The sequence below is a fragment of the Pseudomonas sp. JQ36 genome, from assembly GCF_053851495.1.
Map to the genome: position 1 here is coordinate 1,535,815 of NZ_CM132642.1, position 57,671 is coordinate 1,593,485.

The 57,671-nt window shown below is 61.0% G+C and carries 46 protein-coding genes (1 of these 46 running past the window's edge); 33 read left to right on the forward strand and 13 right to left on the reverse strand.

The window, feature by feature from the left end; translation table 11 throughout:
- Nucleotides 1-69: 69 nt before the first annotated feature.
- Both ACS4NR_RS06930 and ACS4NR_RS06935 read right to left on the reverse strand, forming a co-directional pair.
- Entirely contained in the window at nucleotides 70-1,110 is a 1,041-nt protein-coding gene (locus ACS4NR_RS06930; RefSeq protein WP_253149360.1) for an FUSC family protein, read from the reverse strand.
- 46 nt (nucleotides 1,111-1,156) lie between these two features.
- A complete protein-coding gene (locus tag ACS4NR_RS06935) occupies nucleotides 1,157-2,782 on the reverse strand; it encodes an NADP-dependent glyceraldehyde-3-phosphate dehydrogenase (RefSeq protein ID WP_103367488.1) in 1,626 nt (541 codons plus the stop codon).
- 372 nt (nucleotides 2,783-3,154) lie between these two features.
- Here ACS4NR_RS06935 and ACS4NR_RS06940 point away from each other — a divergent pair, with 372 nt between their 5' ends.
- The 14 genes from ACS4NR_RS06940 to ACS4NR_RS07005 all read left to right on the forward strand — a co-directional run bounded on the left by ACS4NR_RS06940 (nucleotide 3,155) and on the right by ACS4NR_RS07005 (nucleotide 17,351).
- Nucleotides 3,155-3,508: a c-type cytochrome gene (locus ACS4NR_RS06940; protein WP_095135482.1), complete on the forward strand. Its 354-nt coding sequence runs from the start codon at nucleotides 3,155-3,157 to the stop codon at nucleotides 3,506-3,508.
- A gap of 76 nt (nucleotides 3,509-3,584) precedes the next feature.
- Nucleotides 3,585-4,913, forward strand: coding sequence for a D-arabinono-1,4-lactone oxidase (locus ACS4NR_RS06945; RefSeq protein WP_456020368.1), 1,329 nt, complete (start codon nucleotides 3,585-3,587; stop codon nucleotides 4,911-4,913).
- Nucleotides 4,914-4,987: 74 nt separating this feature from the next.
- Nucleotides 4,988-6,196 carry a DSD1 family PLP-dependent enzyme gene (locus tag ACS4NR_RS06950; RefSeq protein WP_456020369.1) on the forward strand — a complete coding sequence of 403 codons (1,209 nt, stop codon included), beginning with the start codon at nucleotides 4,988-4,990 and terminating at the stop codon, nucleotides 6,194-6,196.
- 266 nt (nucleotides 6,197-6,462) lie between these two features.
- Nucleotides 6,463-7,074: a transposase gene (locus ACS4NR_RS06955; protein ID WP_007969141.1), complete on the forward strand. Its 612-nt coding sequence runs from the start codon at nucleotides 6,463-6,465 to the stop codon at nucleotides 7,072-7,074.
- Nucleotides 7,075-7,131: 57 nt separating this feature from the next.
- Entirely contained in the window at nucleotides 7,132-8,730 is a 1,599-nt protein-coding gene (locus tag ACS4NR_RS06960; RefSeq protein WP_456019505.1) for a ShlB/FhaC/HecB family hemolysin secretion/activation protein, read from the forward strand.
- A gap of 12 nt (nucleotides 8,731-8,742) precedes the next feature.
- Nucleotides 8,743-10,542, forward strand: coding sequence for a DUF2341 domain-containing protein (locus ACS4NR_RS06965; protein WP_456019506.1), 1,800 nt, complete (start codon nucleotides 8,743-8,745; stop codon nucleotides 10,540-10,542).
- An 11-nt stretch (nucleotides 10,543-10,553) separates the two neighbouring features.
- Nucleotides 10,554-10,979, forward strand: coding sequence for an ExbD/TolR family protein (locus ACS4NR_RS06970; RefSeq protein ID WP_041072644.1), 426 nt, complete (start codon nucleotides 10,554-10,556; stop codon nucleotides 10,977-10,979).
- 3 nt (nucleotides 10,980-10,982) lie between these two features.
- Nucleotides 10,983-11,687 carry an energy transducer TonB family protein gene (locus tag ACS4NR_RS06975; RefSeq protein WP_095135494.1) on the forward strand — a complete coding sequence of 235 codons (705 nt, stop codon included), beginning with the start codon at nucleotides 10,983-10,985 and terminating at the stop codon, nucleotides 11,685-11,687.
- 39 nt (nucleotides 11,688-11,726) lie between these two features.
- A complete protein-coding gene (locus ACS4NR_RS06980) occupies nucleotides 11,727-13,424 on the forward strand; it encodes a putative porin (RefSeq protein WP_456019507.1) in 1,698 nt (565 codons plus the stop codon).
- A gap of 18 nt (nucleotides 13,425-13,442) precedes the next feature.
- A complete protein-coding gene (locus tag ACS4NR_RS06985) occupies nucleotides 13,443-14,072 on the forward strand; it encodes a DNA repair protein (RefSeq protein WP_456019508.1) in 630 nt (209 codons plus the stop codon).
- 29 nt (nucleotides 14,073-14,101) lie between these two features.
- The gene (locus ACS4NR_RS06990) at nucleotides 14,102-14,572 is read left to right on the forward strand and encodes a YbjN domain-containing protein (protein ID WP_456019509.1); all 471 of its coding nucleotides are present in this window, start codon (nucleotides 14,102-14,104) and stop codon (nucleotides 14,570-14,572) included.
- Nucleotides 14,569-15,516: a peptidylprolyl isomerase gene (locus ACS4NR_RS06995; protein WP_456019510.1), complete on the forward strand. Its 948-nt coding sequence runs from the start codon at nucleotides 14,569-14,571 to the stop codon at nucleotides 15,514-15,516. Before ACS4NR_RS06990 ends, ACS4NR_RS06995 begins: the two co-directional genes overlap by 4 nt.
- 158 nt (nucleotides 15,517-15,674) lie before the next feature.
- Nucleotides 15,675-16,655, forward strand: coding sequence for a LysR family transcriptional regulator (locus ACS4NR_RS07000; protein ID WP_456019511.1), 981 nt, complete (start codon nucleotides 15,675-15,677; stop codon nucleotides 16,653-16,655).
- Nucleotides 16,656-16,841: 186 nt separating this feature from the next.
- The gene (locus tag ACS4NR_RS07005) at nucleotides 16,842-17,351 is read left to right on the forward strand and encodes a GNAT family N-acetyltransferase (RefSeq protein WP_346650131.1); all 510 of its coding nucleotides are present in this window, start codon (nucleotides 16,842-16,844) and stop codon (nucleotides 17,349-17,351) included.
- A 112-nt stretch (nucleotides 17,352-17,463) separates the two neighbouring features.
- On the opposite strand, the gene ACS4NR_RS07010 is transcribed toward ACS4NR_RS07005, so the two are convergent.
- Nucleotides 17,464-18,156: an aspartate/glutamate racemase family protein gene (locus ACS4NR_RS07010; protein ID WP_456019512.1), complete on the reverse strand. Its 693-nt coding sequence runs from the start codon at nucleotides 18,154-18,156 to the stop codon at nucleotides 17,464-17,466.
- Between the two features lie 204 nt (nucleotides 18,157-18,360).
- Between ACS4NR_RS07010 and ACS4NR_RS07015 the strand changes: the two genes are divergently transcribed.
- Nucleotides 18,361-18,852: a hypothetical protein gene (locus tag ACS4NR_RS07015; RefSeq protein WP_456019513.1), complete on the forward strand. Its 492-nt coding sequence runs from the start codon at nucleotides 18,361-18,363 to the stop codon at nucleotides 18,850-18,852.
- Between the two features lie 130 nt (nucleotides 18,853-18,982).
- Here the strand turns inward: ACS4NR_RS07015 and ACS4NR_RS07020 are convergent, their stop codons facing one another.
- Together ACS4NR_RS07020 and ccoN are read right to left on the reverse strand one after the other, a co-directional pair.
- Nucleotides 18,983-19,201, reverse strand: a complete 219-nt coding sequence (locus ACS4NR_RS07020; protein ID WP_027613752.1) for a hypothetical protein — start codon at nucleotides 19,199-19,201, stop codon at nucleotides 18,983-18,985.
- A gap of 18 nt (nucleotides 19,202-19,219) precedes the next feature.
- Nucleotides 19,220-20,647: a cytochrome-c oxidase, cbb3-type subunit I gene (ccoN, locus tag ACS4NR_RS07025; RefSeq protein ID WP_047294666.1), complete on the reverse strand. Its 1,428-nt coding sequence runs from the start codon at nucleotides 20,645-20,647 to the stop codon at nucleotides 19,220-19,222.
- Nucleotides 20,648-20,994: 347 nt separating this feature from the next.
- Here ccoN and ACS4NR_RS07030 point away from each other — a divergent pair, with 347 nt between their 5' ends.
- The 4 genes from ACS4NR_RS07030 to ACS4NR_RS07045 all read left to right on the forward strand — a co-directional run bounded on the left by ACS4NR_RS07030 (nucleotide 20,995) and on the right by ACS4NR_RS07045 (nucleotide 25,410).
- Nucleotides 20,995-22,668: a nitrite/sulfite reductase gene (locus ACS4NR_RS07030; protein ID WP_456019514.1), complete on the forward strand. Its 1,674-nt coding sequence runs from the start codon at nucleotides 20,995-20,997 to the stop codon at nucleotides 22,666-22,668.
- The gene (locus ACS4NR_RS07035) at nucleotides 22,665-23,144 is read left to right on the forward strand and encodes a DUF934 domain-containing protein (RefSeq protein ID WP_456019515.1); all 480 of its coding nucleotides are present in this window, start codon (nucleotides 22,665-22,667) and stop codon (nucleotides 23,142-23,144) included. The genes ACS4NR_RS07030 and ACS4NR_RS07035 overlap by 4 nt, the downstream gene beginning before the upstream one ends.
- A gap of 285 nt (nucleotides 23,145-23,429) precedes the next feature.
- Nucleotides 23,430-24,404, forward strand: coding sequence for a hypothetical protein (locus ACS4NR_RS07040; RefSeq protein ID WP_047602174.1), 975 nt, complete (start codon nucleotides 23,430-23,432; stop codon nucleotides 24,402-24,404).
- 331 nt (nucleotides 24,405-24,735) lie between these two features.
- On the forward strand, nucleotides 24,736-25,410 hold the full coding sequence (locus ACS4NR_RS07045) for a DUF3313 domain-containing protein (RefSeq protein ID WP_456019516.1): 675 nt from the start codon (nucleotides 24,736-24,738) through the stop codon (nucleotides 25,408-25,410).
- 54 nt (nucleotides 25,411-25,464) lie between these two features.
- Here the strand turns inward: ACS4NR_RS07045 and ACS4NR_RS07050 are convergent, their stop codons facing one another.
- Nucleotides 25,465-25,890: a YciI family protein gene (locus ACS4NR_RS07050; protein ID WP_456019517.1), complete on the reverse strand. Its 426-nt coding sequence runs from the start codon at nucleotides 25,888-25,890 to the stop codon at nucleotides 25,465-25,467.
- 636 nt (nucleotides 25,891-26,526) lie between these two features.
- On the opposite strand from ACS4NR_RS07050, the gene ACS4NR_RS07055 reads away from it, so the two are divergent.
- The 8 genes from ACS4NR_RS07055 to ACS4NR_RS07090 all read left to right on the forward strand — a co-directional run bounded on the left by ACS4NR_RS07055 (nucleotide 26,527) and on the right by ACS4NR_RS07090 (nucleotide 40,350).
- Nucleotides 26,527-27,003, forward strand: a complete 477-nt coding sequence (locus tag ACS4NR_RS07055; protein WP_123587947.1) for a hypothetical protein — start codon at nucleotides 26,527-26,529, stop codon at nucleotides 27,001-27,003.
- A 233-nt stretch (nucleotides 27,004-27,236) separates the two neighbouring features.
- Entirely contained in the window at nucleotides 27,237-27,737 is a 501-nt protein-coding gene (tpx, locus tag ACS4NR_RS07060) for a thiol peroxidase (RefSeq protein ID WP_041066982.1), read from the forward strand.
- A 175-nt stretch (nucleotides 27,738-27,912) separates the two neighbouring features.
- On the forward strand, nucleotides 27,913-29,220 hold the full coding sequence (locus ACS4NR_RS07065; protein WP_096797343.1) for an MdtA/MuxA family multidrug efflux RND transporter periplasmic adaptor subunit: 1,308 nt from the start codon (nucleotides 27,913-27,915) through the stop codon (nucleotides 29,218-29,220).
- Nucleotides 29,217-32,318 carry an MdtB/MuxB family multidrug efflux RND transporter permease subunit gene (locus ACS4NR_RS07070; protein WP_456019518.1) on the forward strand — a complete coding sequence of 1,034 codons (3,102 nt, stop codon included), beginning with the start codon at nucleotides 29,217-29,219 and terminating at the stop codon, nucleotides 32,316-32,318. The genes ACS4NR_RS07065 and ACS4NR_RS07070 overlap by 4 nt, the downstream gene beginning before the upstream one ends.
- A 142-nt stretch (nucleotides 32,319-32,460) precedes the next feature.
- On the forward strand, nucleotides 32,461-35,568 hold the full coding sequence (locus ACS4NR_RS07075) for an efflux RND transporter permease subunit (protein ID WP_166497034.1): 3,108 nt from the start codon (nucleotides 32,461-32,463) through the stop codon (nucleotides 35,566-35,568).
- Nucleotides 35,565-37,025, forward strand: coding sequence for an efflux transporter outer membrane subunit (locus tag ACS4NR_RS07080; protein WP_095135560.1), 1,461 nt, complete (start codon nucleotides 35,565-35,567; stop codon nucleotides 37,023-37,025). The genes ACS4NR_RS07075 and ACS4NR_RS07080 overlap by 4 nt, the downstream gene beginning before the upstream one ends.
- A gap of 253 nt (nucleotides 37,026-37,278) precedes the next feature.
- Nucleotides 37,279-39,360, forward strand: a complete 2,082-nt coding sequence (locus ACS4NR_RS07085; protein WP_456019519.1) for a putative bifunctional diguanylate cyclase/phosphodiesterase — start codon at nucleotides 37,279-37,281, stop codon at nucleotides 39,358-39,360.
- A 243-nt stretch (nucleotides 39,361-39,603) separates the two neighbouring features.
- Nucleotides 39,604-40,350, forward strand: a complete 747-nt coding sequence (locus tag ACS4NR_RS07090; RefSeq protein ID WP_095135563.1) for an SDR family oxidoreductase — start codon at nucleotides 39,604-39,606, stop codon at nucleotides 40,348-40,350.
- Between the two features lie 142 nt (nucleotides 40,351-40,492).
- Here ACS4NR_RS07090 and mapR read toward each other — a convergent pair whose 3' ends face one another.
- From mapR to ACS4NR_RS07105, 3 genes are all read right to left on the reverse strand, one after another.
- Nucleotides 40,493-41,902 (reverse strand): GntR family transcriptional regulator MpaR, encoded by a 1,410-nt coding sequence (gene mapR, locus ACS4NR_RS07095; RefSeq protein ID WP_095135565.1) that lies wholly within the window; start codon nucleotides 41,900-41,902, stop codon nucleotides 40,493-40,495.
- A 220-nt stretch (nucleotides 41,903-42,122) separates the two neighbouring features.
- The gene (gene ccoG / locus ACS4NR_RS07100; protein ID WP_456019520.1) at nucleotides 42,123-43,553 is read right to left on the reverse strand and encodes a cytochrome c oxidase accessory protein CcoG; all 1,431 of its coding nucleotides are present in this window, start codon (nucleotides 43,551-43,553) and stop codon (nucleotides 42,123-42,125) included.
- 195 nt (nucleotides 43,554-43,748) lie between these two features.
- Nucleotides 43,749-43,997 (reverse strand): DUF3203 family protein, encoded by a 249-nt coding sequence (locus ACS4NR_RS07105; RefSeq protein WP_095135567.1) that lies wholly within the window; start codon nucleotides 43,995-43,997, stop codon nucleotides 43,749-43,751.
- A 123-nt stretch (nucleotides 43,998-44,120) separates the two neighbouring features.
- Here ACS4NR_RS07105 and ACS4NR_RS07110 point away from each other — a divergent pair, with 123 nt between their 5' ends.
- The gene (locus ACS4NR_RS07110; protein ID WP_095135570.1) at nucleotides 44,121-44,633 is read left to right on the forward strand and encodes an MgtC/SapB family protein; all 513 of its coding nucleotides are present in this window, start codon (nucleotides 44,121-44,123) and stop codon (nucleotides 44,631-44,633) included.
- A gap of 118 nt (nucleotides 44,634-44,751) precedes the next feature.
- Here the strand turns inward: ACS4NR_RS07110 and ACS4NR_RS07115 are convergent, their stop codons facing one another.
- On the reverse strand, nucleotides 44,752-44,910 hold the full coding sequence (locus tag ACS4NR_RS07115; protein ID WP_003224520.1) for a hypothetical protein: 159 nt from the start codon (nucleotides 44,908-44,910) through the stop codon (nucleotides 44,752-44,754).
- A gap of 217 nt (nucleotides 44,911-45,127) precedes the next feature.
- Between ACS4NR_RS07115 and ACS4NR_RS07120 the strand changes: the two genes are divergently transcribed.
- The 3 genes from ACS4NR_RS07120 to glgB all read left to right on the forward strand — a co-directional run bounded on the left by ACS4NR_RS07120 (nucleotide 45,128) and on the right by glgB (nucleotide 52,884).
- Nucleotides 45,128-47,125: an alpha-1,4-glucan--maltose-1-phosphate maltosyltransferase gene (locus tag ACS4NR_RS07120; protein WP_456019521.1), complete on the forward strand. Its 1,998-nt coding sequence runs from the start codon at nucleotides 45,128-45,130 to the stop codon at nucleotides 47,123-47,125.
- Between the two features lie 183 nt (nucleotides 47,126-47,308).
- Nucleotides 47,309-50,650: a maltose alpha-D-glucosyltransferase gene (treS, locus tag ACS4NR_RS07125; protein WP_456019522.1), complete on the forward strand. Its 3,342-nt coding sequence runs from the start codon at nucleotides 47,309-47,311 to the stop codon at nucleotides 50,648-50,650.
- Between the two features lie 2 nt (nucleotides 50,651-50,652).
- Nucleotides 50,653-52,884 (forward strand): 1,4-alpha-glucan branching protein GlgB, encoded by a 2,232-nt coding sequence (gene glgB / locus ACS4NR_RS07130; RefSeq protein ID WP_456019523.1) that lies wholly within the window; start codon nucleotides 50,653-50,655, stop codon nucleotides 52,882-52,884.
- Nucleotides 52,885-52,923: 39 nt separating this feature from the next.
- Here glgB and ACS4NR_RS07135 read toward each other — a convergent pair whose 3' ends face one another.
- Together ACS4NR_RS07135 and ACS4NR_RS07140 are read right to left on the reverse strand one after the other, a co-directional pair.
- The gene (locus ACS4NR_RS07135; RefSeq protein WP_456019524.1) at nucleotides 52,924-53,994 is read right to left on the reverse strand and encodes an autotransporter domain-containing protein; all 1,071 of its coding nucleotides are present in this window, start codon (nucleotides 53,992-53,994) and stop codon (nucleotides 52,924-52,926) included.
- Nucleotides 53,995-54,262: 268 nt separating this feature from the next.
- Complete coding sequence (locus ACS4NR_RS07140; protein ID WP_007966768.1) at nucleotides 54,263-55,045, reverse strand: endonuclease/exonuclease/phosphatase family protein; 783 nt, start codon at nucleotides 55,043-55,045, stop codon at nucleotides 54,263-54,265.
- A gap of 704 nt (nucleotides 55,046-55,749) precedes the next feature.
- On the opposite strand from ACS4NR_RS07140, the gene ACS4NR_RS07145 reads away from it, so the two are divergent.
- Together ACS4NR_RS07145 and ACS4NR_RS07150 are read left to right on the forward strand one after the other, a co-directional pair.
- Nucleotides 55,750-56,124: a DUF6124 family protein gene (locus tag ACS4NR_RS07145; RefSeq protein WP_456019525.1), complete on the forward strand. Its 375-nt coding sequence runs from the start codon at nucleotides 55,750-55,752 to the stop codon at nucleotides 56,122-56,124.
- Nucleotides 56,125-56,264: 140 nt separating this feature from the next.
- Nucleotides 56,265-56,624 carry a DUF6124 family protein gene (locus ACS4NR_RS07150; RefSeq protein ID WP_456019526.1) on the forward strand — a complete coding sequence of 120 codons (360 nt, stop codon included), beginning with the start codon at nucleotides 56,265-56,267 and terminating at the stop codon, nucleotides 56,622-56,624.
- A gap of 203 nt (nucleotides 56,625-56,827) precedes the next feature.
- On the opposite strand, the gene ACS4NR_RS07155 is transcribed toward ACS4NR_RS07150, so the two are convergent.
- Nucleotides 56,828-57,671: the final stretch of a hypothetical protein gene (locus ACS4NR_RS07155; protein ID WP_456019527.1), read on the reverse strand. It continues 2,102 nt past the right edge of the window; 844 of the gene's 2,946 nt are visible here — the last part of the coding sequence; the start codon falls outside the window, past its right edge; its stop codon occupies nucleotides 56,828-56,830.

Consider the following 57,671-nt stretch of genomic DNA (forward strand, 5'->3'; position numbering starts at 1 on the left):
TGTACACGTCCGTTGTGAGCCGCATTGTAGTGATGATGTCGGCTTTGTTACATGGATTTTTCCGTTGATTCAGATGTTCCAGCGCGGTGCCGTCATCGCCAGACGCTGACGCAGCTCACCAATGTTCGCGGCCAGTTGTCGGGTCAGCAAACGGTAACCGTCCAGCGTGCTGTAGACCGGTGTGTCGAGGCTGGCGTCAGGCAACTCCAGCGGGCGCTGCAGGCGTTGCGTGGCGCCGGACTTCAAGGCCCGGGCCATGCCGATCAGTTGCACGCGGATCACCCGGTGTTCGGCCCGCAGCGCTGATTGCAGGTGCGCCATGGCTTCGGGGTCGTTAGCATCCGGGCGGGTGTTGCCGAGGATCTCCAGAGTGCTGACGCACATCCGCAGGTTGCGTTGAATCGCGTCCAGTTCGGTCATGGAGATTTTCACTTCCTTGGACACCGAAGGCATCAGCGAGCGCAGTTGCACCATCACCGTGGTCACCCGGCCCATCAGCTTCAGATGCTCATCGGCGCTGACCGGTTGGCCGCCAATGATCCGCCCGTACAACGTGGCGCAGTCGCGCAAGGCATCAGCCAGGTTGTAGCGCCACGAATACACCGCGTACAGCGGCAGGGCAAAGGAAAAGGCGAGGGCCAGGGCGATGCCGATCAGGATGTCGACCCCGCGCCACAAACCGTCGGTGATCGGGTTGTCACCATGTCCGGCAACGATGAAAACGGTGATTGCCGAGAGCAGGGCGGTGTACCCGCCCTTGCCGATCGCGTGATAGGAGAAGAAGCCGCAGACCACCGCCATGGCAAAGTAGGTCAGCCACGGCAGGCCCAGCCATGCCTGTTGCGCCACCAGCAGCAGACCAACCCCGGCACCGATCAGGGTGCCGGTGGCGCGTTCGGCGGCTTTCTTGCCGATGTTGCCGTGGTGCTGCAGGCCGCCGATCACCACCAGCATGGTCACCGACGCCCACTCGCCGTGGGGCAGGTTGATGCCGGTGGTCAGCAGGATGGTCGCCAGCAGCCCCAGCGCTACCCGCACCGCGTGAATCAGTCGGGCGTGCTGGTAGCGACGGTACGGGTCCAGCAACGGACGCAGGATTCGGCGCAGCAGCGGTGGCAGTCGTTGGGTGCTGAAGGTGCTCAGTGCAAAGTCCTCGTCAGAAGATGTAGTCGGTGGTCAGGAAGCTCGAATCGCGGCCGCGAATGATTTCGCTGATCAGGTCTTTGTTGCTGTCCTGGAACTTGGTCGCCACCAGTGTGCGGATCGAAAACACCCGCAGTGCATCGTGTACCGACAGCGTGCCTTCGGCGGAGTTCTTGCGCCCGTTGAACGGGTAGGTGTCCGGGCCGCGCTGGCACTGGGCGTTGAGGTTGATCCGCCCGACCTGGTTGGCGAAGGTGTCGACCAGTCGGCCGATTGCCACCGGGTTGGTGCCGAACAGGCTCAGTTGCTGGCCGAAGTCCGATTCCAGCACGTAATCGATCACGGTATCGAGGTGACGGTACGGCACGATCGGCACCACCGGGCCGAACTGTTCTTCGTTGTACACGCGCATCTGCGGCGTCACCGGGTACAGCACCGCCGGGTAGAAGAACGACTCGCGACTCTCACCGCCGTTCGGGTTGACCACTTGTGCGCCCTTGCTCTGCGCGTCGGCCACCAGGCCATGCAGGTAATCGACCTTGCCCGACTCCGGCAACGGCGTCAGCGCCACACCGCTGTCCCACGGCATGCCCGGTTTCAGCGTAGCGAGTTTGGCATTGAATTTTTCGATGAAGGCGTCGACCACGTCTTCGTGCACAAACAGGATTTTCAGCGCGGTGCAGCGCTGGCCGTTGAACGATAGCGAACCGGTGACCGCTTCGCTGACTGCATTGTCCAGATCGACTTCCGGCAGAACGATGCCGGGGTTTTTCGCGTCCAGGCCCAGCGCGGCGCGCAAGCGGTGTGGTTTCGGGTGCAGTTTCTTCAGGTCACTGGCTGCCTTGTTGGTGCCGATGAAGGCGAAGATGTCGATCTTGCCGCTGGCCATCAGCGCGCTGACGGTCTCGCGGCCACTGCCGTAGATCACGTTGATCACGCCGCTCGGGAAACTGTCGCGGAACGCTTCGAGCAAAGGGCGGATCAGCAACACGCCGAGCTTGGCCGGTTTGAACACCACAGTGTTGCCCATGATCAGCGCCGGAATCAGCGTGGTGAAGGTTTCGTTCAGCGGATAGTTGTAAGGGCCCATGCACAGTGCCACGCCGAGCGGCACGCGGCGGATCTGGCCGAGAGTGTCCTGTTCCAGCTCGAAACGGCTGGAGCGGCGGTCGAGTTCTTTCAGTGCATTGATGGTGTCGACGATGTAGTCGCAGGTGCGGTCGAACTCTTTTTCCGAGTCCTTGAGGTTCTTGCCGATCTCCCACATCAGCAGCTTGACCACGGCTTCGCGCTGCTGGCGCATCCGGCCGAGAAACGCTTCGACGTGCTGAATCCGTTCGGCCACGCGCATAGTCGGCCACAGGCCCTGACCGCGATCGTAGGCACGCACGGCGGCGTCGAGGGCGGTGAGCGCGGTGTCGGCGTCGAGCAACGGGGTGCTGCCGAGAATAACTTGTTCATCGCCGTTTTCACCGTGCAGGTACACCGGGCTGCGCACGGTGGCGAGCGGGCCGTCCCAGCGCCGCAGTTCGCCATCGACGAGGTATTCGCGTTGCTCGACCTGACCGTCGAGGCGGTATTTTTCCGGGATGTCGCTGACAGAAGGGAACAGATTGCCAAGGATGTTTGCTGTGGTCATGTCGCTACCCCGTGTTGATGTCCGTATACAGATCAAAAAGTCTTTACAGGTTATACGCCTGAATGCGCCGAAATTTAAACCCGCCAATGTCACGCGAATGTCACGCAGATCCCCGGAGCAGAGCTTTGACTGGTTTATGAAATCCACTGTGGGAGCGGGCTTGCTCGCGAATGCGTCCTTTCAACTGACATCCTCATTGCTGACACACCGCATTCGCGAGCAAGCCCGCTCCCACCGTTGAATCGGGTTGCCTGAACACTTTCTACTGGCCCCGTTTGCCCCCATCGTTGTCCCGCAATGCCCTCAGCCCGCAGCCGTGACTGCCTTAAGGTGGGATCACAACAATAAGCGCTGCCATCCTTGAGGATCGTTATGCGGGCAATCCCACTCACTTTACTGCTGGCGCTGTCCATGACGCTGTGCGGCTGCGACGAAAAATCCGCACCGCCGGCGACCACTCGCAACGCCACCCCCTCCGACCCGGCCCTGGCGCAGATCTACGTCAACAGCTGCCAACTGTGCCACGCCAACCCGGCTGCCAATGCGCCGCTCACTGGTGATCGTCAAGCCTGGGAACCACGCATCCGCCAAGGCGCCGACACGCTGCTCGACCACGCCATCAATGGCTACAACGGCATGCCGCCGATGGGCCAGTGCGTCGAGTGCACTGAAGAGCAATTCCTGCAACTGATCGGCTTCATGGCCGACCAGCCCCTCCCACAGTAAGGGTGCGCGCATGAGCATGGATCTGACACGGCGTCAGTTGTTGCAACGGGCAAGCATCGTCGGCGCGTTTAGTGCGTTGGCGGCCAATCCCGCGCTGGGGCAATTGATGCGCGCCCCGCGACTGATTCCCTGGCGCAACTGGTCGGGCGGGCAGAGTTGCCTGCCGGCGGCGCGGCTGGCGCCGAAGAACCTCGATGAACTGACCGCCGCGATCCGTCAGGCTCAGGGCAAAATCCGCCCGGTCGGTTCGGCACATTCGTTCAGTGCGCTGGTGCCCACCGACGGCACGCTGCTGTCGCTCAGCTACTTCACCGGTTTGCTCGACCACGACCCGAAAACCCTGCAGGCCGAATTCGCCGCCGGCACGCCGATGTCGCGCATGGGCGTGCCGCTGAAGGACGTCGGTCAGGCCCTGCAGAACATGGCCGACATCGACTACCAGACCCTCGCCGGGGCAATTTCCACCTCGACCCACGGCACCGGCACAACCTTTCAGTCCTATTCGGCGCACGTCTGCGGCATGCAACTGGTGACGGCCAATGGCGAGGTGCTGGACTGCGACAGCCAGCGCCACCCGGAAGTGTTCAATGCCGCGCGGGTGTCCCTCGGCGCGTTGGGTGTGGCGACGAAAATCCGTCTGCAAAACCGCCCGGCCTATCGCTTGCGCGAGCGCCAGTGGATCGCCAGGACCGAAGAGCTGCTGGAAGACCTCGACAAAAACACCCGGGAAAACCAGCACTGGGAAATGCTCGTGGTCACCCATTCCGATTACGCCTTGTCCATCGCCCTCAACGAAACCAGCGACCCGGCCACGCCGCCGATTCCGCCCGAAGAGGAGGGCGGCAATGAGTTCGTGACCCTGATCGAGAAGATCGACAAATACGGCAGCGACTTCCCCGAGCTGCGCCGCACGCTGCTCAACAGCCTGCGCCATCTGGCGAGTTTCGATGATCGGGTCGGCGACTCGTTCGACATCTACGCCAACGTGCGCACCGTGCGCTTCAACGAGATGGAATATTCGGTGCCCGCCGAACACGGCCCGGCCTGTCTGCGTGAAATCCTCAAGCTGATTGAGGACAAGGACCTGCGTACCTGGTTTCCCATCGAGTACCGCTACGTCAAGGCTGATGACATTCCGCTGAGCATGTTCGAGGGCCGCGACAGCTGTTCGATCTCGGTGCACCAGCATTACCAGATGGATCATCACAACTTCTTCGCCGCGGTCGAGCCGATCTTCTGGAAGTACAACGGCCGTCCGCATTGGGGCAAGTTGCATTCGCTCAATGCGCGCACCCTGCAACCGCTGTATCCGCGCTGGCGCGAGTTCGTCGAGGTGCGTCAGGCACTGGATCCGAGCGGGCGCTTTCTCAACGCGCATCTATCGTCGATTTTGGGGGTGAACTGATGGCGGTCAACCGACGCAATTTTCTCCTCGGCACGCTGGGTGTCGGCGCTTTGTTGGTGGGCGTGGGCGCCTGGCTGCGACCGAGTGATCGTGGCGGCCCGTACAGCGAGTATTTTCGCGCGCTGAATAAAGAGTTGAAGGACAACGGCCCGATGCGCCCGGTGCTGCTGATCGATCTGGATCGCCTCGATCACAACATCGACGTAGTGATGCAGTCGGTCAAACGCGGCGGCAAGCAATTGCGTCTGGTGGAAAAATCCCTGCCGTCTCCGGGGTTGTTGAGCTACATCGCACAACGGGCCGGGACGCAAAAACTCATGTCGTTTCACCAGCCGTTTCTCAATCACGATGCGCTCACGTTTCCGCAGTCCGACATCCTGCTCGGCAAGCCGCTGCCGGTGCGTTCGGCCGAGCTGTTCTATCAAACCCACAAAGGCCCGTTCGATCCGTCCAGACAGCTGCAATGGCTGCTCGACGGGCCTGAGCGCTTGCAGCAATACCTCGCGCTGGCAAAGAGTTTGGGCACGCGGATGCGCATCAACATTGAACTGGATGTCGGCCTGCATCGCGGCGGGGTCAGTGATGTGAATGTGCTGGGGCAGATGCTCACGCTGATCAGCGCCAACCCGCAGCACTTGGCGTTCGCCGGGTTCATGGGCTACGACCCGTTTGTGGGCATGGGCGTGCCGGGGATACTCGGCTCACCGGAAGAACTGTTCGCCAAGGTGATGGTGATTTATCAGCGTTGCGTGGATTTCACTCGCCAGCAGTTTCCGGCGTTGTGGAACGAAAATCTGTGCCTGAACACCGCCGGCAGCCCGAGTTACCGCATCCACGAAAACGAAAAGCTGAGCACTGAGGTGTCGGTGGGCACGGCGATGCTCAAACCGACGCATTACGACCTGCCGTCGCTGGTTGACCACGTGCCGGCGACCTACATCGCCACGCCTGTGTTGAAGAGCACGGGGGCGGTGAATATCCCGGCGCTGGACGACAAGTCGACGTTGTTCTCGTGGTGGGACACCAATCAGCGCCAGACCTTTTTCATCTACGGCGGTTACTGGATGGCCGAGTTCGAATCGCCGCCGGGGTTGCAGAGCAATGGGGTGTATGGGCGCAGTTCGAATCAGGAGATGGTCAACGGTTCCAACGCCGTCGGCCTGACCGTCGAGGATCAAGTGTTTCTGCGCCCGACCCAGACCGAAGCCGTGCTGCTGCAATTCGGTGATCTGCTGGCGGTGCGTGACGGCAAGATCGTCGACAACTGGCCGGTCTACACCTGACCCAAAAACACCTCAGATCCCCCTGTGGGAGCGGGCTTGCTCGCGAAGGCGTCCTGTCAGCTGACACCCTCATGGCTGATACACCGCATTCGCGAGCAAGCCCGCTCCCACAGTTTGATTTGTGTGCCGCTCACACCTTCTGTAATGAAGCTTTTATGACAAAAGTTCGGTAGCACATAGCCAGTCCGGTCATGCCTATGTAACGCGCTTGAGGGGCCCAACGGGGCGCTTTTCACAAGCCGAGGCGGGACGCCGGGAGTGAGGCAATGGGGACTATGGAACGCTACTCGAAAGTGGGCATGCAGGAACTCGATCAGCGCCTGTCGAAGATCGTCGAAGCGGCGCGCAAGAAGCCGGTTTCGGTGTATCGCTACGGCGCGCCGTGGGTCTGGATCGTCTCGCAGGATGATTGGCAGGGAGCCTTGAAAGAGGTCTCCAGCTACATTCCGCCAGGCCATTCGCTGGTGTTGCTGCGCCCGCAGATCGACGACTTGCTCGATGCCCACCAAGGCCTCCTGCACGAACTGAATGCCGAGCCCGGCATGCTCATCCCCGCGCAAACCGTCATGCACATCCTGCTCCTGCAACTGCTGTATTCGGTGCCCAGCGAGCAGCAACTGTATGAACAACTCAATTACAACCTGCTGTTCCGCTGGTTCGTCGGTCTTGGCCTGAACCAGAAAGTCTGGAGCTTCAACGTCCTCAGTCGCGACATCGCCACGCTGCTCAACAACCCGCGTGCGGTGCAGCTCATTCAGAAAATCATCGGCGAAGTGTTCTGCGGTGCCTTGCTGCAAATGCCCGAGTTCTCCTTGAACTTCGCGCTCCTGCACACCTGGCTCGGCAAGCACAGCGGTGCCTCGACAGTCAGCAATTGACGCAACACACAAGGCGCGCAACAGCGCCAACAGGTCATCGCGAATTCAGGGGGTAGTGTGGATCAGATTTTCACGTCACGGCTGGCGCTGTGGGGCTGGCTACTGGTGACGGCCGGCGCGCAACCGGCGTTCGCCGAAGAGGCTGCCCAAGACGCCGCGCCGCAACGTCTGGTGGACGTCAACGAATACTTCGTGCGCGGCAACACCGTGCTCGACGCGCGGGCTATCGAAGAAGCGGTGTACCCGTTTCTCGGCCCGCAAAAAGCCATGACTGACATCGAAGGCGCCCGCGATGCCTTGCAGAAGGCTTATCAGGAGCGCGGCTACCAATCGGTGTTCGTCGAGTTGCCGGAGCAAGCGGTAGCGGACGGCATCGTCTATCTGCAAGTCAGCGAAACCAAGGTCGGCCGCGTGCGTGTGGTCGGCGCCAAACACTATTCGCCGCTGGACATCCGCGACAACGTCCCGGCGCTGAAAGAAGGCGAGGTGCCGGACTTCGCCAAGGTTCAGGGCGAACTGGCGCAGCTCAATAAAACCCCGGGCCGCCAGGTCATGCCGCTGGTGCGCGAAGGGCAACGCCCCGGCACCATGGACGTCGATTTGCAGGTCGAAGACCAGAACCCGTGGAGCGCCAGCGTCGGCCTCAACAACGACTACAGCGCCGACACCGAGAAGCTGCGCGCCGTGACTAGCCTCGGCTACAACAACCTCTGGCAGCTCGGCCACAGCATCAACCTGACGTACTTCACCGCGCCGCAGGACACCGACAACGCCAAGGTCTGGTCGGCTTCCTACACCGCGCCGCTGACCGAGCGCTGGAGCGTGCAATTCTCCGGTTATCAGTCCGACAGCAACGTCGCCACCATTGGTGGCAGCAACGTGCTGGGAAAGGGCCATTCCTATGGCGTGTCGGCGATCTACACGTTGCCGTCCAGTGGCAACTGGTCGAACTCGCTGTCGGCCGGTATCGACTTCAAGGACTTCGACGAGCGTCTGACCCTGTCCGGCGAGAGCGACAAGGTGCCGCTGAAATACGCGCCGTTCACCTTCGCCTACAACGGCTTCCGCTACACCGAAAAGAGTCAGCTCGGCCTCGGTCTGAGCCTGGTCGCGGCCACCCGCAGCATTTTCGGCTACGGCAGTTCCGACGAAGACTTCGACTACAAACGCTACCGCGCCAATCCGAGTTTCGCTGTGGTCAAGGGTGACAGCAATTTCACTTGGACCTTCGACAACGACTGGCAGAGCGCGAGCAAAGGCGCGTTCCAGCTGGCGTCGGGGCCGCTGGTTTCCAACGAACAGTTTTCCGCTGGCGGCGCGACCTCGGTGCGCGGCTATCTGGCGGCCGAGCGCACCGGCGATGACGGCGTGCTGCTCAGTCAGGAGCTGCGCACCCCGTCGCTGGCGAAATACGCCGGCAGCTGGATGCAGGAATGGCGCTTCTACGCCTTCGCCGAAGGCGCGCAACTGTATCTGCGTGACGAGTTGCCGGACCAGGACGCCAGTTATGCCCTGGCCAGCGTCGGCCTCGGCACCCGCGCCAGCCTCAGCAAATGGCTGTCCGGCAGCCTCGACTGGGGTTACCCGCTACTCGAAGGGCCGAACACCTCGAAGCAGGAATCGCGCCTGCACTTCAACCTTCAAGCCACTTTCTAAAGGAGCACGTTCATGCAGCGCCTCATTCTTTCGTTGTTGATCTGCCTGGGCTTCGTGCTCCCGGCCACGGCGCAGGCCTGGTGGCAGGACGACTGGCATTACCGCAAACAGATCGCCGTCGACACCACGCCGCAGGGTGCCGGGATCAATCAGGCGCTGGGCCGCACCGCGCTGCTGGTGCGCTTGCACACCGGCAATTTCACCTTTGACGGGGTCAAGGAAGACGGCGCGGATTTGCGCTTCGTCGCCGCCGATGACAAAACCGTGCTCAACCACCAGATCGAAAGCTTCGACGCGTTGATGGGGATGGCGCTGATCTGGGTCGATGTGCCGAATGTCGAGGGCGGTCAGCGTCAGGACATCTGGATGTACTACGGCAATCAGAAGGCCCCGGCCACCGGCAACGGCCAGTTGACCTTCGATCCGAATTACACCGCGCTGTATCACTTCGACGGCGCCACCGGCACCCCGGCCAAGGACACCAGCGCCTACGGCAACACCGCACAAAGCGCCACCGGTGCGGCGATTGACGGTGTAGTAGGGCGCGCCTTGCAGTTCAGCGGCCAGCCGTTGCTGCTGCCGGCCAGCCCATCGTTGCAGCACAACGCGGGCAGCGCGTTCACCTTCAGTGCGTGGCTGCGGCTGGACCAGGCCAATGGCGAGCAACTGATCCTTGCCCGCCGCGAAGGCGCCAACAGCCTGCTGGTCGGGGTCAATCAAGGTGTGCCGTTTGTGGAGATCGACGGCCAGCGCGCCGTGGCCTCTCAGCCGCTGAATCCGGGCCAATGGCAGCACGTCGCGCTGACTGCCGAAGGTTCGAAAGTCAGCCTGTACATCAACGGTCGTGAGAGTGCGACCCTCGCGCAAGCGACGCCGGCGTTCAATTCGGTGATGGCGATTGGCGCCGATCTGGCCGCTGGCCCGTACCAGCCATTCGTGGGCGCCATCGACGAACTGCGTTTGTCGAAAGTCGCGCGTCCGGCGCCGTTGCTGCTGGCCGACGCCACCGCGCAAGGCGCCGAGTCGAAACTGGTGGCCTACGGTGTCGACGAAGAACAGTCCGGCTTCGGTTTCGGCAGCCTCGGTTTCCTGTTGAACGCGGTACCGGTCGACGCCTGGGTGATCATCGCTGTGCTGGTGCTGATGATGTTCCAGTCGTGGATCATCATGCTGCGCAAGAACCGCACCCTCAGCCGCGTGAGCAAGGCCAACGAGGACTTCCGCGAGCAGTTCGCCAAGGTCGGTACGCGTCTGGAAATGTTCGCCGATGACGCGCAACTGGCCCAGCGTCTGCAGCACTCGCCGCTGTGGCGCCTGTACTCGGTGGCGGTCAAGGAAATCCGTACCCGCCGCGAGCAGGGCGCCGATACCTCTTCGGTGTCGGCAGCGACCATTGAAGCGATCCGCTGCTCGATGGACGGCGTGCGCACTCGCGAGAACCAGGCCCTCAGCTCGAAACTCTCGACCCTGTCCAACGCCATCGCCGGCGGCCCGTACATCGGCCTGCTCGGCACCGTGCTGGGGATCATGGTGGTGTTCCTCGGCACCGCCATGGCCGGCGACGTCAACATCAACGCCATCGCGCCGGGCATGGCCGCTGCATTGCTCGCCACCGCCATGGGCCTGTTCGTCGCGATCCCGGCGCTGTTTGGCTACAACCGCCTGATCACCCGCAACAAGGAAGTCAGCGCCGACATGCGCGTGTTCGTCGACGAGTTCATCACCCGTCTGGCGGAGATGCACGGCGAAGGCCAGTCCAGCGAAGCGGCGCATCAGCGCGGCCATCACGCCAACCACTCCGTACCGGCCTGAGGAGCACTGCCATGGCGTCCGTAAATGCCTCCCACGACGATGACGAAGATGCAGCGGTGGACAGTATCAACATCACCCCATTGGTCGACGTGCTGATGGTGGTGCTGGTGATGTTCATCCTCACCGCCACCGCGCAGGTCTCCGGGATCCAGATCAACCTGCCCAAGGCCAGCGCCGCCGTGTCGCTGTCCGAGGCCAAGACCAAGGCGATTTCGGTCAACGACGGCGGTCAGGTGTTCCTCGACGCCTACCCGGTGACCCTTGCGGAGCTGGAAGAGCGCCTGCGCATCGAGAAAGCGCAGAGCCCGGACTTCCCGGTGATCGTGCGCGGCGACGCCACGGTGCAATACCAGAAGGTCATTGAAGTGCTGGATCTGTTGCGCCGGCTCGAACTGTCTCAGGTCGGTCTGGTGACCGGCAAACCGACGCAGGGCTGAGTGATGACCGCACAACTTCCGATCGAGCCGCTGCCGGTGAAACGCTCGCCGTTGCGTTACTTGAAGTGGGGCGCCGGGCTGCTACTCGGCGCGCTCGCCGCGTGGTTTCTGTGGCAGTGGGCCAACGACATGAGCGGCGTGCGCCGTGAAGCGCCGAAGGTGCCGACGATCATTCCGTTGCCGCCTCCGCCACCGCCACCTCCGGAAAAACCGCCGGAGCCGGAAACCCCGGTGGAAGAAAAAGTCGTCGAGCCGGAGCCCACGCCCGAGCCGCAAGAGGTCAAGCCTGAGGAAGAGGCGCCGCCATCGCCGGCGGACGATCTGGCCAACCCGATGCAAATGGACGGTGACGCGCAGAGTGGCAACGACGCTTTCAACATCGGCGCCGGCAAGGGCGGCGGCATGGCCGGCGCGGGTGGCGGACGCCTGGGCACCGGCACTTACAGCCAGTTCCTCGCATTCACTTTTCAGCGTTTGCTGCGCGAAAACCCCGACCTGCGCAACCTCGCATTTTCGCTGCAGGCCGATGTGTGGCTGAGCAGCGTCGGCGAAATCACCCGGGTCGAGCTGGTCAAGTCCAGCGGCAAGCCCGAGATCGACACCCAGGTGCTGGCGGCGCTGCGTAACGCACCGCACCTGAGCGAACGGCCACCGGCCTCCATTACCTTGCCTGTGCGCCTGTCCTTGCAAGGGCGGCGTCCGGGTTAACCGAATTCATAAAGCTGTATGAAAAGGAGTTGTGTGCAGATGATTTCCAACGTGAATCGATTGTCCCTGGCGGTCGGCATGGTCATCGCGACCCTGGTCGGTCAGGCCGCGGCAGCGCCTGCGCCCTCGGAGAACGCCACGATCAATCTGATCCGCTTGCTGGTCGAGCAGGGCATTCTGAAACAGGACAAGGCTGACGCGCTGATCGCCCAGGCGCAGAACGAAGCCGCCCAGGCCAAGCAGGCAGCGGCTTCTACTGCGGTGGCGGCAGGTCCGGTGGCCGCACCGGGCGATGTGCGCGTGCAGTACGTGCCCGCCGCGGTGCGCGACCAGATCCGCGATCAGGTCAAGGCCGAAGTCATGGCCACCGCCAAGCAGGAAAACTGGGCGGCGCCCAATACCTTCCCGGACTGGGCGTCGCGCATCAGCTTCGACGGCGACATTCGTCTGCGTGACGAGTCGCGCTACTACTCGGGCAGCAACAGCAACGAAATCGTCGACTTCGCCAAACTCAACAACAACGGCCCGTACGACGTGAACCCCAACAGCAGCACCAATCTGCCGCCGTTGCTCAACACCCGTGAAGATCGCACCAACCAGTTCCGCCTGCGCGCACGGCTGGGCATGAAAGCGGTGATCTCGCCGGAATGGACCGCCGGCATCCGCATCGGTACCGGCTCGGACAACAACCCGGTGTCGACCACGCAGAACCTCGGCGGCGGCTTCTCGAAAAAGGACATCTGGCTCGATCAGGGCTACCTGAACTGGAAACCCACCGACGAGCTGACCCTGACCGGCGGGCGCTTCGCCAACCCGTTCATGTCCACCGACATGCTCTATTCCAACGACCTGAACTTCGACGGCGTGACGGCGATTTTCGACCACAAGCTCAACCGCGACTGGGGCGTGTTCGGCACCGTCGGCGCGTTCCCGGTGGATTACACCAACGACACCAGCACCAGCAACGGTTTCGACAAGGAAGAAAGCGACAACAAGTGGCTGTACGGTGCGCAGATCGGCGCCAAGTGGGCGATCAACAGCAACAACCGCCTCAAGGGTGCGCTGGCCTATTACCGCTTCGACGACATTCAGGGGCAGCGTTCCAGCCCTTGTGAGCCGTGGGCCGGCGCTCCGGGTTGCGACACCGACGGCAGCCGTGCAGCGTTCATGCAGAAGGGCAACAGCGTGTTCCTGCTGCGTGACATCACGCCGAACCCGGCCAACCCGACCACCACGCCGCAGCCGCAATTTGTCGGTCTGGCGTCGGAGTTCAACCTGCTCGACCTGAACCTGGTGTGGGACGCCGATCTGCCAGAGGACTTCAAGCTGCGCAGCCAGGGCAACTACATCCACAACCTCGGTTACGACGAAGGCGACATGCGCAAACGCTCCGAGGGGCAGATCGTCAACAACCTCAACAGCAATGGCCAGATCGAAAGCGGCGCCAATGCATGGATGGTGCAGTTCACCCTCGGCAATACGCTGGACCTGAAGAAGCAGGGCGACTGGAATATGTTCGCCGGCTACAAGTACATCCAGCCGGACGCCTTGCCCGACGGCTTCAACGATTCCTCGTTCCACCTCGGCGGCACCAACGCCAAGGGCTATTTCCTCGGCGGCAATTACGGTCTGGCGAAGAACGTCTACGCCACCGGCCGCTGGCTGAGCACCGAGGCGGTGTACGGCGCGCCGTTCGACATCGACGTCTTGCAGCTTGAGATCAACACGCGCTTCTAAGGCGCCGGGAGTATGGTCATGCACGCACGAGTTTTTCTGTTGGGGCTGAGTTTTTTCATCGCGCAAGGCGCGCACGCCGAAGGCATGGAAGAGCGTCTGCGCACCCAGTTGCGCAGCACCACTCAGCAGTTGCAGGCCCTGCAAAGTCAGCAGGCTCAAGCCAGCGCCGCGCAACTGGCGGCGCAGAACGAAACCAAGGCCGCGCAGGCGCAGATCAAGCAATTGACCGCCGAACTGGCCAAGGCCAAAGGCGTCGCCGAACAGTTGGCCGGCCAGCAGCAGAACCTGCACAACCAGGCCCAGGCGCAAGTCGCGGCGAGTAACGAACAGGTCGGCAAGTTCAAGAAGGCCTACGACGAGTTGCTGGTCATGGCGCGTGCCAAAGAGGCAGAACGGTCTAAGCTTCAAGCGCAATTGGCTGAACGTGACACACAAGTGCAGCAATGTTCAGTCAAGAATCAGCAGATGTATGGCGTCGCCAAGCAGATCCTCACAGCCTACGAAAACATCGATGTGGCCGAGGTGATGAAGATCCGCCAGCCCTTTGCGGGCAGCGCCCGGGTCAAGTTCGATGAACTGGCTCAGGGCTTTGGCGATGAACTGTACAAGACTCAATTCGATGCGCCACAAGCTGCGATTGCGCACTGATTAAAAGACTCATAGACAAGGAAGAAGTAATGACTCAATTGATCTCCCACGTATCCCCACAATCCCTGACCGACGTCCTGCAAGCGGCCGGTTATCGCGTCAACCAGAGCGAACAGAACGGCATCGTACAGTTGCTCAGCGCCAGTCAGGGCATCGGTTATGCCGTGCGTTTCGGCAACCCGGCGGTGGAGCAGGGCAGCTACGTCGATTTCACTTTCAGCTGCGCGCTGCGGGTGCAAGGTGAGTTGCCACAGGGCGTGGCCGAACAGTGGAACGCCACCCGGCGTTTTGCGCGGTTGTCGCTGCAGGGCGAGTTTCTGGTGATGGAAATGGACGTGGTGCTGGCCGCCGGTGTGAGCAACGATCACCTGCGCGGCAACCTGGAATTGTGGGATCGCCTGTTGCAGGAGTTCATCGTCTACCTGCGTGATTTCAGCCAGGCTGCGCAAGCCTCGACCGCCAAAGTCGCTTCCGCTGAGCAAGAGGAAGTCGCGCTGTGAAGAAGCCTGCCATGGTGATCGGCGCCGGGGCAGTGGCGCTGTTGGTGGTAGCCGTGGCGCTGGTGCTGCGACCGGGCACTGACCCGGTCGCAGCGCAGCAATCGTCGCCCTTGGCGGCGGTTGCAACAGGGCCTGCGGTAGCGCGGTTGGGCAATCAGCAGGTGACGCCGCAGGAGTTGCAGGCGTTGTTGGCGACCGTCCCGCCGGCGACTCGCGAACAATTGCGCGGCAACCGTGAAGCGCTGGAGCGCTGGATTCGTGCGCGTCTGGCTGAGAAAGCCGTGCTGGAGCAGGCCGATGCTCAGGGCTGGGCGCAGCGTCCGGACGTGGTGCGGCAAACCCGCGCGGCCACCGAGCAGATCGTCTTTCGCGATTACCTGCGCTCGGTCAGCACGGTGCCGGCGGACTACCCGAGTACGGCCGAGTTGCAGCAGGCGTATGACGCTGGCAAAGGCAACTGGCAGACTCCGGCGTTGTACCGGGTGAGCCAGATTTTCCTCGCTGTGAATGAGCCGCAGAACCTCGAAGCGGTGCGCAAGCAGGCGACCGAGCTAAGCAAGAAAGCCCAGAGCACGCCGGGGGATTTTGCCGCGCTGGCGACTCAGTATTCGCAGGATCGGCTGACCGCCGAACGCGGCGGCGATACCGGGCTGCAACCGTTACAGCAACTGGTGCCGGAGGTGCGGGGTGCGGTGGCGAAATTGAAGGTCGGCGCAGTGTCAGACCCGGTGCAGAGTGTAGCCGGCTTCCATGTGATCAAACTCACCGAACAGCAACCGGCACGTACTGCGACCCTCGACGAACTGCGCGACCAACTGACCCAGGCCTTGCGTGCGCAACGGCAGGAGCAGATTGCCCAGGCGTATCTGGACGGGATGCTCAATACCGCGACGTTGAGTATCGACGGGGCCGAGCTGAACAAGGTCCTCGAAACCAACAATTAGAGCACTGGCACACCACAAACCCTGTAGGAGTGAGCCTGCTCGCGATAGCGATGTGTCAGGCAAAGAGATGTCAGCTGTGCCGACGCTATCGCGAGCAGGCTCACTCCTACAGGGGATCTGCGCAATGTCTAAATACAAAGATCGACAGGGAGTCATCGATGTCATTCACCGAACCTGCAGGACGACAGGGTAGCCCCGACTATCGCTGGGCACAGGGCGAGCGCGAGCCGTGGCTGGCGCAAGCCGCGACCATTGATGCCGAGGTCGCGCAATACTTTCTGGTCAGTGCCCGCTGTGGTTGCTTCATGCAGGCGGCGCGCAGCCTCAACGTGCGCTCGACCTTGCTGCGCAAGCAACTGGCGCAGCTGGAGCAAACGCTGCAGCACTCGTTGTTCAGCTTTCAGGGCAGCGCCCTGAGCCTGACCCGCGAGGGCCAGCAACTGCAGGCGCAACTGGTCGCGCTGGCCCACGAACGCAAACTGCCGGTGGTCGAGCAGCCGCTGATCCGCCTGGCGGTTGCCGAATCGATCCTGCATGACATCCTCGGTCGCGACCTGATCGCATTGCTGCGCCGCAATGCCAGCGTGCGCCTGGAGATCATTGCGCTGGACAGCGAACTTGCGCTGCGTGCGGTCAGTGCCGACGTGGTGCTGTGGCTGGCCCACGGCGAAACCCCCAGCCCCGGCCCGACCTTCGCCACCAGTCAGCCGCAGGCCCTGGCGCGTCTGGATTACCTGCCGCACATCGCCAAGCGCTATTCCCGGGTCACCGCGCGCCCGGCGAGTGCCGACGACCTCAGCGATTTCATGCTGGTGCAATGGCAGCACGACCGGCAGATCGACAGCTTCCGGCCATGGAATGAGCTGGTCGAACAACGCCTGGCCGGCGTGGTGCAGATGCAGTCCTATGAGCTGATGCTGGAAATGATCCGCTGCAGCGCCTGCATCGGTTTGTTGCCGGCGTACATGAGCCGCTTCGATCGCGGGTTGATTGCGCTGCCGGGGCTGTTTGACGAGCCGATGCAGTTGCAGGCATGGCTGGCGGTCAACGCTGATTCCCGGGACGTCGCCGAAGTGCAAACCCTGGTCGAACTGATCCAGCACACCTTCAACGAACGCCAGGAATGGTTCCAGACCTGATCTTTCCAACACCCCCAATCCCCTGTGGGAGCGGGCTTGCTCGCGAAAACGGTCTGAAATTCAACATCTGTGTTGCCTGACACACCGCTTTCGCGAGCAAGCCCGCTCCCACATTTTGATATTCGCCAGCCAGAGGCTCAACGGTTTAGAGTAAGCGGCCACCCCTCGATCCAGGAAGGATCCGCCATGCCCGACCACAACCCCGCCATCACCCTCGAACGCTTCAACGAATCGCATATCGAGGCCGTCACCGCGCTGTACAACGATCCGGCCGTGACCCGGCAAGTGCTGCAGATGCCGTTTCAGTCCACCGAGATCTGGCGTCAACGGCTGCTGGCGGAGAACGAGCGGATGGTCAAACTGGTGGCGCTGCATGAGGGCGCGGTGGTCGGTCATCTTGGGCTGGAAAATTATTCACGAATTCGCCGCGCCCACGCCGGCAGTGTCGGCATGGCGGTCGCTGTGGCGTGGCAGGGCAAAGGTGTCGGGTCGAAATTGCTGGCGGCGGCGCTGGACGTCGCCGACAACTGGATGAACCTGCACCGGGTCGAACTCTCGGTGTACGCCGACAACGAGGCGGCCATCGGTCTCTACCGCAAGTTCGGCTTCGAGAACGAAGGCCTGTTTCGTGACTACGCTGTGCGCGACGGGCAATGGGTCGACACCCTGAGCATGGCCCGTCTGCGTCGTCGATAAGCCAAAAATCCTGTGGGAGCGTGGCTTGCCGGCGAAGAGTCACCGCGGTTTTTCAGGTATTACGCGTCATCGTTCTTCGCGGGCAAGCCACGCTCCCACAGGTTCTGTGAAGTCAGTCATCCACAGCGAACGCCACCGCCGCCTGCGCATGCAGTTCGGTGGTATCGAGCAGGGGCAGGGCGCTGTGTTCGGGTTTGACCAGCAGGCCGATTTCTGTGCAGCCGAGGATGATCGCCTGGGCACCGCGCGCGGTCAGCGTTTCGATCACCCGTTGATAGATTTTGCGTGATTCGTCACTGATGACCCCGACGCACAGTTCGTCGTAGATGATCCGGTGCACGTCCTTGCGCTCGGCGTCGTCCGGCACCAGTACCGTCAGACCCTGTGCAATCAGGCGCTGCTTGAGAAAGTCCTGCTCCATGGTGAACGCCGTGCCGAGCAGACCGACTGTGCGCGCGTCAATGTCCAGTGCTGCCTGCGCCGCCGGCTCGGCAATGTGCAGGAACGGAATGCTGATCGCTGCCTGAATCTGCGCCGCGACCTTGTGCATGGTATTGGTACACAGCACCACGCATTCGGCGCCGCCGGCTTCGAGCCTGCGTGCGGCATCCACCAGAATCGCCGCTGCGTCGTCCCAGCGCCCGGCGTGCTGGGCCTGTTCGACCGGGCCGAAGTCGACGCTGTACATCAGGATTTGCGCCGAGCGCAGCGAGCCGAGTCGGTCACGAACCTGTTGATTGATGAGACGATAATATTCAGCGCTGGATTCCCAGCTCATGCCGCCGATCAGGCCGATGGTGCGCATTGAAATTCCTCGAACAATGGCCCGTATTGGAAAAGTCGGGCTCCGGCCGAGTGTCCATCGGTTCAACGACGGATGCCAGTACAAAGCAACTGTACCGTTGATCCTGTTGCCAAGTGTCCCGGTGCCGGCGATCGAGGTTTAACGTACGCCGGCGCGCCGATCTGTCACTATCGACTATCGCAGGCTCTCCCGAGGAACGTACCGATGAACGACGTACAACAACTGGGCGAAATGCTTCGTCACTATGCCGAGAGTGAAGCGCACAAGAAGCAACTGTTCGAAACCCAGTCACAGGCGTGGGCCAGCCGCATCACCGAGCTGTTCGGCCAGATCCAGCAATGGCTGGAACCGGTGCAGGCACCGAACCTGCTGGAGGTGAGCCGCGAAGCTTACGTCGCGTTCGGGCCGAGCACACCGGTGGAAACCTCGACCTTCAAGACCGAGAAACTGAGCATCGTGATTGCCGGCAAGCCGGTGGAATTCGTGCCAGACGTGATGGGCAGCGCCGGGCAGATTTCCCTGGCGGTGATGGGCCTGACGGCGGCGCGCTACGGCAGCATTTCGCTGGTCGGGCTGCCGAACGGCGAGTGGCAATGGCGCAAGACCAATGGCCTGAAGGATCCGGACACCTTTTTGTTTGATGCGGATTTTCTCGCGCAGCAGCTGCAGAGCCTGATCCCGCGCGACCGCGCCTAGATCTCAGGATTTGCACAAGTCCCCTGTAGGAGTGAGCCTGCTCGCGATAGCGGTATATCAGTCACCATAAAGTTGGCTGAATGACCGCAATCGCGAGCAGGCTCACTCCTACAAAGGGGCGGTGGTGGGGTTACATCTCGAGGTTGATCCACCCCGGTTTCGCCTCTTCCGGCGCCACTGCTTTCACGGTTTTACCGGTGGCCAACTCAACCCGCCGTGCCACCTCCGGATCATCGGCAAACGGCACCATGCTCGCGTCGTCGAGGCTCTCTGAAGTCTGATGGCGCAGGCAGTACTCCACCGCCAGCCACAGAAACACCACTCCCAGCACATTCAAGAAAATATCCATCCTCTGCGGCTCCCTGCCTCAGGCAATCTGCGCCTGGCTGCGCGCCAGCGCCACGTCGGCGACCCGCACCGTGCGCCAGACGTTGTAGGCCATCAGCAGCATGCCGCTGAGGAAGAACACCCCGCCGGCAAAGCGCACGATGAACCCCGGATGACTGGCCTGTAGCGCTTCGACGAACGAGTAAGTCAGCGTGCCGTCCTCGTTGATCGCCCGCCACATCAGGCCCTGAGTGATGCCGTTGACCCACATCGACGCGATGTACAACACGGTGCCGATGGTCGCCAGCCAGAAGTGCAGGTTGATCAGCGGCGTGCTGTACATCTGCTCGCGGCCGAAGACTTTCGGCACCATGTGGTAGGTCGCGCCGAAGGTGATCATCGCCACCCAGCCCAAGGCCCCGGCGTGAACGTGGCCGATGGTCCAGTCGGTGTAGTGGGAGAGGGCGTTGACCGTTTTGATCGCCATCATCGGCCCTTCGAACGTCGACATGCCGTAAAACGCCAGCGATAGGACGAGGAAGCGCAAAATCGGATCGGTGCGCAACTTATGCCAGGCGCCGGACAAGGTCATCATGCCGTTGATCATCCCGCCCCAGCTCGGCGCCAGCAGGATCAGCGACATCGCCATGCCCAGCGACTGCGCCCAGTCCGGTAGCGCGGTGTAGTGCAAGTGGTGCGGGCCGGCCCAGATGTACAGGGTGATCAGCGCCCAGAAATGCACGATCGACAACCGGTACGAATACACCGGGCGGTTGACCTGTTTCGGCACGAAGTAATACATCATTCCGAGGAACCCGGTGGTCAGAAAGAAACCCACCGCGTTATGCCCGTACCACCACTGCACCATGGCGTCGGTGGCCCCGGAATACACCGGATAGGATTTGAACCAGTCCACCGGGATCGACAGGTGATTGACCACGTGCAGCATGGCGATCACCAGAATGAACGCACCGAAAAACCAGTTGCCGACATAGATATGCTTGGTTTTGCGCTGCACCACGGTGGTGAAAAACACGATGGCATACGCGACCCAGACCACTGCCATCCATACTGCGCCGGAGAATTCGATCTCGGCGTATTCCTTGGTGGTGGTGTAGCCCAGCGGCAGGGTGATCAGCATGATCACGATCACCGATTGCCAGCCCCAGAAGGTGAAGGCGGCGAGCTTGTCCGAGTACAGCCGCACCTGGCAGGTGCGCTGCACCGCGTAGTAACTGGCGGCGAATTGCGCGCTGCCGGCGAAACCGAAAATCACCAGGCTGGTGTGCAGTGGCCGCAAGCGGCCGAAGGTGGTCCAGGGCAGGTCGAGGTTCATGTCCGGCCACACCAGTTGCGAGGCGATCCATACCCCCATCGCCATGCCGACCACACCCCAGAAAACCGTCGCGATAACGAATTGGCGGACGACCTTGTAGTTATAAGCCTGTCCGATTGTTGCTGTGCTCATGGTCAGTTCTTCCACGGTTGCAAAGTCTTGCCAGGCCACCCGGTCTGGCACGAGCTGCACTGTAGGAACAGCGCCAGAAACAAAACAGGCTCAGGAATATTTCATTTATACGGATCAGATTGAAGTGCTGTCTGCGGCGTTCTGCCGCGCCCTGATATGGTTTTTATCGTTTCAGGTGAATCTGTTGCGTGCTGCGCTGCTCGTCCATAGTCGGGGAAAATCTGTAGGAGTGAGCCTGCTCGCGATTGCGGTGTGTCAGTCAACAAAGCAGTTGCCTGACACACCGCAATCGCGAGCAGGCTCACTCCTACAGGAATTGCGCACAATTCTGATGAGGTAGCCGCTGCATGTACCAATACGACGATTACGACCGCGCACTGGTGTTCGAGCGCGTTGCGCAATTTCGCGATCAGGTCGAGCGCTTCATGGCCGGCGAATTGAGCGAGGAGGAGTTCCTGCCGCTGCGTCTGCAAAACGGCCTCTACCTGCAAAAGCACGCCTACATGCTGCGGGTGGCGATTCCCTACGGCACCCTGAGTGCCGAACAGATGCGCACGCTGGCGAGCATCGCCGCCGACTACGATCGTGGCTACGGCCACTTCACCACGCGGCAGAACCTGCAATTCAACTGGATCGAACTGGCGCAGGTGCCGGACATCCTTGAGCGCCTGGCGCAGGTCAACATGCATGCGATCCAGACCTCCGGCAACTGCGTGCGCAACATCACCACTGAAGCGTTTGCCGGGGTCGCGGCGGACGAAATGATCGATCCGCGCCCGTTGGCCGAGATCCTGCGGCAATGGTCGACGATCAACCCGGAATTCCTCTTCCTGCCACGCAAGTTCAAGATCGCCATCTGCTCGGCGAAGCAGGACCGTGCGGCGATCATGATGCATGACATCGGCCTGTATCTTTATCCGGGGCGCGACGGGCAGATGCTGTTGCGGGTGATCGTCGGTGGCGGGTTGGGGCGCACGCCGATCCTCGGTCTGCAGATCCGCGAAGGTTTGCCGTGGCAGCATCTGCTGTCCTACGTCGAGGCGATCCTGCGGGTCTACAACCGCCATGGCCGGCGTGACAACAAGTACAAGGCGCGGATCAAGATTCTGGTCAAGGCGCTGGGCATCGAGGCGTTCGCCAAAGAGGTCGAGGAAGAATGGCAACACCTCAAGGACGGCCCGGCGCAGCTGACCGAGGCTGAATATGAGCGGGTCGCCAGTGCCTTCGTGCCGCCGATCTATCACACCCTGGCCGACACCGATCTGGACTTCGGCACGCGCCTTGCCGAAAGCCCGGCGTTCGCCCGTTGGGTCGCGCGCAACGTGCAGCCGCACAAGAAAGCGGGTTACACCAGCGTAGTGCTGTCGACCAAACCGGGTCTGAGTGCACCACCGGGTGATGTCACCGGTCAGCAGATGCTGGCGGTGGCCGACTGGTCGGAGCGCTTCGGTTTCGGCGAGATTCGCATTGCCCACGAACAGAATATCGTCCTGCCCGATGTGCAGAAGTCTGACCTGTATGAACTCTGGCGACTGGCCTGCGAGCGCAATCTGGGCAGCGCCAACGTCGGCCTGCTGACCGACATCATCGCCTGCCCGGGCGGCGATTTCTGTGCGCTGGCCAACGCCAAGTCGATCCCGATTGCCCAAGCGATTCAGGCGCGTTTCGACAACCTCGACTACCTGCACGACCTGGGTGACATCAGCCTGAACATCTCCGGTTGCATGAACGCCTGCGGCCACCACCACATCGGCAATATCGGCATCCTCGGCGTCGATAAGAACGGCAGCGAGTGGTACCAGATCACCCTCGGCGGCGCGCAGGGCAAGCACAGTGCACTGGGCAAGGTCATCGGCCCGTCGTTCAGCGCGACCGAAGTGCCACAGGTGATCGAACGGATCATCGGTACGTTTGTGCGTTACCGCGAAAGCGAGGAGTTGTTTGTCGACACCGTGGCGCGCATTGGCCTCGAGCCGTTCAAGGAGCGGGTCTACCCGAAAGCGCTGGAGGTGTCGGCATGAACAATCTGCTGCGCCTGGAGCAGGGTGTTGCGCGGTTGATCGAAGACGATCCTTGGACACTGATCCGCGAGCCGGAGCAGGTCAGGCCGCAAGGATTGCTGATCCTGCCGCTGGCGCACTGGCTGCAATCGCCTTCGACTCACGCGGTGTGGCTGGGGCCGGACGATGAGGTCGAAAGCGTAGTGCCTTGGCTGGCTTCGCTACCGCTGATTGCCCTGGACTTCCCGAGCTTTCGCGACGGTCGCGCCTACAGTCAGGCGTATCTGCTGCGCAGCCGGTTTGGCTGGGCCGGCGAGTTGCGCGCGATCGGTGATGTGCTGCGTGATCAACTCAGCCATATGCGTCAGTGCGGGTTCGACAGCTTTGCGGTGCGCGAGGACAAATCGGCCGAGGATGCACTCAAGGGCTTGGCCGGCATGAGCGTGCTGTACGGCCGCTCGGTGATCGAACCACGGCCGCTATTCCGCAGACGCTGAAGACTCTGTGGCGAGGGAGCTTGCTCCCGCTGGAGTGCGCAGCACTCCCAAACAGGCATGATGCGATCCGACAGATAAATCGCGTTGTCTGGTTTGGGGCGGCTTCGCCACCCAGCGGGAGCAAGCTCCCTCGCCACAGGTGTCTGGCGTTGCTCGTACAGGGGAAACCCTTACATCCCGCACCATTCCCGGATTTTTCCTTGGGTCGATGCTGGCCTTTTGGTAGAGTCGCCGTCGCCAGCGGGTTTTCGGCTGGACGACGGAACGAAGAAGGGAGTCTGGGTAGTGAGTGCGGGCAAAAAGATTTTGGGCCTCACGGCGTTGCTGTTGATGCTGACGCTGTGGGCCAGTTACTTCTATGTGTTCAAGGAAAACCGCGACGGCCAGTTGGGCGGCGCCGGTGAAAGCACCGCGTGGTGCGGCGCGCCGCCGTCCACCGAAGCGGCGCTGTTGGGCAAGGATCAACTGACCTTGCGCGTCACCAACAACCTGCGCGGCGAGTTCATGCTCAGTGGCTCGCTGGTGGTCTCCGAACGCACCTTCAACCGCTACGATCTGGGCCGCAACGAACTGCGTCTGCGCCTGGAACCGTTGCAGTGGTCGTATGGCGTGACGCCGATCTTCCTCGAACAGGTCAAGGTTCAGCCGCTGAGCCGCAACCTCGCCTCACCGACCAAAAGCGCCTACGCCGAGCTTGAGCCGCGGCCGATCGGCGTCCAGGGCCAAGTCACCGAATTCCCCTTCGACACCTATCGCTACGGCTACAAACCGGTGCTGTATTACCTCAAGGGCAGCGAGCGCATTGACCTGCGCTTCAAGAACATCACCACGCTGATGGACATGTCCAACACCTTCACACCGATCCAGAAGTACAACCGCGTCGAGTACATCAACGAGAAAAACTCGATGATCCGCGACGAGGATTACAAGGCCTACGGCCCCCACGAATGCGCGTTCAGTGTCGAGCGCAAAGGCTCGTTCAAAGTCGTGGTGCTGTTGTTCCTGCTGGTGCTGTGCCTACCGCTGCTGCACGTGTTCTATCGCGACGAGCCGGGGATCGATTTCCTCGCCACGCTGGTGACGATTGCCGTGGTACGGGTGCTGCTGGTGGGGCCGGTGCAGGACTTCCAGTTGTACAACATCGACTTCCTGTTTGGCGCGGCGATCCTGCTGGTAGGCTCGGTGTCGCTGATCAAGGCGATGCGCGCCAACAGTCGGCGGGAGATGGCGTTGAAGAGTGGCGCGACGTCTTCCTGGTAACACCCGGCGCTTGAGATCAACACTGACCCTGTGGGAGCGGGCTTGCTCGCGAATGCGATACATCAATCACCCTTGATGTTGGCTGAGAGAATGCATTCGCGAGCAAGCCCGCTCCCACAAGGGATCAGCGGTTATTTCAGCGCCGGATCCCCCATGTTCATCTTCTTCCAGCCTTAAGTCGTATCTGCATCTGTGGCTCAAATGAGGTTTGCCAAGCCGCGCAGGGTCTCGTATGAATTTTGTGGTTTTGCAACGCAATCTCCGCGCTTTTAGCTATACCTGTAACTCCCCCATACGCAATACATTCAGGCCTTCTGACAGGAGTTACAGCATGAAGCTAGCCGTAATGATGGGCACCCTCTGCATCGCCACCCTTGGCGTGGTGGGTTGCTCCAGCAAAACCGTTGCTCCCGATGAGTATTCCGGCTTTCTCAAGGACTACAGCCAGCTCAAGGAGACCAAATCGCCCTCCGGTGCCGAGGTGATGCGCTGGATCGATCCGAAGGTCGACATCAGCAAGTTCACCAGCGTGTATATCGAGCCGACCCAGCTCTATCCAAAGCCGCAACCGACCGCGAAGATTTCGCAGCAGACCCTCAACGGCATCACTTCCTATTACGACCAGGCGCTCAAGCGTGAAATCAGCAAGGATCTGCCATTGGCCAACGGCCCCGGCCCAGGAGTGATTGTGGTGCGCGCGGCGATTACCGCCGTGAGCAGCAAGACCGAAGGCCTGCAGGTGTATGAAGTGATTCCGGTTGCGCTGGTCGCGGCAGCGGTCAGCACTGCCAGCGGTATCCGTGATCAGGAAACCACTCTGGCCACCGAAGCGGTGTTCCTCGACGGTGCGAGCAACAAGGTGGTGGCGCAAGTGGTGCGCAAAGGCACCGGCAAACCACTGGAAAATGACACCCAGGCGATGAAGGCCAGTGACGTCAAACCGGTGATTGATGGCTGGGCCAATGACATGCATCAGATGTATCTGAAGCTCAAGGCCAGCAAATAAGCACGGGGCCCTGTAGGAGCGGCCCGAGCCTGCGGCAGCTCCAGGGGTAGGGGATTACACGTTTTTCTTCGCTTGCTCGCGAACACGCTCTTCCTGCGCCCGCGCTTCCGGAGTGAACTCGGCACCGAAATCCTCGGCAGAGAAGATCTGGCGGATCTCGATATCCGATTCGCCCGGCATCGGGTTCGGGCAACGCTTGACCCATTCGATGGCTTCTTCCTTCGACTTCACTTCCCAGATCCAGTAGCCGGCCACCAGCTCCTTGGTCTCGATGAACGGGCCGTCGATGACGGTGCGCTTGTCGCCGGAGAAATGCACGCGGACGCCTTTGCTGCTCGGGTGCAGGCCATTGCCGTCGATGAGGATGCCGGCCTTGACCAGTTCTTCGTTGAAATTGCCCATGGCGGTGATCAGCTCTTCACTGGGCATTATGCCGGCTTCGGAATCGGCGCTGGCTTTGACAAGGATCATGAATCGCATGGTGGTTTCTCCAGGGAATGGGGGGATTCACTGCATAGTCGAGCGGGCAGGGCGTGAATCGACAGGTCTCTGAATAAAAGATGCAGTCCGGCGTTTTAACAAACGCAATCCGACACGGTGCAACTGCCAATGCAGGAGCTGCCGCAAGCTGCGATCTTTGCTCCTGTCGTTAAACACCAACATCAAAAAATTACAGCCTTCGGCAGCTCCCAGTGCGTATTTCAATTCAGGATGTTTAAACGTTGTTTCGATTTTGCGGAACGTTCCCACAAGGTATTCAGGTTGTCCGTCGGACGTCGGGTCTCTAGCCTGTGTTCGTCGCTGCCAATTCAGCGACCGGGACTGGAAACCCCGACGGGTATTAGTGGCGCGTACACGCCTTTCATAACGTGTCCTTGCGCACTACGAATGTGTGCACTCCGTTATGGCGGCTGTGCGTGGTGGACCTTCGGGTCGGCCAGCGAGATGCTCATCAACTTCGCTGCCTCGCTGGAAATTTCCCAGCGCAAATCAATGAGATGCAAGGTCTATCTTTCATCGAAAGACAGGCAGCGCGTACGCAAAGTAGTCCGAAGGACGGTATTTTCATGCCTGCGGATTTACAAGCCATGCTCGAAGCGAATACCGAGGCCCCCTATGATAAGAAAAATGTTTACAAATAGACGTCTTGGCCTGTGGCTGGTGGCAGTTTTATCCGTCAATGCGATTTTTTTGGCTTTTCTGATTTTTGGCGATATTGCGAAGGGGCACAATATGAAAATGATCAAAACTAAAGAACCGTTGCTGATTGAAGGGCCAAATGGCGACGAGAATTACTATGTCCTGCCTTTGGGTACTACCCTTTATCACGATAAAAGCTTTCCTGAAGGGCATGACCGTTATGTGGTGTATCTCAATCATAAAGGTGCAATTGCACACGAAGAAGTACCCATGAAGCCTGAGTATGGCGGTTCATTTATAGACCCGCTCTGGCTGGCCAATGTTGATGAGGAAACCTTGAAAGAAATTTTCAAACGGTTTCCGCTCTCCAAAACCGATATTGCCGCTGCTATCAAGGCCAATGAACTAACCAAGGATGATCTAGCCGACATCATCCGATCCATGCCCGACTGACCAATTCTTTTAGCTGTCGGTGAAACGAAGCTGCGATCTTTTGATCTTGATGAAAAGGTAAAGTCAAAAGATCGCAGCCTGCGGCAGCTCCTACCGGGGGGGGGGGTGGGTTGTATACAATTTTTTGCGCAGGCCCCTGACAATTTTCATTCAGGGCATAGGTCGTCGGACAATTTCGTGGTTAACTTCGGCCTCTTGCATGCTCAATAACCACGTTAAGAAGGACTAAAGTCATGGCTCAAGTCACCCTCAAAGGCAACCCGGTTCAAGTCAACGGCCAGTTGCCACAAGCCGGTTCCAAGGCGCCAGCCTTTTCCCTGGTTGCCGGCAATCTGTCAGACGTCACCCTGAAAGACTTTGCCGGCAAGCGCAAAGTGCTGAACATCTTCCCAAGCGTTGATACCCCGACCTGCGCCACCTCCGTGCGCAAGTTCAACGCTCAGGCCAACGAACTGAACAACACCGTGGTGCTGTGCATCTCGGCTGACCTGCCATTCGCCCAAGCCCGTTTCTGCGGCGCCGAAGGCCTGGAGAACGTGCAGAACCTGTCGACCCTGCGCGGTGCCGAGTTCATCGAAAACTACGGCGTAGCGATCGCTGACGGCCCGCTCAAAGGCCTGACCGCCCGCGCGGTGGTGGTGCTGGACGAGAACGACAACGTGCTGCACAGCGAACTGGTCAAGGAAATCGCTGAAGAGCCGAACTACGACGCAGCACTCGCCGTTCTGAAATAAGCGCTTTTACAATTGTTAACGGCCTGGCCCTGTCCAGGCCGTTTTCATTTGTGTATCAGTGTTTTGCCTCACACCTTGAAACGTAAGTTGAAGGTAAATTGCCGGTAAAGCTGCTTTGCTTAAATCCCATCAGTGCTTATCGTTCAGCCTCCCGTAAAAGAAGCCCACGCGCCCAATGGTTAATCAATCCATGCAATCGTCCCCTCGCAATTCCCGTCGCTGGCTGATCAGCCTGCTCGTCCTGTTGGTCATCGCCGTTCTGTGCTGGAAATTCTGGCCCGCCGGTTCGGCCCACAAGGAGGGCGCCGACAAGGCTGCGAGCGGCCATGCCGGACGTTCGGGAATGATGCGGCCGGGCTTCGGCGGCGCGGCCGGGCCGATTCCGGTGCGGGTGGCGCCGGCGGTCACGGGGGACTTCCCGCTGTATTACAAGGCGCTGGGTACGGTGACCGCGCTCAACACCATCAATGTGCGCAGCCGGGTCGGCGGTGAACTGGTGAAGATCAACTTCGAGGAAGGGCAGATGGTCAAGGCCGGCGACCTGCTGGCAGAGATCGATCCGCGTCCGTACCAGAACGCCTTGCTCCAGGCTGAAGGCACCTTGCTGCAGAATCAGGCGCAGTTGAAAAACGCACAGGTCGACGTCGAGCGTTATCGCGGCCTGTACAAGGAAGACAGCATCGCCAAGCAGACCCTGGACACCGCCGAAGCGCTGGTCGGCCAATATCTGGGCACGGTCAAGACCAATCAGGCGGCGGTCAATGACGCCAAGCTCAATCTCGAATTCACCAAGATCCGCGCGCCGATTGCCGGTCGCGTCGGTCTGCGTCAGGTCGACGTCGGCAACCTCGTCGCCGCCAACGACACCACGTTCCTTGCGGTGATCACTCAGACCCAACCGATCAGCGTGGTCTTCACCTTGCCGGAAAACAGCCTCGAAACCGTATTGGCGCGCTACCACAGCGGCGCCAAACTGCCGGCCGAGGCCTGGGATCGCGGCGATACCAAGATCCAGGCCAGCGGCGTGCTGCAAAGCCTCGACAACCAGATCGACGTCGCCACCGGCACCCTGAAATTCAAGGCCCGTTACGATAACCGCGACCAGTCGCTGTTCCCCAATCAGTTCGTCAATGTGCACCTGCTAGCCGACACCCTGAAAGGCGTGGTGCTGGCACCGTCGGCGGCGATTCAGTTCGGCACCAACGGCACTTTCGTTTACGCGTTGGACGGCGACAAGAAAGTCACCATCCGCCAACTGAAGATCGGCGCCAGTGACGGCACCAACACTGTGGTCACCGAAGGCCTCGCGGCGGGTGATCGCGTGGTGCTGGAAGGCACCGACCGCCTCAAGGAAGGCAGCGAAGTCGAAGTGGTCAACGACAGCAATGAGGTGCCGACCACCCCGACCGGGCACCTGCAGGGCAAACCCGCCGCCAGTGCGCCGGACGCTGCCGCGGCTGACAAGGCCAAGAAGGGCGCATGAACATTTCGCGGCTGTTCATCCTCCGTCCGGTAGCCACCACTCTGAGCATGCTGGCCATTATTCTGGCCGGCCTGATTGCCTATCGCCTGCTGCCGGTCTCGGCGTTGCCGCAGGTCGATTACCCGACCATTCGCGTCATGACCCTGTACCCCGGCGCCAGTCCGGACGTGATGACCAGTGCCGTCACCGCGCCGCTCGAACGCCAGTTCGGGCAGATGCCGGGCCTGACGCAAATGGCTTCGACCAGCTCCGGCGGCGCTTCGGTGCTGACCCTGCGTTTCAGCCTCGACATCAACATGGACGTTGCCGAGCAGCAAGTGCAGGCCGCGATCAACGCCGCGACCAATCTGCTGCCGACCGACTTGCCGGCGCCGCCGGTGTACAACAAGGTCAACCCGGCGGATACCCCGGTGCTGACCCTGGCGATCACCTCGAAAACCATGCTCTTGCCCAAACTCAATGACCTGGTCGACACGCGCATGGCGCAGAAGATCGCCCAGATCAGCGGCGTCGGCATGGTCAGCATTGCCGGCGGTCAGCGTCAGGCGGTGCGGATCAAGGTCAACCCGGAAGCCCTCGCGGCGAACAGCCTGAACCTGGAAGACGTGCGCACGCTGATTGGCGCGTCCAACGTCAACCAGCCGAAAGGTAACTTCGACGGCCCGACCCGGGTCTCGATGCTCGATGCCAACGACCAACTGACGTCGCCCAAGGACTACGCCAACCTGATCCTCGCCTACAAGAACGGCGCGCCGTTGCGTCTGAAGGATGTGGCGGAAATCGTCGACGGCGCGGAGAACGAACGTCTCGCCGCGTGGGCCAACCAGAATCAGGCAGTGCTGCTCAATATCCAGCGTCAGCCGGGCGCCAACGTGATCGAGGTGGTCGACCGGATCAAGGCGTTGCTGCCGAGCATCACCGACAACCTGCCGGCCGGCCTCGACGTTACCGTGCTCACCGACCGCACCCAGACCATCCGCGCCTCGGTGACTGACGTGCAGCACGAACTGCTGATCGCCATTGCGCTGGTGGTGATGGTGACGTTCCTGTTTTTGCGGCGTGCCAGCGCGACGATCATCCCGTCGGTGGCGGTGCCGCTGTCGCTGATCGGCACGTTTGGCGTGATGTATCTCGCCGGGTTCTCGGTCAACAATCTGACCTTGATGGCGCTGACCATCGCCACCGGTTTTGTGGTGGACGATGCGATTGTGATGCTGGAAAACATCGCGCGCTTCATCGAGGAGGGCGACAGCCCGATGCAGGCGGCGCTCAAAGGCGCGAAGCAGATCGGCTTCACACTGATTTCCCTGACCCTGTCGCTGATCGCGGTACTGATTCCGCTGCTGTTCATGGCTGACGTGGTCGGGCGGCTGTTCCGCGAGTTCGCCATCACTCTGGCGGTAGCGATCCTGATTTCCCTGGTGGTCTCGCTGACCCTGACGCCGATGATGTGCGCGCGCTTGCTCAAACGTGAGCCGGAAACCCGCGAGCAGGGCCGTTTCTACCGGGCCAGCGGCGCGGTCATCGACTGGATGATCGCCGCCTACGGGCGCAAGTTGCAGTGGGTGCTCAAACACCAGCCGCTGACCCTGTTGGTCGCTATCGGCACGCTGGCGCTGACGGTGTTCCTATATATGGTGGTGCCCAAGGGCTTCTTCCCGGTGCAGGACACCGGGGTGATCCAGGGGATCTCCGAAGCGCCGCAGTCGATTTCCTTCGCGGCCATGGGCGAGCGTCAGCAGGCGCTGGCCAAGGTGATTCTCGAAGATCCGGCGGTGGAGAGCCTGTCGTCCTACATCGGCGTCGACGGCGACAACGCCACGCTCAACAGCGGTCGTCTGTTGATCAACCTCAAGCCCCACGGCCAGCGTGACCTGAGCGCCACCGAAGTGATCGCGCGCCTGCAACCGCAACTGGACAAACTGGTCGGCATCCGCCTGTTCATGCAGCCGGTGCAGGATCTGACCATCGAGGATCGAGTCAGCCGTACCCAGTACCAATTCAGTATGTCCTCGCCGGATTCTGAACTGCTCAGCCAGTGGAGCGGGCGTCTGGTCGAGGCACTGGCCCAGCGTCCGGAGCTGACCGACGTCGCCAGCGATTTGCAGGACAAGGGTTTGCAGGTCTATCTGGTGATCGACCGCGATGCGGCTTCGCGCCTCGGTGTGTCGGTGCAGAACATTACCGATGCGTTGTATGACGCCTTCGGCCAGCGGCAGATCTCGACCATTTACACCCAGGCCAGCCAGTATCGCGTGGTGCTGCAGGCACAGGCCGGGGAGAAGATCGGCCCGGCGGCGCTGGATCAGATTCACGTCAAGACCACTGACGGTGCGCAAGTGCGTCTGTCGAGCCTGGCCCATGTCGAGGAACGTCAGGCGCAACTGGCAATCACCCACATCGGCCAGTTCCCCGCCGTGATGATGTCGTTCAACCTCGCACCCGGCGTGGCGCTGGGGCATGCGGTGGACATCATCGAACAGGTGCAGCAGGACATCGGCATGCCGATTGGCGTGCAGACCCAGTTCCAGGGTGCGGCCGAAGCGTTCCAGGCGTCGTTGTCGAGCACCTTGCTGCTGATTCTGGCGGCGGTGGTGACCATGTACATCGTGCTCGGCGTGCTTTACGAAAGTTACATTCACCCGATCACCATTCTCTCGACCCTGCCGTCGGCGGCGGTGGGAGCCTTGCTCGCGTTGCTGCTCAGCGGCAATGACCTGGGCATGATCGCGATCATCGGCATCATCCTGCTGATCGGTATCGTCAAGAAGAACGCGATCATGATGATCGACTTCGCCCTCGACGCCGAACGCACCCAGGGCATGGCGCCGGAGCAGGCGATCTATCAGGCGGCGCTGCTGCGCTTCCGGCCGATTTTGATGACTACGCTGGCGGCGCTGTTCGGCGCGGTGCCGTTGATGCTCGCCACCGGTTCCGGGGCTGAGTTGCGTCAGCCACTGGGTCTGGTGATGGTCGGCGGCTTGCTGGTGAGCCAGGTGCTGACTCTGTTCACCACGCCGGTGATCTACCTGTACTTCGACCGTCTCGGCCGGCGCTTTGGCAAGACCAATGCTGACCGCGAAGAGGTTTCGGTATGACTGTCCGTACACAGACCCCTTGTAGGAGTGAGCCTGCTCGCGATAGCGGTGTGTCTGTCCCTACCGATATTGAATGTGCCGACCTCATCGCGAGCAGGCTCACTCCTACAGGGGAGTGCGGTGAAAGTAAGGATCTTGGTCAATGAACCTCTCCGGTCCTTTCATCAAGCGCCCGGTCGCGACCATGCTCCTGAGTCTGGCGATCATGCTGCTGGGCGGGGTCAGTTTCGGTCTGTTGCCGGTATCGCCGCTGCCGCAAATGGATTTCCCGGTGATCGTGGTTCAGGCCAGTCTGCCCGGCGCCAGTCCCGAGGTCATGGCGTCCACGGTGGCGACGCCGCTGGAGCGTTCGTTCGGCGCGATTGCCGGCGTCAACACCATGAGCAGCCGCTCCAGCCAGGGTTCGACCCGGGTCATTCTGCAATTTGACCTCGACCGTGACATCAACGGCGCGGCGCGCGAGGTGCAGGCGGCGATCAATGCTTCGCGCAACCTGTTGCCGAGCGGGATGCGCAGCATGCCGACCTACAAGAAGGTCAACCCGTCGCAGGCGCCGATCATGGTGCTGTCGCTGACGTCGGACGTGCTGGAAAAAGGCCAGCTCTATGACCTGGCCTCGACCATCCTCTCGCAGAGCCTGTCCCAGGTGCAGGGTGTCGGTGAGGTGCAGATCGGCGGCAGTTCGCTGCCGGCGGTGCGTATCGAGCTCGAACCACAGGCGCTCAACCAGTACGGCGTGGCGCTCGATGATGTGCGCAAGACCATCGCCGAGGCCAACGTGCGCCGGCCCAAGGGCTCGGTCGAGGACGGCGAACGCCTGTGGCAGATTCAAGCCAATGATCAGTTGGAGAAAGCCAAGGATTACGAGTCGCTGATCATCCATTACAAGGACGGTGCGGCCCTGCGCCTGAAGGATGTAGCCAAGGTCAGCGACGGCGTCGAAGACCGCTACAACAGCGGTTTCTTCAACGATGACGCGGCGGTGCTGCTGGTGATCAACCGACAGGCCGGCGCCAACATCATCGAGACGGTCAACGAGATCAAGGCGCAGTTGCCGGCGTTGCAAGCGGTACTGCCGGCCAGCGTTAAACTGAACCTGGCGATGGATCGCTCGCCGGTGATCAAGGCCACGCTGCATGAAGCGGAAATGACCCTGCTGATCGCCGTGGCGCTGGTGATTCTGGTGGTGTTCCTGTTTCTCGGTAACTTCCGCGCCTCGCTGATTCCGACGCTGGCGGTGCCGGTGTCGCTGGTCGGCACCTTCGCGGTGATGTACCTCTATGGTTTTTCGCTGAACAACCTGTCGCTGATGGCGTTGATTCTCGCGACCGGGCTGGTGGTGGACGATGCCATCGTAGTGCTGGAGAACATTTCCCGGCACATCGACGAAGGCGTCAAGCCGATGCAGGCTGCCTATCTCGGGGCCAAGGAAGTCGGCTTCACCTTGCTGTCGATGAACGTGTCGCTGGTGGCGGTGTTCCTGTCGATCCTGTTCATGGGCGGGATTGTCGAGAGTCTGTTCCGCGAGTTTTCCATCACCCTGGCAGCAGCCATCGTGGTCTCGCTGGTGGTCTCGCTGACGTTGACTCCGATGCTCTGCGCCCGCTGGCTCAAGCCGCACACGCCGGGCCAGGAAAACCGTTTGCAACGCTGGAGCCGCCGGACCAACGACTGGATGGTCGGCAAATATGCGACCAGCCTCGATTGGGTGCTGCGCCACCGCCGCCTGACTTTGCTCAGCCTGATCATCACGGTCGGGGTCAACGTCGCGCTGTACGTAGTCGTACCGAAGACGTTCATGCCGCAGCAGGACACCGGCCAGTTGATCGGTTTCGTCCGGGGTGACGACGGTCTGTCGTTCAGCGTGATGCAGCCGAAAATGGAAACCTTCCGCCGCGCCGTGCTCAAGGACGAAGCAGTGGAAAGCGTCGCCGGGTTTATCGGCGGCAGCAACGGCACCAACAACGCGTTCATGCTGGTACGCCTGAAGCCGATCAAGGAACGCAACCTGTCGGCGCAGAAAGTCATCGAACGCCTGCGCAAGGAAATGCCCAAGGTGCCCGGCGCCCAGTTGATGCTGATGGCGGATCAGGACCTGCAGTTCGGCGGTGGCCGCGAGCAGACCACCTCGCAATACAGCTACATCCTGCAAAGCGGCGATCTGGGGGCGTTGCGCGAGTGGTACCCGAAAGTGGTGACCGCGCTGCGCGCACTGCCGGAGCTGACGGCGATCGACGCCCGCGAGGGCCGTGGCGCGCAGCAGGTGACGCTGATTGTCGACCGTGATCAGGCCAAGCGCCTCGGGGTCGACATGAACATGGTCACGGCGGTGTTGAACAACGCCTACAGCCAGCGGCAGATTTCGACGATCTACGACAGCCTCAACCAGTACCAAGTGGTGATGGAGGTCAATCCGAAATACGCGCAGGATCCGGTGACGCTCAATCAGGTGCAGGTGATTACCGCTGACGGTGCGCGGATTCCGTTGTCGACCATCGCCCATTACGAAAACAGCCTGGAAGACGACCGCGTCAGCCACGAAGGCCAGTTCGCCTCGGAAAGCATCGCGTTCGACATGGCTGAAGGCGTGACCGTGGAGCAGGGCAGTGCCGCGATCGAGCGGGCGATTGCCAAGGTCGGTCTGCCGGAAGACGTGATCGCGAAAATGGCCGGCACCGCCGATGCCTTTGCCGCGACGCAGAAGAGTCAGCCGTTCATGATCCTCGGTGCGCTGCTGGCGGTGTATCTGGTGCTCGGTGTGCTGTATGAAAGCTACATTCACCCGCTGACGATTCTTTCGACCTTGCCGTCGGCCGGTGTCGGTGCGTTGCTGTCGATCTATGCGCTGGGCGGCGAGTTCAGCCTGATCTCCCTGCTCGGATTGTTCCTGTTGATCGGGGTGGTGAAGAAAAACGCGATCCTGATGATCGACCTGGCGCTGCAACTGGAGCGCCATCAGGGCCTGTCGCCGCTGGAGTCGATCCGCAGCGCCTGCCTGCAACGGCTGCGGCCGATTCTGATGACCACCCTGGCGGCGATCCTCGGCGCCTTGCCGTTGCTGCTTGGCCGGGCGGAGGGTGCGGAAATGCGCCAGCCATTGGGCCTGACCATCATCGGCGGCCTGGTCTTCAGCCAGGTATTGACCCTTTACACCACGCCTGTGGTTTACCTCTATCTCGACAAGCTGCGCCACCGCTTCAACAAGTGGCGCGGCGTGCGTACTGACGCCGCTCTGGAAACTCCGCTATGACTGACCGTTCGCTTCTCAATCTGGCCACTGCGCGCGGTTCGCGCCTGTTGAGCCTATCGCTGTGCGTGGCGATGCTCAGTGCCTGCGCCGTCGGCCCGGACTATCAGCGTCCGCAGACCGCCGAGGTCGCGCAATACAAGGAGGCCGAAGGCTGGCGTCAGGCTAATCCGAGCGACTCGCTGGCGCGCGGCGCCTGGTGGGAGTTGTACGGCGATCAGCAGCTCAATGGCCTGATCGAAAAACTTAACAGTTCCAACCAGACCGTCGCGCAATCCGAAGCTCAGTTCCGTCAGGCCCAGGCCTTGGTGCGCAGCGCCCGTGGGGCGTTTTATCCCAGTGTCGACCTGAGCGTGGGCAAGACCCGCTCCAGCCAGGGCACCGGCAGCAGCAGTTCGAGCCTGAGCAGTTCCGCCAGCGGCATTCGCGACACCTACAACGCGCAGTTGGGCGTGAGTTGGGAAGCGGATATCTGGGGCAAATTGCGCCGAGGCCTGGAAGCCAACGAGGCCAGCGCCCAGGCGAGCTTCGCCGATCTGGCCGCGATGCGTCTGAGCCAGCAGTCGGAGCTGGTGCAGAACTACTTGCAACTGCGGGTCATCGATCAGCAGAAGCGTCTGCTCGAAGCCACCGTCGCGGCCTACGAAAAATCCCTGCAAATGACCCAGAACCAGTACCGCGCGGGGATTTCCGGGCGTGATGCGGTGGCGCAGGCGCAGACCCAGTTGAAAACCACTCAGGCCGATCTGGTCGACCTGATCTGGCAGCGGGCGCAGTTTGAAAATGCCATCGCCGTGCTCACCGGGCAGGCACCGGCCGAATTCAGCATTGCCGAAACCCAGAACATTCCAAATCTGCCGCAGATTCCCCTGAGCCTGCCGTCGCAGCTGCTGGAACGCCGCCCGGACATTGCCTCGGCGGAGCGCTCGGTGATCGCCGCCAACGCCAATATCGGCGTGGCCAAAGCGGCGTACTACCCCGATCTGACCTTGAGCATGAGCGGCGGCTACAGCAGCAGTACCTCGAAAAATCTCTTAACGCTACCGAACCGTTTCTGGTCGGTCGGGCCGAAACTGAACTTGCCGATATTTGACGGTGGCATCCGTTCGGCCGAAGTTGATCGCACCGAGGCGGCGTACGACCAGACCGTCGCCAAGTATCGCCAGACCGTACTCGATGGCTTCCGTGAAGTGGAAAACTATCTGGTGCAATTGAAGGTGTATGAAGACGAGGCGGCGGTGCGTCAGGAAGCACTGGATGCCGCGCGCGATTCGCTGCGCCTGACCCAGAACCAGTACAAGGCCGGGTTGATTGCCTACATCGATGTGGTCGTCGTGCAGGCCACGGCGCTGAGCAACGAGCGGACTGTGCTGAACATTCTGCAAAGCCGCCTGATTGCCAGCGTGCAATTGATTGCGGCGCTGGGTGGCGGCTGGGACGGACAACTGGCCACCGAATAGCCTGAGTAGGAGCTGCGGCACGCTGCGATCTTTTGATCTTTAAAAACAAGGTCAAAAGATCGCAGCGTGCCGCAGCTCCTACAGGTTGTGATGGTTGTTCCAGAGCCTCGCAAAACCATCAAACAAGCGTTTCATCGGGTTGATGGCAAAATGATTACTTTGTCAGTGCGTTCTTCCGCGCAATCAGTACAATCGCCGCATTTGCCCGGCCGAGAATGGACGCAGTACGGCGTGGGTGGTCGCGAGAATCTTCATGCTCATCGGTAATTATTCCTTCACCCTGGTTTTCATTTCTTTGTGTGTGGCGATCCTCGCGTCCTACACCGCGCTCGACCTGACCGGGCGCATCGCCAGCGCCCGTGGCCGTGCAGTGCATTTCTGGACGGCGGGCGGCGCGCTGGCAATGGGGGTCGGCGTCTGGTCGATGCACTTCATCGGCATGTTGGCCTTCAAGTTGCCGATCGAACTGGGTTACGACATTGCGATTACCGCGCTGTCGCTGCTGATTGCCGTGCTGTCCTGCGGGTTTGCCCTGTGGCTGGTCAGCCAGCCGAGACTACCGATCCTGCAGTTGGGTTTCGGCGCCTTGATCATGGGCGCCGGCATCAGTGCAATGCATTACACCGGCATGGCCGCGCTGCGCATGACGCCTGGCATCGATTACGACCCGAGCCTGTTCGGCGCTTCGTTGCTGATTGCTGTCGCAGCTTCGGCAGCGGCGTTATGGATCGCCTTCCGCCTGCGCCAGCACTCGCCTTATGTGCGTCTGATTCGTGGTGGTGCGGCAGTGATCATGGGCATCGCGATTGTCGGCATGCACTACACCGGCATGGCCGCCGCGCAGTTTCCTGATGGCAGTTTCTGCGGCGCAACGCTCGACGGCCTCAAGGGCAACGGCCTCGACAATCTGGTGCTGATCACCACGCTGGCGGTGCTGTCGATCGCCTTGCTCACCTCAATTCTCGATGCTCGCCTTGAAGCGCGCACTGCCGATCTGGCGCATTCGCTGACCTTGGCCAACCGTGAGCTGACGCAACTGGCGTTGCACGACACCCTGACCGGTCTGCCGAACCGCATGTTGCTGGACGACCGGATCAATCAGGCGATGAAAAAGGTCGAGGAGCAGGGCGGCTGTTTTGCGCTGATGTTCATCGATCTGGACGGTTTCAAACCGGTCAACGATGCCTTCGGCCATCACATGGGCGACCAGTTGCTGCGCGAAGTCGGGGTGCGCCTGCGCGAAGATCTGCGCAGTCAGGATACGCTCGCGCGAATTGGCGGCGACGAGTTCGTGCTGCTGGTGCGCCTGAGCGAACCCGACGATGCACTGGGGCTGGCCGCGCGTCAGGTCGGGCTGCTTGGTCAGGCGTTCCGCGTGGCCGAGCACGACTTGCAGATTTCTGCCAGCGTCGGCATCGCCCTGTACCCGGGCAACGGCCTGAGCGCTCAGGAATTGCTGATGAACGCCGACGCGGCGATGTATCACGCCAAGGGCAGCGGCAAAAACGGTTACAGCTTCTTCGATGCCTCGATGAACAGCAACGCGCGCAAGCAGTTGCAGCTGTTGCAAGATCTGCGCGCCGCGCTGGAGCACAGTCAGTTCAGCCTGTATTTCCAACCCAAATTCGACGCCGCCAGCGGTCGTCCGGTCGGTGCCGAAGCACTGCTGCGCTGGCAGCATCCAACGCAGGGCATGTTGCTGCCGGACAAATTTATCGATCTGGCAGAGAAGACCGGTCTGATCATCGCCATCGGTGAATGGGTGCTCAATGAAGCTTGCCGGCAGATGCGCGAATGGTACGTGCTCGGTTACACCGACTGGCGCATCGCGGTGAACCTCTCGGCCTTGCAGTTCTGTCATGCGGGGCTGGTGCAGAGCGTGGCCAGGGCGCTGGCGACGCATCATCTGCCGGCCAATAGCCTGACCCTGGAGATCACCGAAACCACGGCCATGAGCGACGCCGATGCGAGCATGAAGGTGTTGCAGGAGTTGTCGGACATGGGCGTCGACCTGTCGATCGATGACTTCGGCACCGGCTATTCGAGCCTGATGTACCTCAAGCGCTTGCCGGCCAACGAGCTGAAGATCGACCGCGGTTTTGTCCGCGATCTGGAGCGCGACAGCGACGACGCGGCCATCGTCTCGGCGATTGTGGCGCTGGGCCAGGCACTGGGTTTGCGGATTGTTGCCGAGGGGGTCGAGACCGGCGTGCAGCAGGATTTCCTCACGCAGTTGGGCTGTGATTCGTTGCAGGGTTATCTGTTGGGGCATCCGATGCCGGCGGATCGCTTCATGCAGAACATTGCCCGTGGAGAGGCTCTGGCGGCTGTCTGACTGCATTCTGTGGCGAGGGAGCTTGCTCCCGCTAGGGCGCGAAACGGTCCCGTTTTTACTCGGTTGTAGCGTATTGGCCGGATTCACGGCTGCTTCGCAGCCGAGCGGGAGCAAGCTCCCTCGCCACAAAAAACATCTCAGTCGCATACAGGGTTTTGTCTTTGACAGACTCCATGCAAAACCGCCCAATGGCGGTTATTCTTCCACCCGACTGTTACGTGTGCATTGGGGGGAAGGGCCAGCATGGATAAAGTCATGGTTATCACCGGTGGCGGGCGCGGAATCGGCGCCGCTACGGCGTTGTTGGCTGCCGAACAGGGCTATCGGATCTGCATCAACTATCAGTCGGATGAACAGGCCGCGCAAAGCGTGCTGGAGCAAGTGCGGGCGCTGGGGGCGCAAGCCATTGCGGTACGCGCCGATGTCAGCATCGAAGACGAGGTGATCGCGCTGTTTCAGCGGGTCGATACCGAACTCGGTCGGGTCACCGCGCTGGTGAACAACGCCGGCACCGTCGGACACAAGTCGCGGGTCGATGAAATGTCCGAATTCCGCATTCTCAAAATCATGAAAACCAACGTTCTGGCGCCGATCCTCTGCGCCAAGCACGCGATCTTGCGCATGTCGCCCAAACACGGCGGGCAGGGCGGCAGCATCGTCAACGTCTCCTCGGTCGCCGCACGCCTGGGCTCGCCCAACGAGTACGTCGACTACGCCGCGTCCAAAGGTGCGCTCGACACCTTCACCATCGGTTTGTCCAAGGAAGTGGCGGGCGAGGGGATTCGGGTCAACGCGGTGCGTCCGGGCTATATCTATACCGATTTCCATGCATTGAGTGGCGATCCGGATCGGGTCAGCAAGCTTGAGTCGGCGATCCCGATGGCCCGGGGCGGGCGGCCGGATGAGGTGGCGGAGGCGATTGTCTGGCTGCTTTCCGACAAGGCTTCGTATGCGACCGGGACGTTTGTTGATCTGGGTGGTGGGCGCTGATCGTTGGGATTTGTGTTGCCTGATCCGGCCTCTTCGCGAGCAAGCCCGCTCCCACAGTAGACCGAGTTTCTTCAGATGGAATGCGATCTACTGTGGGAGCGGGCTTGCTCGCGAAGGCGTCATGAGCGGCAACATCCAACTGTCAGAACGACCGCACAATCCGCCCCAACGTCTCCATCGCCTTCTCCGAATCCTCGGTCCACGGGCTGCCGTAGTTCAGGCGAATACAATTCCTGAACCGCTGGGTCGGCGAGAAGATCGGCCCCGGCGCGATGCTGATGCCCTGCGCCAATGCCATCTGGAACAACTTCAACGAATCCATCTGCGGTGGCAGTTCCAGCCACAGGAAGTAGCCGCCGGCCGGCTGGCTGACGCGGGTCTGTGCCGGGAAATACCGAGCGATCGCTGCGAGCATCGCGCTTTGCTGTTCTTCCAGGGCATAGCGCAGTTTGCGCAGGTGACGGTCGTAGCCGCCGTGTTGCAGGTAGTCGGCGATGGCCGCTTGCGCCGGCATTGAGGCACACAGCGAGGTCATCAGTTTCAGCCGTTCGATTTTCTGTGCGTAGCGCCCGGCAGCGACCCAGCCGATGCGGTAGCCGGGGGCCAGGCTCTTGGCGAACGAACCGCAGTGCATCACCAGCCCTTCGGTGTCGAACGCCTTGGCCGGTTTCGGCGCTTGCTGACCGTAATAGAGTTCGGCGTAGACATCGTCCTCGATCAGCGGCACCTGATGCAGGCGCAGCAGCTCGACCAGTTCCTGTTTCTTCGCCTCGGGCATGGTCGCGCCCATCGGGTTCTGAAAACTGGTCATGCACCAGCAGGCTTTGACCGGATGCCGTTCCAGGGTCTGTGCGAGCACGTTGAGGTCGATACCGTCGCGCGGGTGCACGGGGATTTCCACGGCTTTGAGTTTCAAGCGCTCCAGCACTTGCAGGCTGGCGTAGAACGCCGGGGCTTCGATGGCTACCAGATCGCCCGGTTCGGTGACCGCTTGCAGGCACAGGTTCAGCGCTTCGAGGGCGCCGTTGGTGATCAGCAGTTCTTCCATCGGCAGCATCAGCCCGCCGACCATGTAGCGAAGGGCGATCTGCCGGCGCAATTGCGGGTTGCCCGGCGACATGTCGGTGACCACCATGCGCGGGTCCATCTCCCGCGCGGCACTGGCCAGCGAACGCGACAGACGCTGCAACGGGAACAGCGTCGGGCTGGGGAACGCGGAGCCGAAGGGCACGGTGCTCGGGTCTTTGATCGATTCCAGCACCGAGAACACCAGTTCGCTGACGTCAACTTCGGTGGAGTCGTTGACGTGGCTGCTGATCACCGGCTCCGAGAACGGACTCGGTGCATGGGTGTTGACGAAGTAGCCGGAGCGCGGCCGGGCGCGAATCAGGCCGCGACGTTCGAGCAGGTAATAGGCCTGGAACACCGTCGACGGGCTGACCCCGTAAGTCTGGCTGGCGTAGCGCACCGACGGCACCCGTTGCCCGGGGCCGAGGACGCCGGAGCGGATCAGTTCAGCGATGTCGTCGGCGAATTTTTCGTAGCGTTTCATCGGGGGCCTTGGTGCTGGTTGGATGTGTAGGGTGTCAGGGAAAGCCCCTCACCCTAGCCCTCTCCCGGAGGGAGAGGGGACTGATCGGGTTGTATGTTCGAGTTACGCCGACTTGAAAGCCCGGAGTCGAACTCGGGTTTGAAAGCCACTGAGATCTGCTCCCTTTCCCCCTCGCCCCCTGGGGGGAGAGGGCTGGGGTGAGGGGGGGGATTCTAACGGCTCAGCGATTCATCGGCGCCACAAACCTGCTTTTCGCCACGCTATAAATCTGCGGCTCGTCGCTGTCGGCGATCTTGAAGCTCAAGGTCTGCGAGCTGCTGGCCGGACGCTCGGTGGTCATCGCTACCGACACTGGCACGTCGACAATCTCCCCCGGCGCCAGACTCAGTTCGGTCTTGCCCTGCAACTGGAAGCCGTTGCCGTCCACCAGGCTCAGGTGGTAGTCCTGTCGCTGCTGAGTCTTGTTGATCACCTTGAGGGTGTAGATGTTCTCGATCTGGCCCTGACCGTTTTCGCGGAACAGCCCGCGATCCTTGGTCACATCCAGCGAGACCATCGGCCGTTCGACCAAGGCCAGCGCCAGCGCGCCGATCATCACCAGCAGCACTGCGACGTAACCGATCAGCCGTGGTCGCAGCAGATGGGTCTTGCCACCCTGCAATTCGCGCTCGGAACTGTAGCGGATCAGGCCGCGCGGATAATTCATTTTGTCCATGATCGAATCACAGGCGTCGATGCACGCCGCGCAGCCGATGCATTCCATCTGCAGGCCGTCGCGGATGTCGATGCCGGTCGGGCATACCTGCACGCACAACTGGCAGTCGATGCAATCGCCCAGTCCCGCTTCGGCTGGCTTCACATCACGTTTACGCGGGCCACGGTTTTCGCCACGGGCCACGTCGTAGGAAATCGCCAGGGTATCCTTGTCGAACATCACGCTCTGGAACCGCGCATACGGGCACATGTGCATGCACACCGCTTCGCGCAGCCAACCGGCGTTGATGTAAGTGGCGGCGGTGAAGAACAACACCCAGAACAGACTGACCCCGCCGATCTGCAAGGTGAACAGCTCTTCGGCCAGCAGGCGGATCGGGGTGAAGTAGCCGACGAAGGTCAGCCCGGTCATCACGCTGATCGCCAGCCACAGGGTGTGCTTGGCGGCGCGCCTGGCCAGTTTGTTCAGGCCCCACGGCGCAGCTTGCAGTTTGATCCGCTGGTTGCGTTCGCCTTCGGTGACTTTCTCGCACCACATGAAGATCCACGTCCACGAACTCTGCGGGCAGGTGTAGCCGCACCAGACCCGGCCGGCGAACACGGTGATGGCGAACAGGCCGAACGCGGCAATGATCAGCAGCGCCGAGAGCAGGATGAAATCCTGTGGCCAGAAGGTCGCGCCAAAGATGTGGAATTTGCTTTCGGCCAAGTCCCACAGCACCGCCTGGCGGCCACCCCAGTTCAGCCACACGGTGCCGAAGAACAGCAGAAACAGAACGCCCGCGCCGCTGATGCGCAAGGTGCGGAACAAGCCGGTGAAACTGCGGGTGTGGATCTGCGTGTCGGTGGAGCCGGCCTTCGCCTTCATCGGGCGACCAGGCACGTTTTTTATGGTGGGGCTTTCTTCTACGGTTCGGACGGGGATTTGTTCGCTCATGGTCATTCGCTCATCAGCCTCCATCAGGCGAGCGAACTATGAGCGCCGATCTGTTTGCATAACAGACTCAGCTATTTTAATAAAAAGCGTATCAGATGGCTCTGGGCACACATCCTGCGACAACTTGAAGCAGCCCGCAGGCGCAGGCGCAAACGCCTATCGCAGGCGTCTGCGCCGGATGTTGATCAGGGTCAGTCAAATCACCGAATCACTCTCGTCAGCCTTCAGGTGCTTGCGGCCATCCTTTGCACCGGCAACGGTCAAGGCGTCGGCTTCTGCCTCGGTGATGTAGATGCGCCGGTTTTCAACCTCTACAAAAGACATGGCCTTTTCACTATCGGTTTTGACTTCCAGCGTGTCGCAGATGCGAATTTCCTCGCCATTTTCGACGCTGAAAAAACACACTTTTGATTCGGGATTGGATTCATCGATTCGAACGGGCATGAGGCTGTCCTTTTTTCATGGGTACCTGAAAGGTTAGGGCGCGTGCTTTGCCAATCGTTCTGCGCAACTGATTAATGGTCGCTGCTGTCCATCCACTAACGACCAATAAGAAAGGACGGTGCAATGAACGCCTGGTGGCATGAAGTGTGGGAAACGCTGCAAGCGGAGTTCGCCGACATCGGCGATGCCTCGCAATTGACACGCATCACCGTGCGCCTGTTGATGGCGGCGGTGCTGGGCGGGATTCTCGGTTTCGAACGTGAACACAAGGGCAAGGCCGCCGGGGTGCGCACGCACATGCTGGTGGCGTTGGGGGCGGCGCTGTTTGTGCTGGTGCCGCAGACCTCAGGGGCTGAATCCGATGCGATGAGCCGGGTGTTGCAGGGGGTGATCGCCGGGATCGGCTTTCTCGGTGCCGGGACGATTCTGAAGAATCAGGCAGGCGATGAGGGTCATGTCAAAGGGCTGACCACGGCTGCCGGGTTGTGGATGACGGCGGCGATCGGCGTGGCGACCGGGTTGGGCAGGGAAGCCACTGCGCTGCTCAGCACCTTGCTGGCGCTGGGGATCTTCAGTGTGATGCCGCGGGTGGTCAGATTGTTTGAGAAGGAAGGGGAGAAAAAACCACACCTGTAACAACCTTGGATTAACTCCTGTAGGAGCTGCCGAAGGCTGCGATCTTTTGATTTTGCTCTTAAAAACAAGATCAAAAGATCGCAGCCTGCGGCAGCTCCTACAGGATGAGGGGCACTGCTCAGACGATTACGGGTGGCATCGTCGTCGGTGGTTCTTCCTTCGGCGGTGGCGTGGTGCCCGGTGGTTCCTGCTCGGGGATCGGTTGCGGCTCGGTCTCGGGCAGGGTGGGTTTGTCGATGTTCGGATCAGGCGTTTCGGCCGGAATCGGGATGTTCATCTGTAGACCTCCGTGTGGCACATGGCGTGAGAAGTGCTTAAGTGGATTGACCACCGTGTGATGAATTCGATCCGCTTTTCTGTCCAGACAAATCCCTGTGAACTTTTCCGCGCGCCGGTCGCTCGGAACCTAAGTGAGTTCAAGTCGGGGCGGGTGCCTCATTGTGAACACTGTTCCGGCACAAGAGCGTCCTTGGGGCGTTAAGGAGAGATGCTCGATGTCTGCTGAAAAACCTTCAGAGCAGAGCTACAACCCGCACATGCCGCTGTCGCAGGCGTTGCTGCTGCCGCGCATCGTGATCGAAAACACCATGCCGACCCTCGATGGCGGGCAGTTTGCCGTGAAGTCGATCGTCGAGCGTGACGTGATCGTCACCAGCAAGGTCTTTGCCGACGGCCACGACAAGCTGGCCGTGCGCATCCGCTGGCGTGCCGAGGGCGAAGAGTCCTGGCACAGCGAGGTGATGAACGAGCTGGGCAATAATAGTTGGCAGGGGCAGTTTCGTCCCGACCGCCAGGGGCGCTACGTGTACTGCATCGAAGCGTGGATCGACCATTTCGCCAGTTTCCAGTACGAACTGGAGAAAAAGCACAACGTCGCCGTCCCGGTGTCACTCGAACTGCAGGAAGGCCGCAGCATGGTGCAGCAGGCTGCCGAACGCAGCGAAGGTCAGCTCAGCGAGGAGCTCGCTGCCTTGCACCACGAATTGTCCGGCCTGCTCGAAACCGAGCAGGTGGCGCTGTTTCTGCACTCGCGCAGTGCGCAATTGATGGCGCAGGCCGATCACCGCGCCTATCTGAGCCTGAGCGCTGAATTCCCGGTGGATGTCGAACGGGAGCTGGCCGAGTTTGCCAGTTGGTACGAGCTGTTTCCGCGCTCGATCACCGACGATCCCAAGCGTCACGGCACTTTCAACGACGTGCACTCGCGCCTGCCGATGATTCAGGACATGGGTTTTGACGTGCTGTACTTCACGCCGATCCACCCGATCGGCCGTGCCCACCGCAAGGGCCGCAACAATTCTCTGACCGCAGGTCCCGATGATCCGGGCAGTCCGTACGCGATCGGCAGCGAGGAGGGTGGCCATGAGGCGATTCACTCGCAGCTCGGCACCCGCGAAGACTTCCGCCGGTTGGTCGCCGCCGCCGCTGAGCATGGCCTGGAAATCGCCCTCGATTTCGCCATTCAATGCTCTCAGGATCACCCGTGGCTCAAGCAGCATACGGGCTGGTTCAACTGGCGCCCGGACGGCACGATCAAATACGCAGAAAACCCGCCAAAGAAATACCAGGACATCGTCAACGTCGACTTCTATGCGCCGGATGCGATCCCCAGCCTGTGGGTGGAACTGCGCGATATCGTCGTCGGCTGGGTCAACGAAGGTGTGAAAATCTTCCGCGTCGACAATCCGCACACCAAGCCGCTGCCGTTCTGGCAATGGCTGATCGCCGATGTGCGCGCGCTGCACCCGGAAGTGATCTTCCTCGCCGAGGCGTTCACCACGCCGGCGATGATGGCGCGGCTGGGCAAGGTCGGTTATTCCCAGAGTTATACCTATTTCACCTGGCGCAACACCAAGTCGGAGCTGGCGACCTATTTCACCGAACTCAACGAGTCACCGTGGCGCGAATGCTACCGGCCCAACTTCTTCGTCAACACGCCGGACATCAACCCGGCGTTCCTGCATGAGTCGGGGCGGCCGGGGTTTCTGATCCGCGCGGCGCTGGCGACCATGGGGTCGGGCCTGTGGGGCATGTATTCCGGTTATGAACTGTGTGAGGCGGCACCGGTGCCGGGCAAGGAGGAGTATCTCGATTCGGAGAAGTACGAGATCCGCGTCCGCGACTTCAATGCGCCGGGCAACATCATTGCCGAAATCGCCAAGCTCAACCGCATCCGCCGGCAGAACCCGGCGTTGCACACGCACCTGGGGTTGAAAATCTACAACGCGTGGAACGACAACATTCTGTATTTCGGCAAGCGCAGCTTTGACGGCAGCAATTTCATTCTGGTGGCGGTGAGCCTCGATCCGCATAACGTGCAGGAAGCCAATTTCGAACTGCCGCTGTGGGAAATGGGCCTGCCCGACGACGCAACCACCCACGGTGAGGATTTGATGAACGGGCATCGCTGGGACTGGCATGGCAAGTATCAATTCATGCGGATTGACCCTGCGTACCAGCCGTTCGGGATCTGGCGGATTACTGCCGCATAAGGTCGTGCACAGAACCTTGTGGCGAGGGAGCTTGCTCCCGCTCGGCTGCGCAGCAGTCGTAACCCAAGTGAACGCGGTGCATCAGAACAAATGCAATGGGGCTGCTTCGCAACCCAGCGGGAGCAAGCTCCCTCGCCACAGGTATTAGCCGCGTGGCTTTCCAGAATTGAACAGGAGTTTCACATGGCGAAGAAACCCAAGGCAGCCACCTTTATCAAAGACCCGCTCTGGTACAAGGATGCGGTGATCTATCAAGTTCACGTCAAATCGTTTTTCGACTCCAACAATGACGGGATCGGCGACTTTCCCGGCCTGATCGCCAAACTCGATTACATCGCCGAACTCGGCGTCAACACCATCTGGCTACTGCCGTTCTATCCGTCGCCACGTCGCGATGACGGTTACGACATCGCCGAATACCGCGGCGTACACAGCGACTACGGGACCATGGCCGACGCCAAGCGTTTCATCGCCGAGGCGCACAAGCGTGGTTTGCGGGTGATCACCGAGCTGGTTATCAACCACACCTCGGATCAGCACCCGTGGTTCCAGCGGGCGCGCAAGGCCAAGCCCGGTTCGGCGGCGCGCGACTTCTATGTGTGGTCGGATGACGACCAGAAGTACGACGGCACGCGGATCATCTTCCTCGACACCGAAAAGTCCAACTGGACCTGGGACCCGGTCGCCGGCCAATACTTCTGGCACCGTTTCTATTCCCACCAACCCGACCTCAATTTCGACAACCCGCAAGTGATGAAAGCGGTGCTGTCGGTGATGCGTTACTGGCTGGACATGGGCATCGACGGCCTGCGCCTCGACGCGATTCCGTACCTGATCGAACGCGACGGCACCAACAACGAAAACCTCCCCGAGACCCACGACGTCCTCAAGCAGATCCGTGCCGAGATCGACGCCAATTACCCGGACCGCATGCTGCTGGCCGAGGCCAACCAATGGCCGGAAGATACCCAGTTGTACTTCGGCGACACCGATGCCGAGGGCGTCAACGGCGACGAATGCCACATGGCCTTTCACTTCCCGCTGATGCCGCGCATGTACATGGCTCTGGCCCAGGAAGATCGCTTCCCGATCACCGACATTCTGCGTCAGACCCCCGAGATTCCTGCCAACTGCCAGTGGGCAATTTTTCTGCGCAACCATGATGAGCTGACGCTGGAGATGGTCACCGACAAAGAGCGCGACTACCTGTGGAACTACTACGCCGCTGACCGCCGCGCGCGAATCAACCTCGGCATTCGTCGGCGTCTGGCGCCGTTGATGGAGCGTGACCGCCGCCGCGTCGAGTTGCTCAACAGCCTGCTGCTGTCGATGCCCGGCACGCCGACCCTGTATTACGGCGACGAAATCGGCATGGGCGACAACATCTACCTCGGCGACCGCGATGGTGTGCGAACGCCGATGCAATGGTCGATCGACCGCAACGGCGGCTTCTCCCGCGCCGATCCAGCCAGTCTGGTGCTGCCGCCGATCATGGACCCGCAATACGGTTATCTGTCGGTCAACGTCGAAACCCAGGCCGGCGATCCGCATTCGCTGCTCAACTGGACGCGACGCATGCTTGCTGTGCGCAAGCAGTCCAAGGCGTTCGGCCGTGGCACGTTGAAGATGCTCTCGCCGAGCAACCGACGGATTCTGGCCTACACCCGTGAGTTCACCGACGCCGATGGCAAGCACGAAATCATCCTCTGCGTGGCCAACGTCTCGCGTAGCGCGCAAGCGGCGGAACTCGATCTGTCGGCTTACGTCGGCATGGTCCCGGTGGAGATGCTCGGCGGTAATGCGTTCCCGCCGATCGGCCAGTTGAATTTCCTCCTGACCCTGGCGCCGTACGGGTTCTACTGGTTCGCCTTGGCTGCGGAAAACCAGATGCCGAGCTGGCACGTGGAGCCGGCGCAGAGCCTGCCGGACTTCACCACCCTGGTGCTGAAAAAACGCATGGAAGAACTGCTCGAAACGCCGACCCGCAACACCTTGGAGCAGAGCATCCTGCCGAGCTGGTTGCAGAACCGCCGCTGGTTCGCCGGCAAGGACGCGGCCATCGAGCAGGTCAATCTGGCCTACGGCGTGCGCTTCGGCGATGCGCAGCATCCGGTGCTGCTCAGCGAGATCGAAGTCACCAGCGCCGGGCAGACCAGCCGCTATCAACTGCCGTTCGGCTTCATCGCTGAAGATCAGGTCGGGCCGGCGTTGCCGCAGCAACTGGCGTTGTCCCGGGTTCGTCGCGGGCGTCAGGTCGGTCTGATCACTGATGCGTTCAGCCTCGAAACGTTCGTGCACGCGGTGCTGCAAGGCATGCAGAGCAACACCGTGCTCAACTCCGAACAGGGCGAAATTCGTTTCGCACCGACCGCGCAGCTGGAAAAACTCGGCCTCGGCGCCGAATCCGAGGTGCGTTATCTGTCGGCCGAGCAGTCGAACAGTTCGGTGGTGATCGGCAACAGTCTGGTACTGAAGCTGATCCGCAAGGTCGCCTCGGGTGTACACCCGGAACTGGAAATGAGCGCGTACCTGACCCAGGCCGGTTTCGCCAACATCTCACCGCTGCTCGGCTCGGTGATCCGCCGCGACGCCGCTGGCGAAGACAATCTACTGATGATCGCCCAAGGCTATCTGAGCAATCAGGGCGATGCCTGGGAATGGACGCAGAACAACCTCGAACGAGCGTTGCGTGATGAACTGGCGGACGCGATGTCCGAGCAGGAACAGCATTACAACGCCCTCGGCGAGCTTAAGGACTTTGCCGGCATGCTCGGCCAGCGTCTGGGCGAAATGCACCAAGTGCTGGCGGCACCAAGCGACAACGCCGACTTCGCCCCGCAAACCACCAGCGCCAAGGACGCCCAAGCCACTGGCAAGGACGTTGCGGCGCAGGTCGAGCATGCGTTGAAGCTGCTCAAGCAGCATCAGAGTCATCTGAGCGCGGCGGATCAGAAAATGGTAGCGCGGCTGCTCGACAACAAAAAAGTCATCCTCGGCCATGTGCAGGAACTCGCACAGAAAGCCGTGGGCGGCTTGCGGATTCGCGTCCACGGCGACCTGCACCTGGGTCAGGTGCTGGTGATCAAGGGCGATGCCTATCTGATCGATTTCGAGGGTGAACCGGCGCGGCCGCTGCACGAACGGCGCGGCAAACACAGTCCGTACAAAGACGTCAGCGGTGTGCTGCGTTCCTTCGATTACGCGGCGGCGATGACGATCAACGTGCACAACGTCGATCACAGTCCAGAGTCGGAAGCGGCCCGGCACCGGGTTGCCGAACGCTACCTGCGCGAGGCGCGCGAGGCATTTGTTCAGGCGTATCGCCAAGCGGCAGCTAGTCTTGATCATGCTTGGCAGGATCCTGCGGGTGCCGACGCTGCGCTTGCGCTGTTCGGCCTGGAGAAGGCGGCCTATGAAGTGGCCTATGAAGCCGAAAATCGCCCCACGTGGCTGCCTGTGCCGTTGCACGGTTTGTATGGGTTATTGACGGGGCTTAAACCCTTTTCCGATCTTGGTGGAGAGTAGTCATGAGTTTCTCGAACAAGGAACAGGGTCACGCTAAAAAAGCGTTATTGCCGGCGGCGCGGGACATCGACGCCCTGGTGCGCGCGGAACACCACGACCCGTTTTCCATTCTCGGCCCGCACGGTGATGGTGCCGGTGGGCAATTTATCCGCGCCTATCTGCCGGGTGCGTTGAAAGTCGAAGTGCTGGACAAGGAAAGCGGTGAAGAACGCGGCGAACTGCAAGCCACCGAAACGCCGGGATTGTTTGTCGGTCACTTCGATCAGGCGCGGCCGTATCTGCTGCGCACGCGTTGGGCCGGCGGCGAACAGGTCGCAGAAGATCCCTACAGCTTTGGCCAGTTGCTCGGCGAAATGGATTTGTATCTGTTCGCCGAAGGCAATCATCGCGACCTCAGCAGTTGCCTCGGCGCACAACTGACCACGGTCGATGGCGTCGACGGTGTGCGTTTTGCCGTGTGGGCGCCGAATGCTCGCCGAGTGTCGGTGGTCGGCGATTTCAACGTGTGGGACGGTCGCCGGCATCCGATGCGCCTGCGCCATCCGTCCGGGGTCTGGGAGTTGTTCATTCCGCGCCTGCAAGCAGGGGAGTTGTACAAATACGAAATCCTCGGCGCTCACGGCATCTTGCCGTTGAAGGCCGACCCGATGGCCTTGGCCACCAGCCTGCCGCCGGACACCGCCTCGAAAGTCGCCGCGCCGCTGCAGATCAACTGGCAGGATCAGGACTGGATGAACGGCCGTCGCGAACGGCAGAAGCATTCAGCGCCGCTGTCGATCTACGAATTACATGCCGGCTCGTGGCAGTGCGAACTGGACGATCTGGGCGAAGTCGCCCGCCAGTACACCTGGCCGGAGCTGGCCGAACGACTGATTCCTTACGTCAAGGAACTGGGTTTCACCCACATCGAACTGATGCCGATCATGGAGCACCCGTTTGGCGGCTCATGGGGTTATCAGTTGCTGTCGCAATTCGCCCCGAGCGCCCGTTACGGCACGCCGGAGCAGTTCGGTGAGTTCGTCGACGCCTGCCACCGCGCCGATATCGGCGTGATCCTCGACTGGGTGCCAGCGCATTTCCCTACCGATACCCATGGCCTGGCGCAGTTCGACGGCACCGCGCTGTACGAATATGGCAACCCGCTGGAAGGCTTCCATCAGGATTGGGACACGCTGATTTACAACCTGGGGCGCACCGAAGTTCACGGCTACATGCTGGCGTCGGCGTTGCACTGGTTGAAGCATTTCCACATCGACGGTCTGCGCGTTGATGCGGTGGCCTCGATGCTTTATCGCGACTATTCGCGCAAGGCCGGCGAATGGGTGCCGAACCGTCACGGCGGGCGCGAGAATCTGGAGGCAATCGATTTCCTCCGCCACTTGAATGACGTGGTCGAGCTGGAGGCCCCGGGGGCGCTGGTGATCGCCGAGGAGTCCACCGCATGGCCGGGCGTCAGCCAGAGCACCCAGCAGGGCGGTCTCGGTTTCGCCTACAAATGGAACATGGGCTGGATGCACGACTCGCTCCACTACATCCAGCAGGATCCGGTGTACCGTGCGCATCACCACAACGAATTGAGTTTCGGTCTGGTGTACGCCTGGTCCGAGCGCTTCATCCTGCCGATCTCCCACGACGAAGTGGTGCACGGCAAGCACTCGCTGATCGACAAGATGCCCGGCGACCGCTGGCAGAAATTCGCCAACCTGCGCGCCTATCTGAGCTTCATGTGGACCCATCCGGGCAAGAAGCTGTTGTTCATGGGCTGCGAATTCGGCCAGTGGCGCGAGTGGAATCACGATCAGCAACTGGACTGGTACCTGCTGCAATACTCGGAACACAAAGGCGTGCAGAAACTGGTCGGCGACCTCAACCGTTTGTACCGCGAGGAACCGGCGCTGCATGATCAGGACGATGCGCCGCAGGGCTTTCAGTGGCTGATTGGCGATGATGCGATCAACAGCGTGTACGCGTGGCTGCGCTGGAGCAAGGACGGTAAACCGGTGCTGGTGGTGGCCAACTTCACTCCGGTGCCGCGTCAGTCGTACCGGGTCGGCGTGCCGTTCGCCGGGCGCTGGAACGAGCTGCTCAACAGCGATGCCGACACCTACGCCGGGTCCAATTATGGCAATGGCGGCGGGGCGTTTACCGAAGAGGTGCCGAGCCATGGCCAGTCGCTGTCGCTGGAGCTGAATCTGCCGCCGCTGGCGGTGTTGATTCTCAAGCCGGAGGGTTGATCCGCGACCGCGTCGCTGCCATCGCCCCTCAAGCCGAAATCACCAACGCATCCGCACCCCCAGGCTGCCAATCAACCCGTTCAAGTCATTGTCATCCACATCACTGCTGTAATCGGCGCTGACATACAGGCTGACCGCCGGCGTCACCCGCGCCACTAATCCGAGCCCTAATTCGACCGTCGATGATTTGCGGCTGCTGCTGATCTTGTCGACCTGATCCAGGGTCACCGTGTTGCCGGTGTAGACCGTGTGCCAGAGGTTGGTGCGCACGTAGGGTTCCACGGGCAGACCGTTCACATCGTAGCTACCCTTGAGGCGGGCGCCGACGCGGCCGCTCCACGCCGACAGATCCGATGACGACGCATTGCCGGAGCCCGCGTACGGCGTGTCGAGGGTGATGCGCTGATTGATCAGTTGCGCCTGGGGTTCAACCACCCAGTTGCCGCCCAGGCCGATCGGATATCCACCTTCGACCGAGAAGGTCATCGCACTGCCTTCGGTAGCCTGGCGCGCGCCTTGTTCGTTACGACTGAAACCACTGACCCGGCCACCGCTGGCCGACAGGTCGACATGCCAGCCTTGCGCGCCAGTCAGGCGGTAATAAGCGCCGAGGCTCTGGCCTTGCAGGTTCAGAGTATCGGCGGCCGGGTCGGCGAGGGCGCGGCTGTTGATCGGGCCACCGCTGTTGGCCTGGATCTGGTTGTATCCGCCAATCAGGCCGAGGGTCTGAGTGTGGCCGCCGGCGCTTTGCACGGTGATTACTGGCGCGCCTTTGAAGTCGCCGTGGCCGGGGGTGGCAAAACCTGGTGACAGCACGTCGGTTTGCGCTCGCCGAGCGCTTTGCCCGTACAACTGATCCCAGGCCACCGGTGCCAGATCCTCGGTGATCAGGTCGGCGCCGCGCAGATCGGGACGGGGACTCAGGCGTTGGGGCCCGGGGGTAATAACGGTCGCCGGCAGGGTCAGGACGGGCACGTCCTGGCGATACCAGGGGGTGGTTTCATCCGCTGCAGGACCGGCCTGCGCCTCCATGGATGAGCACAGCAGAATCGAACTCGACACTGTGCAAAACGTCACTTTGATTTCTTGCGGGGTGAATGAGCTTTTCATGGAGGTCTACCTTGCAAGCGCATGCGGGCTCTCTTTTCTGGCGTCTCTCCTACCCCGAACGAGGGGCGACCGAATGGAGCGGGGCGAACCGCGGCGCTCGATTTCTCGAGTGCCGGAAGGGTCGCCCCGGTTAGTGATTCCGGGGGTAGTAAGGTAGAGATAAGAAGAGTGATGCCCATGCGTCAAGAAACTGAACGATGAGCGGTACAGCTAAATCAGGCGCTGCAAGTGTTTGTTTTTCTGCACATATCTAAGTCGTTGTCTGTGCTCATAAATGCACTTCGACCGCCAGCGGCAAATGGTCCGACAAGTGCGTCCACGGCTTGTTGCCGAGGATCTGCGGGTCGTGACTGCTGGCATTGCGCAGGTAAATACGGTCCAGGCGCAGCAGTGGAAAACGCGCGGGGTAGGTCTTGGCCGGGCGGCCGTGGTGGCGTTCGAAGGCTTCGTGCAGGTAATCGCGGCGGGCGAGGGCGACATTGCCTTGCAACTGCCAGTCATTGAAGTCGCCGGCAATGATCACCGGTGCATCGTCGGGCAATGATTCGAGCAACTGGCAAAGCAACTGCAACTGCAATTGGCGGTGGCTTTCCAGCAGACTCAGGTGAACACAGATTGCATGCACTTCGGCGTGGCCTGGCACGTCCAGCACGCAATGCAGCAGGCCGCGGCGCTCGGGGCCGGTGATCGACACGTCGAGGTTGCGGTATTCGCGGATCGGGTATTTCGACAGCAGGGCATTGCCATGATGACCATCGGGGTACACCGCGTTGCGCCCGTAGGCGAAATCGCTCCACATACTGTCGGCAAGAAATTCGTATTGCGAGGTTTGCGGCCATTCCTGGTAACGATTGGAATGGCGCTCGTGTTCGCCCACCACCTCCTGCAGAAACACCAGATCGGCCGAGGTGCTGCGCACCGCTTCGCGCAGTTCCGGCAGGATGAAGCGTCGGTTGAGGGCGGTAAAACCCTTGTGAGTGTTGACCGTCAGCACGCGCAGGCGATGGATGACGGGGGCGTCGACGGCGTGACGCTTGGGATCGCTGGACACGTTCACTCCTCTGAAAAAACGGCTTCCTGTTCATGCGACTGGTCTGTGAGCGGGCAGTTCCTTCCAGATGCCCCAGGCCGTAATACAAATCACCAGAGCCGCCAGGAAACCTGTGGGAGTGAGCCTGCTCGCGAAAGCGGCCTCCCGATCGACCAATCTCCGACTGAATGCACTCGGTCAAATGGTGGGAGCTGGCTTGCCAGCGATGACGGCTCACAAGCCGACCAACCTCCCACTGAATGCAAGCATTCCAACTGTGGGAGCGGCGGTGCGACGATTCGACTTGCTCGCGAAAGCGGCCTATCAGACAAAATCAAAACAACAGAGCAAACCCCGCAAATAAACATAACCCCGCAACCACGTTTAAAGTACACGAACCGTTACGCCATAACGGCTACAACGCCTTGCGCCGTTACCTACGCGTACGCCAGAATCCGCCGGCTTACACGACCATACCCTGCGCTATATCGTTTTCCTGCCACTGCCCATCGGTGGTCGGGTTTAGTAGCCCGTATGGTTTTAGTAAGTGCATGAGTCCCATTGAGCCAGGCGTATCTATTGCCTGCACTTCGATGGTGGTTGTGCGCAGGGCGCTCTCGAGCGCGCCGGTCTTGCTAATTCCTCCGGTCTACTAACCTGTGCACAGCCGCCACCCTTCTTTTAGTAGAGAACGGTCGCGGCTCTCAATCAGGAATTAGATATTTATGTTCAAAGCCACACCTAACCCCCCAGACGTCGACCCGATCCCATACGACCCGGCCCTCGACCCGCAGAAGATAAAAGCGGCAACCGACCGCGCCATCAACTTCTACCTCAACCCCGGCGCACTGAAGATCTCGATCCCTTCAACCTCGTCACGCCAATCGAACAGAATCTTCCTCATCGACCCCACCGTGGACGAAGAAACCTTGCTCGTCGAAGCCTGCGAATCCCTGGCCGCCGCCAGCGACATGGCCCGCGACATCGGCGACACCGTCGACAACCCACAGCGCCGGGCCATGCTGATGCTGCATCAGGTGATCATGCTCAGTGAACTGATGGTCAACCGGGTACTGGACGGCCGCCGCGTGCCGAACTAACTGCCCGGTCCCCCTGTAGGAGCTGCCGCAGGCTGCGATCTTTGATCTTGATCTTTAAAAGCAACATCAAAAGATCGCAGCCTTCGGCAGCTCCTACAGGAAGTCATTCTTCCAAAGTGCCTCGATCGGAGTTCCATCTGATGCCCGAAACCCCACCCAATCCGCCAGTCACAGACCCGCTATCACCCTACGAATCCCTCAACTCAAGAAAACTCCACGAAGCCGCCGAACGCGCCCTCGACCACTACCTCGCGCCCGCGCAAATCATGGCAACGCCATACACCCCCAGCAGCATGTTCCTGGTCAATCCACAAACCGACACCGAATCCCTGCTGGCCAACGCCTGCGAATCCCTGGCCTCGGCCACAGTGATGCTCGGCGATTTCGCCGGGACGCTGGAGGGGCCGAGTCGTAATACGGTGTTGGGCATTGCGCAGGTGGTGATGCTGGGGGAGTTGGCGGTGAATCAGGCGCTGGATAATGTTGTGCCCAAGGAATAGGCGCTGACAGTTCTGGCCTCTTCGCGAGCAAGCCCGCTCCCACAGTGGATCTGCGTTGGTCACTGCTTAAGTGCCCGGCAAAGATCCCTTGTAGGTGTGAGTTTGCTCGCGATTGTCATTAAATAAATCCTTCTCTGAGCCCCGTTATCCAGGCGCCTACCCATCATGGAGAGGTGCTTGGTGTGGCTTGCGGTTTTTTCGTTTCAAACAAATCGCAGTTCGAAAGTACCGTACACCTCAGTAGGTGTGGTGTCGGAGGAGACAACGAAAGTATAAATATTTCGGGAGTTAATCCTGACGGTAACATGATCGGTCGGACCGACAGTCACTGGTTTCCCTGCGGTGACTGGTATCCACATCCAAGTGAAACTGTCCCACAGCCCGCCAGCCCCCCGCCTTAAATTAAAATTTACTCTTCGTATCGATTTAGAGAAGGTTGTGACGATAGAAATCGTTTTGTCACGATAAGCCTCAAAGCTCAAGGTTGCGCCGGATGTGTGCTGTTGCCGGTCCGTCCCGTCGAGCCGCTGTGTGTATAGCGCATGGGAAAGAATCACGCTTGTGGATTTGATCGTATAAGTACGCACTGGAAACTCCACCGCCTCACTCTCCACCGTGCTCTGACCAAGCGCCGCTTTAAACGCCAATTCCAGGCTGCTGTCATCCTGCAGAGCGTTGAGTTCATCGGCTGGAAGCGGAGCAGTGAAGAACTGGTCAGCGATCCAGTCGGGGTTGGTGCCGGCCGTCGGCGCGCTCCATATCTCGCGCAGGTAGGCGCTGCCGTCGGCATTGGTCCCGTGCAGACGCAACCAGACGTATTGGTTGAGGGCGATCAGCGGCCAGTCACCCATGCGTACGGACGCTTGGGTCAGGTTGCCGGTATGCAGTTCCGGGCCGACGCCGTCGTTGTCGGCCTGCTCGATGGTGGGGCTGGCCAGCGCGCTCTGCGGCATTGCTTGCACCGTCAGGTCAAATACCCGGGACGGTGTTGGATGACCATCAATGATGACGACGTAGGAGATTTTTACCTGCTTACCCAGATTGAAC

Bases quoted from the DNA above. Each gene is read 5' to 3' on its own strand.
- ACS4NR_RS07055 (WP_123587947.1), top strand. From the start codon at position 26,527: ATGATAAGAAAAATGTTTACAAATAGACGTCTTGGCCTGTGGCTGGTG.
- ACS4NR_RS07050 (WP_456019517.1), bottom strand. From the start codon at position 25,890: ATGCGATTCATGATCCTTGTCAAAGCCAGCGCCGATTCCGAAGCCGGC.
- ACS4NR_RS07065 (WP_096797343.1), top strand. From the start codon at position 27,913: ATGGTTAATCAATCCATGCAATCGTCCCCTCGCAATTCCCGTCGCTGG.
- ACS4NR_RS07135 (WP_456019524.1), bottom strand. From the start codon at position 53,994: ATGAAAAGCTCATTCACCCCGCAAGAAATCAAAGTGACGTTTTGCACA.
- ACS4NR_RS06965 (WP_456019506.1), top strand. From the start codon at position 8,743: ATGCAGCGCCTCATTCTTTCGTTGTTGATCTGCCTGGGCTTCGTGCTC.
- ACS4NR_RS07150 (WP_456019526.1), top strand. From the start codon at position 56,265: ATGCCCGAAACCCCACCCAATCCGCCAGTCACAGACCCGCTATCACCC.
- ACS4NR_RS07105 (WP_095135567.1), bottom strand. From the start codon at position 43,997: ATGCCCGTTCGAATCGATGAATCCAATCCCGAATCAAAAGTGTGTTTT.
- ACS4NR_RS07080 (WP_095135560.1), top strand. From the start codon at position 35,565: ATGACTGACCGTTCGCTTCTCAATCTGGCCACTGCGCGCGGTTCGCGC.
- ACS4NR_RS07010 (WP_456019512.1), bottom strand. From the start codon at position 18,156: ATGCGCACCATCGGCCTGATCGGCGGCATGAGCTGGGAATCCAGCGCT.
- ccoG (WP_456019520.1), bottom strand. From the start codon at position 43,553: ATGAGCGAACAAATCCCCGTCCGAACCGTAGAAGAAAGCCCCACCATA.
- ACS4NR_RS07035 (WP_456019515.1), top strand. From the start codon at position 22,665: ATGAACAATCTGCTGCGCCTGGAGCAGGGTGTTGCGCGGTTGATCGAA.
- ACS4NR_RS06980 (WP_456019507.1), top strand. From the start codon at position 11,727: ATGATTTCCAACGTGAATCGATTGTCCCTGGCGGTCGGCATGGTCATC.
- ACS4NR_RS07120 (WP_456019521.1), top strand. From the start codon at position 45,128: ATGTCTGCTGAAAAACCTTCAGAGCAGAGCTACAACCCGCACATGCCG.
- ACS4NR_RS07110 (WP_095135570.1), top strand. From the start codon at position 44,121: ATGAACGCCTGGTGGCATGAAGTGTGGGAAACGCTGCAAGCGGAGTTC.
- ACS4NR_RS06935 (WP_103367488.1), bottom strand. From the start codon at position 2,782: ATGACCACAGCAAACATCCTTGGCAATCTGTTCCCTTCTGTCAGCGAC.
- ACS4NR_RS07070 (WP_456019518.1), top strand. From the start codon at position 29,217: ATGAACATTTCGCGGCTGTTCATCCTCCGTCCGGTAGCCACCACTCTG.
- ACS4NR_RS06940 (WP_095135482.1), top strand. From the start codon at position 3,155: ATGCGGGCAATCCCACTCACTTTACTGCTGGCGCTGTCCATGACGCTG.
- ACS4NR_RS06970 (WP_041072644.1), top strand. From the start codon at position 10,554: ATGGCGTCCGTAAATGCCTCCCACGACGATGACGAAGATGCAGCGGTG.
- ACS4NR_RS06975 (WP_095135494.1), top strand. From the start codon at position 10,983: ATGACCGCACAACTTCCGATCGAGCCGCTGCCGGTGAAACGCTCGCCG.
- ACS4NR_RS07085 (WP_456019519.1), top strand. From the start codon at position 37,279: ATGCTCATCGGTAATTATTCCTTCACCCTGGTTTTCATTTCTTTGTGT.
- ACS4NR_RS07005 (WP_346650131.1), top strand. From the start codon at position 16,842: ATGCCCGACCACAACCCCGCCATCACCCTCGAACGCTTCAACGAATCG.
- ACS4NR_RS06990 (WP_456019509.1), top strand. From the start codon at position 14,102: ATGACTCAATTGATCTCCCACGTATCCCCACAATCCCTGACCGACGTC.
- mapR (WP_095135565.1), bottom strand. From the start codon at position 41,902: ATGAAACGCTACGAAAAATTCGCCGACGACATCGCTGAACTGATCCGC.
- ACS4NR_RS07015 (WP_456019513.1), top strand. From the start codon at position 18,361: ATGAACGACGTACAACAACTGGGCGAAATGCTTCGTCACTATGCCGAG.
- treS (WP_456019522.1), top strand. From the start codon at position 47,309: ATGGCGAAGAAACCCAAGGCAGCCACCTTTATCAAAGACCCGCTCTGG.
- ACS4NR_RS07045 (WP_456019516.1), top strand. From the start codon at position 24,736: ATGAAGCTAGCCGTAATGATGGGCACCCTCTGCATCGCCACCCTTGGC.
- ACS4NR_RS07145 (WP_456019525.1), top strand. From the start codon at position 55,750: ATGTTCAAAGCCACACCTAACCCCCCAGACGTCGACCCGATCCCATAC.
- ACS4NR_RS07030 (WP_456019514.1), top strand. From the start codon at position 20,995: ATGTACCAATACGACGATTACGACCGCGCACTGGTGTTCGAGCGCGTT.
- ACS4NR_RS07000 (WP_456019511.1), top strand. From the start codon at position 15,675: ATGTCATTCACCGAACCTGCAGGACGACAGGGTAGCCCCGACTATCGC.
- ccoN (WP_047294666.1), bottom strand. From the start codon at position 20,647: ATGAGCACAGCAACAATCGGACAGGCTTATAACTACAAGGTCGTCCGC.
- ACS4NR_RS07115 (WP_003224520.1), bottom strand. From the start codon at position 44,910: ATGAACATCCCGATTCCGGCCGAAACGCCTGATCCGAACATCGACAAA.
- ACS4NR_RS07075 (WP_166497034.1), top strand. From the start codon at position 32,461: ATGAACCTCTCCGGTCCTTTCATCAAGCGCCCGGTCGCGACCATGCTC.
- ACS4NR_RS06955 (WP_007969141.1), top strand. From the start codon at position 6,463: ATGGGGACTATGGAACGCTACTCGAAAGTGGGCATGCAGGAACTCGAT.
- ACS4NR_RS07090 (WP_095135563.1), top strand. From the start codon at position 39,604: ATGGATAAAGTCATGGTTATCACCGGTGGCGGGCGCGGAATCGGCGCC.
- glgB (WP_456019523.1), top strand. From the start codon at position 50,653: ATGAGTTTCTCGAACAAGGAACAGGGTCACGCTAAAAAAGCGTTATTG.
- tpx (WP_041066982.1), top strand. From the start codon at position 27,237: ATGGCTCAAGTCACCCTCAAAGGCAACCCGGTTCAAGTCAACGGCCAG.
- ACS4NR_RS07020 (WP_027613752.1), bottom strand. From the start codon at position 19,201: ATGGATATTTTCTTGAATGTGCTGGGAGTGGTGTTTCTGTGGCTGGCG.
- ACS4NR_RS06985 (WP_456019508.1), top strand. From the start codon at position 13,443: ATGCACGCACGAGTTTTTCTGTTGGGGCTGAGTTTTTTCATCGCGCAA.